The 57671-nt window shown below is 69.5% G+C and carries 52 protein-coding genes, 3 tRNA genes and 1 pseudogene (2 of these 56 only partly in view); 40 read left to right on the forward strand and 16 right to left on the reverse strand.

Going from position 1 to position 57671, the window contains the following annotated elements; translation table 11 throughout:
• The 3 genes in view from J4H86_RS25450 to J4H86_RS25460 are tightly spaced (at most 3 nt apart) and all read left to right on the forward strand, a layout consistent with a single transcriptional unit that may run on beyond the window.
• A protein-coding gene (locus J4H86_RS25450) for a sensor histidine kinase (protein WP_236540848.1) crosses the window boundary here: on the forward strand, positions 1-992 show its 3' portion. Its footprint begins 622 nt before the window's first position; only the last 992 of its 1614 coding nucleotides appear in the window; its start codon lies off the left edge, out of view; the stop codon is at positions 990-992.
• Between the two features lie 3 nt (positions 993-995).
• The gene (locus tag J4H86_RS25455) at positions 996-1655 is read left to right on the forward strand and encodes a response regulator (protein WP_236540849.1); all 660 of its coding nucleotides are present in this window, start codon (positions 996-998) and stop codon (positions 1653-1655) included.
• Positions 1655-2305: an HD domain-containing protein gene (locus J4H86_RS25460; RefSeq protein WP_236540850.1), complete on the forward strand. Its 651-nt coding sequence runs from the start codon at positions 1655-1657 to the stop codon at positions 2303-2305. Before J4H86_RS25455 ends, J4H86_RS25460 begins: the two co-directional genes overlap by 1 nt.
• On the opposite strand, the gene J4H86_RS25465 is transcribed toward J4H86_RS25460, so the two are convergent.
• Positions 2246-2545, reverse strand: coding sequence for a DUF4031 domain-containing protein (locus J4H86_RS25465; RefSeq protein ID WP_236540851.1), 300 nt, complete (start codon positions 2543-2545; stop codon positions 2246-2248). The genes J4H86_RS25460 and J4H86_RS25465 overlap by 60 nt on opposite strands.
• Before the next feature lie 87 nt (positions 2546-2632).
• A complete protein-coding gene (locus J4H86_RS25470) occupies positions 2633-3142 on the reverse strand; it encodes an Lrp/AsnC family transcriptional regulator (protein ID WP_236540852.1) in 510 nt (169 codons plus the stop codon).
• Between the two features lie 127 nt (positions 3143-3269).
• Between J4H86_RS25470 and J4H86_RS25475 the strand changes: the two genes are divergently transcribed.
• The 4 genes and pseudogenes from J4H86_RS25475 (at position 3270) to J4H86_RS25490 (ending at position 7645) form a co-directional block, all read left to right on the forward strand.
• Entirely contained in the window at positions 3270-4109 is an 840-nt protein-coding gene (locus tag J4H86_RS25475; RefSeq protein WP_236540853.1) for a tryptophan 2,3-dioxygenase, read from the forward strand.
• A gap of 17 nt (positions 4110-4126) precedes the next feature.
• Positions 4127-5356, forward strand: a complete 1230-nt coding sequence (kynU, locus tag J4H86_RS25480) for a kynureninase (RefSeq protein WP_236540854.1) — start codon at positions 4127-4129, stop codon at positions 5354-5356.
• Positions 5357-6304: 948 nt separating this feature from the next.
• A pseudogene (locus J4H86_RS25485) lies at positions 6305-6595 on the forward strand (transposase); the annotation flags it as partial.
• A 708-nt stretch (positions 6596-7303) separates the two neighbouring features.
• Positions 7304-7645 carry a hypothetical protein gene (locus tag J4H86_RS25490; RefSeq protein WP_236540855.1) on the forward strand — a complete coding sequence of 114 codons (342 nt, stop codon included), beginning with the start codon at positions 7304-7306 and terminating at the stop codon, positions 7643-7645.
• Positions 7646-7708: 63 nt separating this feature from the next.
• Here J4H86_RS25490 and J4H86_RS25495 read toward each other — a convergent pair whose 3' ends face one another.
• Genes J4H86_RS25495 through J4H86_RS25505 form a run of 3 tightly spaced genes read right to left on the reverse strand, consistent with a single transcriptional unit; the run spans position 7709 to position 11240 of the window.
• Positions 7709-9025: a dihydrolipoamide acetyltransferase family protein gene (locus J4H86_RS25495; protein WP_236540856.1), complete on the reverse strand. Its 1317-nt coding sequence runs from the start codon at positions 9023-9025 to the stop codon at positions 7709-7711.
• The gene (locus tag J4H86_RS25500; RefSeq protein ID WP_236540857.1) at positions 9022-10086 is read right to left on the reverse strand and encodes an alpha-ketoacid dehydrogenase subunit beta; all 1065 of its coding nucleotides are present in this window, start codon (positions 10084-10086) and stop codon (positions 9022-9024) included. The genes J4H86_RS25495 and J4H86_RS25500 overlap by 4 nt, the downstream gene beginning before the upstream one ends.
• Complete coding sequence (locus J4H86_RS25505) at positions 10083-11240, reverse strand: thiamine pyrophosphate-dependent enzyme (RefSeq protein ID WP_236540858.1); 1158 nt, start codon at positions 11238-11240, stop codon at positions 10083-10085. Before J4H86_RS25505 ends, J4H86_RS25500 begins: the two co-directional genes overlap by 4 nt.
• A gap of 133 nt (positions 11241-11373) precedes the next feature.
• On the opposite strand from J4H86_RS25505, the gene J4H86_RS25510 reads away from it, so the two are divergent.
• The 4 genes from J4H86_RS25510 to J4H86_RS25525 all read left to right on the forward strand — a co-directional run bounded on the left by J4H86_RS25510 (position 11374) and on the right by J4H86_RS25525 (position 15825).
• Complete coding sequence (locus J4H86_RS25510; RefSeq protein WP_236540859.1) at positions 11374-11841, forward strand: Lrp/AsnC family transcriptional regulator; 468 nt, start codon at positions 11374-11376, stop codon at positions 11839-11841.
• A gap of 103 nt (positions 11842-11944) precedes the next feature.
• On the forward strand, positions 11945-13750 hold the full coding sequence (locus tag J4H86_RS25515) for an ABC-ATPase domain-containing protein (protein ID WP_236540860.1): 1806 nt from the start codon (positions 11945-11947) through the stop codon (positions 13748-13750).
• 71 nt (positions 13751-13821) lie between these two features.
• Positions 13822-14739 carry a proteasome assembly chaperone family protein gene (locus tag J4H86_RS25520; protein ID WP_236540861.1) on the forward strand — a complete coding sequence of 306 codons (918 nt, stop codon included), beginning with the start codon at positions 13822-13824 and terminating at the stop codon, positions 14737-14739.
• A 9-nt stretch (positions 14740-14748) separates the two neighbouring features.
• Positions 14749-15825, forward strand: a complete 1077-nt coding sequence (locus J4H86_RS25525) for a quinone-dependent dihydroorotate dehydrogenase (RefSeq protein ID WP_236540862.1) — start codon at positions 14749-14751, stop codon at positions 15823-15825.
• A gap of 4 nt (positions 15826-15829) precedes the next feature.
• On the opposite strand, the gene J4H86_RS25530 is transcribed toward J4H86_RS25525, so the two are convergent.
• Positions 15830-17350 (reverse strand): polysaccharide deacetylase family protein, encoded by a 1521-nt coding sequence (locus tag J4H86_RS25530; protein ID WP_236540863.1) that lies wholly within the window; start codon positions 17348-17350, stop codon positions 15830-15832.
• Between the two features lie 250 nt (positions 17351-17600).
• On the opposite strand from J4H86_RS25530, the gene J4H86_RS25535 reads away from it, so the two are divergent.
• Positions 17601-18986: an ABC transporter substrate-binding protein gene (locus tag J4H86_RS25535; RefSeq protein WP_236540864.1), complete on the forward strand. Its 1386-nt coding sequence runs from the start codon at positions 17601-17603 to the stop codon at positions 18984-18986.
• 625 nt (positions 18987-19611) lie between these two features.
• Here J4H86_RS25535 and J4H86_RS25540 read toward each other — a convergent pair.
• Complete coding sequence (locus tag J4H86_RS25540; protein WP_236540865.1) at positions 19612-20358, reverse strand: hypothetical protein; 747 nt, start codon at positions 20356-20358, stop codon at positions 19612-19614.
• A 544-nt stretch (positions 20359-20902) separates the two neighbouring features.
• Here J4H86_RS25540 and J4H86_RS27310 point away from each other — a divergent pair.
• A complete protein-coding gene (locus J4H86_RS27310; protein WP_269134503.1) occupies positions 20903-21028 on the forward strand; it encodes a hypothetical protein in 126 nt (41 codons plus the stop codon).
• Between the two features lie 101 nt (positions 21029-21129).
• Here J4H86_RS27310 and J4H86_RS25545 read toward each other — a convergent pair whose 3' ends face one another.
• Positions 21130-22131: a coiled-coil domain-containing protein gene (locus J4H86_RS25545; protein WP_236540866.1), complete on the reverse strand. Its 1002-nt coding sequence runs from the start codon at positions 22129-22131 to the stop codon at positions 21130-21132.
• A gap of 489 nt (positions 22132-22620) precedes the next feature.
• On the opposite strand from J4H86_RS25545, the gene J4H86_RS25550 reads away from it, so the two are divergent.
• From J4H86_RS25550 to J4H86_RS25575, 6 genes are all read left to right on the forward strand, one after another.
• Entirely contained in the window at positions 22621-23868 is a 1248-nt protein-coding gene (locus J4H86_RS25550) for an ABC transporter substrate-binding protein (RefSeq protein WP_236540867.1), read from the forward strand.
• Between the two features lie 229 nt (positions 23869-24097).
• Positions 24098-24988, forward strand: coding sequence for a carbohydrate ABC transporter permease (locus J4H86_RS25555; protein WP_394356538.1), 891 nt, complete (start codon positions 24098-24100; stop codon positions 24986-24988).
• A gap of 141 nt (positions 24989-25129) precedes the next feature.
• Positions 25130-25924 carry a carbohydrate ABC transporter permease gene (locus tag J4H86_RS25560; protein ID WP_330932458.1) on the forward strand — a complete coding sequence of 265 codons (795 nt, stop codon included), beginning with the start codon at positions 25130-25132 and terminating at the stop codon, positions 25922-25924.
• A gap of 98 nt (positions 25925-26022) precedes the next feature.
• Complete coding sequence (locus J4H86_RS25565; protein ID WP_236544177.1) at positions 26023-27423, forward strand: GH1 family beta-glucosidase; 1401 nt, start codon at positions 26023-26025, stop codon at positions 27421-27423.
• A gap of 63 nt (positions 27424-27486) precedes the next feature.
• Positions 27487-28512 carry a LacI family DNA-binding transcriptional regulator gene (locus J4H86_RS25570; protein ID WP_236540869.1) on the forward strand — a complete coding sequence of 342 codons (1026 nt, stop codon included), beginning with the start codon at positions 27487-27489 and terminating at the stop codon, positions 28510-28512.
• A gap of 409 nt (positions 28513-28921) precedes the next feature.
• Positions 28922-29575 (forward strand): hypothetical protein, encoded by a 654-nt coding sequence (locus J4H86_RS25575; protein WP_236540870.1) that lies wholly within the window; start codon positions 28922-28924, stop codon positions 29573-29575.
• 62 nt (positions 29576-29637) lie between these two features.
• On the opposite strand, the gene J4H86_RS25580 is transcribed toward J4H86_RS25575, so the two are convergent.
• A complete protein-coding gene (locus J4H86_RS25580; protein ID WP_236540871.1) occupies positions 29638-30558 on the reverse strand; it encodes a M15 family metallopeptidase in 921 nt (306 codons plus the stop codon).
• A gap of 546 nt (positions 30559-31104) precedes the next feature.
• Between J4H86_RS25580 and J4H86_RS25585 the strand changes: the two genes are divergently transcribed.
• The 4 genes from J4H86_RS25585 (at position 31105) to J4H86_RS25600 (ending at position 36064) form a co-directional block, all read left to right on the forward strand.
• Positions 31105-34305, forward strand: a complete 3201-nt coding sequence (locus J4H86_RS25585; RefSeq protein ID WP_236540872.1) for a sensor histidine kinase — start codon at positions 31105-31107, stop codon at positions 34303-34305.
• 222 nt (positions 34306-34527) lie between these two features.
• A complete protein-coding gene (locus J4H86_RS25590) occupies positions 34528-34929 on the forward strand; it encodes a roadblock/LC7 domain-containing protein (RefSeq protein WP_236540873.1) in 402 nt (133 codons plus the stop codon).
• A gap of 54 nt (positions 34930-34983) precedes the next feature.
• Positions 34984-35439, forward strand: a complete 456-nt coding sequence (locus J4H86_RS25595) for a DUF742 domain-containing protein (protein ID WP_394356539.1) — start codon at positions 34984-34986, stop codon at positions 35437-35439.
• A 34-nt stretch (positions 35440-35473) separates the two neighbouring features.
• The gene (locus J4H86_RS25600; protein WP_236540875.1) at positions 35474-36064 is read left to right on the forward strand and encodes a GTP-binding protein; all 591 of its coding nucleotides are present in this window, start codon (positions 35474-35476) and stop codon (positions 36062-36064) included.
• Positions 36065-36131: 67 nt separating this feature from the next.
• Here the strand turns inward: J4H86_RS25600 and J4H86_RS25605 are convergent, their stop codons facing one another.
• Positions 36132-37010, reverse strand: a complete 879-nt coding sequence (locus J4H86_RS25605; protein ID WP_236540876.1) for a diacylglycerol/lipid kinase family protein — start codon at positions 37008-37010, stop codon at positions 36132-36134.
• A gap of 230 nt (positions 37011-37240) precedes the next feature.
• On the opposite strand from J4H86_RS25605, the gene J4H86_RS25610 reads away from it, so the two are divergent.
• The gene (locus J4H86_RS25610; RefSeq protein ID WP_236540877.1) at positions 37241-38446 is read left to right on the forward strand and encodes a baeRF10 domain-containing protein; all 1206 of its coding nucleotides are present in this window, start codon (positions 37241-37243) and stop codon (positions 38444-38446) included.
• 94 nt (positions 38447-38540) lie between these two features.
• Positions 38541-39533, forward strand: coding sequence for a universal stress protein (locus J4H86_RS25615; RefSeq protein WP_236540878.1), 993 nt, complete (start codon positions 38541-38543; stop codon positions 39531-39533).
• A 2-nt stretch (positions 39534-39535) separates the two neighbouring features.
• Here J4H86_RS25615 and J4H86_RS25620 read toward each other — a convergent pair.
• The 3 genes from J4H86_RS25620 to J4H86_RS25630 all read right to left on the reverse strand — a co-directional run bounded on the left by J4H86_RS25620 (position 39536) and on the right by J4H86_RS25630 (position 40219).
• Positions 39536-39610: transfer RNA gene (locus J4H86_RS25620), tRNA-Cys, on the reverse strand.
• Between the two features lie 24 nt (positions 39611-39634).
• Positions 39635-39707, reverse strand: a tRNA-Gly gene (locus J4H86_RS25625).
• A gap of 77 nt (positions 39708-39784) precedes the next feature.
• On the reverse strand, positions 39785-40219 hold the full coding sequence (locus J4H86_RS25630) for a roadblock/LC7 domain-containing protein (protein WP_236540879.1): 435 nt from the start codon (positions 40217-40219) through the stop codon (positions 39785-39787).
• Between the two features lie 348 nt (positions 40220-40567).
• Between J4H86_RS25630 and J4H86_RS25635 the strand changes: the two genes are divergently transcribed.
• Positions 40568-41410, forward strand: coding sequence for an aminotransferase class IV (locus J4H86_RS25635; protein ID WP_236540880.1), 843 nt, complete (start codon positions 40568-40570; stop codon positions 41408-41410).
• A 16-nt stretch (positions 41411-41426) separates the two neighbouring features.
• On the opposite strand, the gene J4H86_RS25640 is transcribed toward J4H86_RS25635, so the two are convergent.
• Positions 41427-41846 carry an SsgA family sporulation/cell division regulator gene (locus tag J4H86_RS25640; RefSeq protein ID WP_236544178.1) on the reverse strand — a complete coding sequence of 140 codons (420 nt, stop codon included), beginning with the start codon at positions 41844-41846 and terminating at the stop codon, positions 41427-41429.
• 447 nt (positions 41847-42293) lie between these two features.
• On the opposite strand from J4H86_RS25640, the gene J4H86_RS25645 reads away from it, so the two are divergent.
• Positions 42294-42367: transfer RNA gene (locus tag J4H86_RS25645), tRNA-Val, on the forward strand.
• Between the two features lie 753 nt (positions 42368-43120).
• On the opposite strand, the gene J4H86_RS25650 is transcribed toward J4H86_RS25645, so the two are convergent.
• The gene (locus J4H86_RS25650) at positions 43121-43372 is read right to left on the reverse strand and encodes a PGPGW domain-containing protein (RefSeq protein WP_236540881.1); all 252 of its coding nucleotides are present in this window, start codon (positions 43370-43372) and stop codon (positions 43121-43123) included.
• A 328-nt stretch (positions 43373-43700) separates the two neighbouring features.
• On the opposite strand from J4H86_RS25650, the gene thrS reads away from it, so the two are divergent.
• Positions 43701-45680, forward strand: a complete 1980-nt coding sequence (thrS, locus tag J4H86_RS25655; protein ID WP_236544179.1) for a threonine--tRNA ligase — start codon at positions 43701-43703, stop codon at positions 45678-45680.
• A 16-nt stretch (positions 45681-45696) separates the two neighbouring features.
• On the opposite strand, the gene J4H86_RS25660 is transcribed toward thrS, so the two are convergent.
• Positions 45697-46383, reverse strand: a complete 687-nt coding sequence (locus tag J4H86_RS25660) for a cyclase family protein (protein WP_236540882.1) — start codon at positions 46381-46383, stop codon at positions 45697-45699.
• A gap of 80 nt (positions 46384-46463) precedes the next feature.
• Here J4H86_RS25660 and J4H86_RS25665 point away from each other — a divergent pair, with 80 nt between their 5' ends.
• From J4H86_RS25665 to yajC, 12 genes are all read left to right on the forward strand, one after another.
• On the forward strand, positions 46464-47069 hold the full coding sequence (locus J4H86_RS25665) for a Uma2 family endonuclease (protein ID WP_236540883.1): 606 nt from the start codon (positions 46464-46466) through the stop codon (positions 47067-47069).
• 42 nt (positions 47070-47111) lie between these two features.
• Complete coding sequence (locus J4H86_RS25670; RefSeq protein ID WP_236540884.1) at positions 47112-48794, forward strand: DUF885 domain-containing protein; 1683 nt, start codon at positions 47112-47114, stop codon at positions 48792-48794.
• 30 nt (positions 48795-48824) lie between these two features.
• Positions 48825-49373, forward strand: coding sequence for an HIT family protein (locus tag J4H86_RS25675; protein ID WP_236540885.1), 549 nt, complete (start codon positions 48825-48827; stop codon positions 49371-49373).
• A 368-nt stretch (positions 49374-49741) separates the two neighbouring features.
• On the forward strand, positions 49742-50362 hold the full coding sequence (gene pgsA / locus J4H86_RS25680) for a phosphatidylinositol phosphate synthase (RefSeq protein ID WP_236540886.1): 621 nt from the start codon (positions 49742-49744) through the stop codon (positions 50360-50362).
• 14 nt (positions 50363-50376) lie between these two features.
• Entirely contained in the window at positions 50377-51279 is a 903-nt protein-coding gene (locus J4H86_RS25685) for a phosphatidylinositol mannoside acyltransferase (RefSeq protein ID WP_236540887.1), read from the forward strand.
• Between the two features lies 1 nt (position 51280).
• Entirely contained in the window at positions 51281-52423 is a 1143-nt protein-coding gene (locus J4H86_RS25690; RefSeq protein WP_236540888.1) for a glycosyltransferase family 4 protein, read from the forward strand.
• A complete protein-coding gene (locus J4H86_RS25695) occupies positions 52420-52986 on the forward strand; it encodes a hypothetical protein (RefSeq protein ID WP_394356420.1) in 567 nt (188 codons plus the stop codon). The genes J4H86_RS25690 and J4H86_RS25695 overlap by 4 nt, the downstream gene beginning before the upstream one ends.
• A gap of 330 nt (positions 52987-53316) precedes the next feature.
• Entirely contained in the window at positions 53317-54066 is a 750-nt protein-coding gene (locus tag J4H86_RS25700) for a YebC/PmpR family DNA-binding transcriptional regulator (RefSeq protein WP_236540889.1), read from the forward strand.
• A gap of 1101 nt (positions 54067-55167) precedes the next feature.
• Positions 55168-55710, forward strand: coding sequence for a crossover junction endodeoxyribonuclease RuvC (gene ruvC, locus J4H86_RS25705; RefSeq protein ID WP_236540890.1), 543 nt, complete (start codon positions 55168-55170; stop codon positions 55708-55710).
• Positions 55711-55726: 16 nt separating this feature from the next.
• Positions 55727-56326, forward strand: coding sequence for a Holliday junction branch migration protein RuvA (gene ruvA / locus J4H86_RS25710; RefSeq protein ID WP_236540891.1), 600 nt, complete (start codon positions 55727-55729; stop codon positions 56324-56326).
• Positions 56327-56354: 28 nt separating this feature from the next.
• Positions 56355-57425 carry a Holliday junction branch migration DNA helicase RuvB gene (gene ruvB, locus J4H86_RS25715; protein ID WP_236540892.1) on the forward strand — a complete coding sequence of 357 codons (1071 nt, stop codon included), beginning with the start codon at positions 56355-56357 and terminating at the stop codon, positions 57423-57425.
• Positions 57426-57528: 103 nt separating this feature from the next.
• A protein-coding gene (yajC, locus tag J4H86_RS25720; RefSeq protein ID WP_394356421.1) for a preprotein translocase subunit YajC crosses the window boundary here: on the forward strand, positions 57529-57671 show its 5' portion. 244 nt of this gene lie beyond the right edge of the window; the window shows 143 of its 387 coding nt (coding positions 1-143); the start codon lies at positions 57529-57531; the stop codon falls past the right edge of the window.

Raw genomic sequence — 57671 nt, forward strand, 5'->3', positions numbered from 1 at the left:
GGCACGAGCTCAGCCTGATCGCGCTACGCGCCGGTGCGTTGGAACTCGACGCGGAGATCGGTGAACGCCACCGGCAGGGAGCGGGTGAGCTGCGCGCCCACGCCACCGCCGCCACCGAACGCCTCCAGGAGATCATCGGGGTGCTCCGCGAACAGGGGGACTCCGTCCCGCTGGACCCCGCCGGCGAGGACATCGACACGCTCGTGGAACGGGCCAGCGCGTCCGGCGCGGACATCCTCCTGGAACGCAGCGGGGCCGAACCGGAGGGCGAGCAGCCGGCCATGGTCGAGCGGGCCGTCTACCGCGTCGTACAGGAGGCCCTCACCAACGCCGCGAAACACGCGCCGGGCGCGCGGATCACGGTCCAGCTCCACCGGGGCGACGAGAACACCGTCGTGCGGGTGCACAACGCGGCCGGGCGTCGGGACGCGCCGTCGACGCTGTCCGGCGGCAGCGGGCTGGTCGCGTTGGCCGAACGGGTTCGGGTCGCCGGGGGAGCGTTCGAGGCGGGGCCCGCCGAGGATGGTGGTTTCGCGGCGCGCGCGGAGTTCGGACACAGCGCGGTCGGGATCGCCGAGACCGAGGAGAAGCGCACCGCGCCACCCGGGATCGCGGTCGCCATGCGCGCCGCGCAGCGCAAGTCACGTCGCGGCTTCGCGGTCCTGGTGGTCGTCGCGGTCCTCGCCATCCTCGTGTTCGGAGTGGGAGGGGTATTCACCATCTTCACCAGCGACGAGATCACGGCGAACGTCGTGACCGACTCCGAGCTCGATACGATCTCCGTGGGGCAGGACCGGGAACAGGTCGAGGAACGACTGAACGGCGTGGACCCGTTCAAGCCCGTGCACTCCGACGTCGAGTCACCACCACCGCCGCCGGGCGCGATTTGCGAGTTCTACATCCCCTCGGACCTCTTCGCCGGTGGGAACGAGTTCATTCGGTTGTGTTACGAGAACGACGTGCTGACAGCGGTGGACAGGGTGGAGGGTTAAACGGTGATTCGGGTCCTGCTCGCGGACGACGAGGCGATGATCCGGGCCGGAGTACGAGCGATCCTCGCCTCGGACGCCGAGATCGACGTGGTCGTCGAGGTCGGGGACGGACGCGCGGCGATCGAGGAGTGTTCCCAGCACCGGCCGGACGTCGCCCTCCTGGATATTCGGATGCCGAAACTCGACGGGCTGGCCGCCGCCGCGGAGATTCGCCGAGCCTGCCCGAACACGGCGGTCGTCATGCTGACGACGTTCGGCGAGGACGCCTACATCGCGCGCGCCCTGAGCCTCGGGGCGAGCGGGTTCCTGTTGAAGGCCGGCGACCCGCGTGAACTCCTCCAGGGGGTGCACGCGGTGGCCGACGGCGCGGCGTTCCTTTCGCCCAAGGTCGCCAAGCGCGTCATCACCGAGTTCACCGGCGAGACGATGAGCCGTGGTTCGGCCGCCCGGGAGCGGGTCGCCACCCTCACCGACCGGGAACGCGAGGTGCTCGCACTGGTCGGCGCGGGCCTGTCCAACGCCGAGATCGCGCGGCGCCTGCACGTGGTGGAGGGAACGGTGAAGAGCTACGTGAGTCAGATCCTGACGCGTCTGGACGAACGCAACCGGGTCCGGGCCGCGATCCTCGCCTACGAGGCCGGCATCGTGAAGCACCGAGAGTGATGATGGAGAAGACTCCGGAGCGCCACGAACTGGAGCGACGCTGGCGCGACCTGGTGGGGGACGGCCCCGGCCCGGCGTCCGTGCGCGACGACGTGCTCCGCCGCTACGGTGAGCCGCATCGTCGCTACCACACGCCCACCCACCTGTGCGCTGTGCTGCGTGCCGTGGACGCGCTGGCGTCGGCGTGCGTGGACGTGTCCGCGGTGCGGATGGCGGCGTGGTTCCACGACGCGGTGTACAAGGGAGCGGCCGGAACCGACGAGGAGGAGAGCGCCCAGCTCGCCCTGCGGCTCCTGCCTCAGGTAGGCGTCGAACCGTCGCGGGTCGACGACGTGGCCCGCTTGGTGCGCCTCACCGCGACCCACGCACCCACGTCCTCCGACGCCGACGGTCAGGTGCTGTGTGACGCCGACCTGTCCATCCTGGGGGCGGCGCGGGAGGAGTATCGCGCCTACGCCGACGCGATCCGGCAGGAGTACGCACACGTCCCGACTCCGCTCTTCCGGGAGGGACGCATCCGGGTGCTGCGGACACTGGGCGACCGGACACCGCTGTTCCACACCCCCCTGGCACGAAAGTGGTGGGAGGAGTCAGCTCGAAGGAACATCGCGGCCGAGATCACCACGCTGCGGGCGGCGTCGGCGCCGTAGCCCCGCCGCGGTGAGCCGGGCGAGCAGCTCCTGGCTCGAGGTCGCGTACGCGCCCAGGCTCACCGCCTTGGCGTGCAACGTCTCGGGGACGTCGTAGTGGTCGCGGTCGAACGCCCGCTCGGGGACGTCCAGGCGTCGGGCGAACGCGTGGAGCTCGGCGAGGGAAACGTCGCTCACGAGGTGGGACCACATGAGGCCGCGAGGTCCCGGCCAGTTCGGCGGATCGATCAGGATGGCCACAGCAGTCCCTGGGTCGGCGGCACCGGGCGGGTGGCGACTCCACCGTTGGGGGGGGTGCGGACGGCCGCCACGGTCGTGCCGCTCAGTCTATGTGGCGCCCCGCCCCCCGGTCCGAAGGTCCTGGGCGTCCGTGGTGGGGCTCGGGTGGGACGTTGGAGCGACGCCACGCCAGGGGATCGGCGTGGACAGCACCATCGTGCTGGACGGTCGCCCGTGCTCGGCGAGCTGGTCGATCAGGCGCTCGAAGTGCCCCATGGAGGCGACGGCGACGACCAGCACACAACAGGCGTCGCCGGTGACCCGGAACAGCTGGGTGATCTCCGGCCGGCCGCGGGTGGAGTCGTCGCGCAGCAGGCACGTCGGCCCGTAGCACTGCATCCGCACCAACGCCGTCACCGGGAGTCCCGCCTTCGCGGGGTCGACGTGCGCGTGATAGCCGGTGAGGACCCCACGCTGCTCCATGCGGCGGACCCGCTCCGCCACGGCCGGGGAGGAGAGCCGCACCCGCCGGGACAGCTCGTTGAAGGAGAGCCGGGCGTCTCGCTGGAGTTCGGCCATGATGTCGCGATCGACCTGGTCAAGATCTGTGGATTCCATTTGGAAACCCTACCTGGGGTGGGAGTTGTCAATCATGAGGCAATTGTCCTGTTTGTGCGTTCGTAGACCATTTACCGTCGTGGGGGGAGAAGGGATGCTTGAGGTATCCGACGAGGAGGTGTGAAGGATGCCAGTCACGGACCGACAGCGGCGCGACGATGACCCCACCCTGGACTTTCGTGAGGGAACGCCCTACGCGCGCTACGGCGGCATCGACACGCTGCTGAGCCTGCAACACCCGCGTACGGCCCAGCCAGCGGAGACAGGCTTCCTCATCACCACCCAGGTGATGGAGCTGCTGTTCAAGCTCCTGGCGCACGAGTGGACGCAGGCGCGGGACGCACTGGAGGACGACCAGGTACCGACCGCCCTGGCCGCGCTGCGTCGGTCGAGCCGGGCGCAGGAGGTCCTGGTGGACTCCTGGGACCTGTTGGCCGCGCTGACTCCCGGAGAGTTCGCGGCGTTCCGCGACGGACTGGGAGAGGCCTCCGGCGTCCAGTCCGGCACGTATCGGGAACTGGAGTTCCTGCTGGGCAACAAGTCCGCCGCGATGCTTCGCCCACACCGGGACTCGCCCGGAACACTCGCCCGACTGCGGGCCGTCCTCGCTGAGCCAAGTCTGTACGACGCCTCTCTGCGGCTGTTGTCCCGCAGGGGCGTCGCCGTCCCGCATGACCACGTGGCCCGGGACTGGACCCAGCCCTATGAGAGCGACCCAGGCGTGGAGGCCGCGTGGGCCACGGTCTACGCCGAGGAGTCGCCCGACAACGACGCGTCGCAACTCGCCGAACTACTGGTGGACACCGCCGAGCGGGTGACACGCTGGCGGCAGCGCCACCTCCTCGTGGTGCGCCGCTCCCTCGGGGCGAAGCCGGGAACCGGCGGTTCCAGCGGGGTGGAGTGGCTGCGTCGCAACGCCGAGCGCGACGTCTTCCCCGAACTGTGGTCACTGCGGAACACGATGTAACCGGACCTGGAGGCGATGTGAGCGCACAGAGGGACGAGTGTGTCCGTCGGGACGCGGCCGATCCGCTGTCCTCCTTACGGGAGGAGTTCGTCCTGCCCGACGGAGTCATCTATCTGGCCGGAAACTCTCTCGGGGCGTTGCCGCGCTCCGTCCCGGGGCGCGTTGGCGACGTGCTCGAGAAGGAGTGGGGCCAGGGGCTCGTCGGTAGCTGGAACGCCGCCGGCTGGTGGGAGGCACCCCGACGCATCGGCGCCCGTGTCGCCTCCCTCGTCGGAGCGGAGCCGGCCGAGGTGGTGGTCGGCGACGGCACCTCGGCGAACCTGTTCAAAGCGGTCGTCGCCGGGATGCGCCTGCGTCCCGACCGTCGCGCCGTCGTGGGGGAACGGGGGAACTTCCCCACCGATCTCTACATCACCGACGGGGCCTCGGAACTCCTCGGTGTCGAGCATCGCCGCGTGGATCCGACGGTGGAGGGGATCACGAGCGCTCTCGCCGAGGGCGACGTCGGTGCGGTCCTGCTGAGCCACGTCGACTATCGCACCGGCACCCTCCGGGACATGCGCGCGTTGACCGCGTTGGTGCAGGAGCACGACGCGGTGATGATCTGGGACCTCTGCCACAGCGTCGGCGCGGTGCCGCTGGAGCTCTCCCGGTGCAACGTGGACTTCGCCGTCGGGTGCACCTACAAGTACCTGAACGCCGGACCGGGTGCCCCCGCCTTCACCTACGTCGCGACGCGGCACCACGGCACGGCCCGTCAACCGCTCACCGGGTGGCACGGACACGCCGCCCCGTTCTCCGCCGCAGACGCCTACCATCCGGCCCCGGGCGCGAGCGCCTTCCTCAGCGGCTCCCAACCCATCGTCGCCGACGCCGCGCTCGAGGCGAGTCTGGAAGTGTGGGAACAGGTCGACCAGTCGGCCCTCCGCGCGAAGAGTCTCGCCCTCACCGACATCTTCATCGAGGGCGCGCGAGCCGCCGGCTTCGAAGTCCTGACCCCTCTCGACCACGCCCATCGGGGAAGCCAGGTGGCCCTGCGCCACCCCCACGCCTACCCCATCGTGCGCGCCCTCGCGGCCCGAGGCATCGTCGGTGACTTCCGCGAACCCGATGTCCTGCGGTTCGGCTTCGCCGCCCTCTACCTCCGCCACGTCGACGCCTACGACGCGGCCTCCGTTCTGGGAGAGGTCGTTCGCTCCGAAGAGTGGCGCGAAGAACGCTTCCAAGCGCGCTCCACCGTGACCTGAGGCGGTGACCAGGAGGGCGCGGCGGGGAACGTGGCGGGGGCGGCGGCGTCCCACCGCCGGAGGCGGACGTCCCCGGCAACCTTCCGGTACGGCGGTGTGCTGACCATGCGAGTTGGTGACGCTGGCTCTGCTGGAAAAGGTTGGCGGGCCGTCGGCCTTGGTGTGGATGCCTGGCCTTGGCTCGCTGTGTTGCCGATGATGGGTGGCCGATGCGTCATGCGGCCGAGCGTTCCAGGTCAGCTCGATCACCGCTGGCGGGCCTGGTCGATGTTTCTGGCCGCCTGCACCTTGCCAGGGCGCACCAGGAGTCGCCGTGAGCGCCGCGTGGTCACGCTCCGGCACCTGCGCCGGTGGGGCCGGTCCGGATCGCCGGACAGGCCATCGCACACGCCGTCCGCCACGAACCCCGACTCGGCACCCTTTTCCTACACACCGCCCTGGACGGCCAGACTCGCCTGGCCTACACCGAACTACTCACTGACGGGAAGAAACAGACCGGGGTGGGTTCTAGGCACGCGCCGCCGCCTACTTCACCTCAGTCGGCATCACCTTCGAACGCTTCCGGCGCACCTGACCGATGAAGGCCTACAGCCGCCCCGGCCACACCTCAGAAACCCAAGACCGCGAAGCGTTCCCGTCGTGGTCACACCGCTACAACCACTGTGAGTCGTGGGGTGGCTGGTCTGGGACCGGCCGGTCAGAGTAGGCATCGGTCGCTTCGGCTGAGTTCCCCGCGAGCAAGGCGGGTGTGGCCCGCGCGCTCGCCTGGGCCGCCCACAGTACGGCGGCGACCTCGCCGCCCTGTGGGTGATCGAGTGCACCACGACGCTTGGCGCCCAGCTCACACACGCCGTGGCCGGGGCCGGATATGAGGTCCTGGAGGCGTAAGGATCGCCGAGGCCACCTTGCCGCTGGAGGAGGACCAACAGCCGCTGCGCCGCGACCGGTCTGCTGGACAAGGGCGGGATCGGCCCGGTCGCCGCAGAGGTCTGCCTGACCGTCTGATCGCACCATGCCCGGGTTCGCTCAGAGCCACCTTTGCCTGTCCGGCTGGGTGAACCCGATTCCCGCATCGTCGGGCAACACGATCCGTCACCGGCTCAACCGGGAGGCGACAGGCGCCTAAATCGCGCCTCGCACATTGCGACCATCACCCGCGTGACCCACGACCCCGCCACCCGCGATTGCGTGGAACGCCGTCGCGCTGAAGAGCGCACCAGGAAGGAGATTCGACGCTGCCCGCATCCTCGGGGGTGGACACCCAGCTCCGGGCGGTGGGCGCGATTTCCCCTCTGGTGATGGGAAGGGGAGTGCGTAGGATGGGCGTATGGTGCGGCTGCTGATTCTTCTCATCGCCGTCGGGATCGTTGTCTGGGTGGTCGCCACGATCGTCCTTCGGTTCGCACCGGGTGGGCCCCGGCCTCCGGAGGCGGACGGGGACGAGCCGCCCGCGGGGCCCAACGGCGGCTGGGACCCTCCACCGCCAGGTTCGCGCTGACCGTCATCGGTCATCCGGGCCCGAGGACGAGAGAGTCCGCCGTGGATGGGAAGAACCCCACCCATGGAACAGTCCACGTTTGTCCTCCTCCTCGCTGGCTGGTTTGGTTTGCTCTTCGTTCTCTCCCTGATCGTTCGCCGTCAGCGTGTCCGGGACGGTGTCAGACGTGGGAGTTCCCCTTCCTCGGGGGGTGACGGTGGTTCCTCGGGTTCGTGGAGCCCCTTCGGTGGGGACAGCGGCTCGAGTGCCGGTGCCGGTGCCGGTGCCGGTGACGGCGGTGGGGGCGGTGGTGGATCCTAGTCGGTGACCGTTCCGACGCCGACACCTCGCCTCGGCCGTATCTCCCGCCACTCCGGTGGAACGCGGGTGTCCCTCGGCGCATCGGGGATTCTCGCTCTTCGCTCCCTGACACGCTGGCGATGCCGTCGCGGCAGGAGGATACTGCCGGCATGAGTGCGATTCCGATGTGGATTCTTCTCGCCCTCGTGGGCGTGGCCATCCTGTTCGTCGTCGGTGCGGTGGCGTTCGCCCTCGTGCTCGTCACACGACGGAGCAAGGGAGCACCGCGACACGGGGGGTACGGCGCGGCCCCCTACGCGCCGCCCAACCACCAGCGGCGCCCGACGTACGCGGACGGGGGACACGCGGGCTTCGCCGGAACCTCCGGCGCGTCGGTGGACGGTGGGTGGAGCCCCTCCGGTGACGGCGGTGCCTCGGGCAGTGGCGGGTTCGGCGGTGACGGCGGCGGAGGCGGAGCTGGTGATGGCGGTGGTGGAGGCGGGGGTGTGTGACGTTCCCCCGCCCCATGGGGGAGAGGGAACCGAGACGGTTACCGCCGCTCCGTGGTGCCTCCCTCAGAACTCTCCGAGTAGGGCACGTGGGTTCTCCATGTGGTCGGCGACGAACCGCAGGAACCCGCCGGCCACACCGCCGTCACACACCCGATGGTCGAACACCAGGGTCAGCGTCGTCACCGAACGCGGCACGACCTGCTCGCCCTCCCCGGTCTCAACGATCCAGGGCCGCCGGGTGATCCGGCCCATCCCCACCATCGCGGCCTCAGGGTGGTTGATGATCGGCGCGGAGCCGTCGACACCGAACACGCCGTAGTTGTTCACGGTGAAGGTGCCGCCTCGGTATCGGTCCGGCGGGAGTTCACGGGCGCGCGCCGCGCTGACCGTGTCCGCCACGGCGTGGGACAGGTCGCGCGTCGTCATGGTTCCCGCGTCACGCACCACCGGTACCACCAAGCCGTGTTCGGTGTGCGTGGCGACCCCCAGGTGGATCCCCTCGTGTCGCAGGATCTCACCGCCGGACGTGTCGACGGTGGCGTTGAGGACCGGATATCGACGGAGTCCCGCGACGCAGATCCGGGCGAGCAGCCCGAGCACGCTCACCGGGTGGTCGGGTGCCGCAGCGTTGATGGCCGCGCGGGTGGCGAGGAACTCCGTGGCGTCCACGTCGACCCAGACCGTCGCCTCGGGAATCTCCTGCCGGGACCGGGCGAGGTGCTCGGCCATGGTGCGCCGCGCGCCCCGCAGCGGGATCCGATGGACCGCTTCGTCCACGGTCCGCGCGTCCGGGCCCGGGGCGGAGCTGGCGCCATTGACAGCTCCGACCCGGGCCGCGATGGCCGCCTCCACGTCTCGACGCAGGACGAGCCCGCCCTCACCCGTGCCAGCCAGGGTGGTCGCGTCGATGCCGTGTTCGCGGGCGATCCTGCGCACGAGCGGCGAGACCACCGCGACGCGGCCGGTCGCCACCGTCGTGGACGGCCCGTGACCGTCGGACGGCACCACGGGCACTCGTGAGGCCTGGACTGGGACGTCGCCCCGGCCGGCGGTGGAGCCGGTCCGCCGGCGCGTGCCGTAGCCCACCAGCACCGGGCCGGACCCCTCCTCGTCGTCGGTGTCCGAGCTGGACGTGGCCGCGTCCTCGGTGATGGTGATCAGGGGTGAGCCAACCGGCACGACCGTGCCCGCGGGGGCGTGCAGCCGGGTCACGGTCCCGGCGTACGGGCACGGAACGACCACGGAGGTCTTGGCGGTCTCCACCTCCACAACGGGCGCGTCGACGGCCACGGCGTCACCCTCGTCGACCAGCCACCGTAGGATCTCCGCCTCGGTGAGCCCCTCTCCCAGGTCCGGAAGGGCGAAGTCCCGTCCCGTCACGACGCACCCCCGGTCGAGCCGGCGGTGTGGGCGACGCCCGCGGAGACCGCAGCCCGATCCTCGCCGTCGGTGGCGGTCCACGCGGACTCCCACTGCAGGCGGCGTACCGCGTCCAGGACTCGCTCCGCCGACGGCAGGTGCAGATCCTCCAGTTTGGGCGGCGGGTAGGGGATGTCCAGACCACACACCCGCAGGACCGGGGCCTCGAGATAGTGGAAACACTGCTCCGACACCCGGGCCGCGACCTCCGCGCCGTACCCCACGAAGCCCTGCGCCTCGTGGACGACGATCGCGCGCCCCGTACGACGTACGGACTCCGTCACCGTCTCGTCGTCGAACGGAGCGAGGCTGCGTAGGTCCAGCACCTCAGCGGAGTAGCCGTCCTCCGCGGCCAGGGCGGCGCCTTCCTCCGCGATCTCGACTGTCGCGCCGTAGGCGATCAGGGTCAGGTCGGTGCCCTCGCGGCGGCGCGCCGCGCGGTCCAGCGCGGCTCCGGGATCGGTGGTGTTCACCGGTCCCTTGCTCCAGTACAGGCGCTTGGGCTCGAGGAAGATGACCGGGTCGGGGCTGGCGATCGATTCCCGCAGCATCGTGTAGGCGTCGGCGGGCGTGGAGGGGCTGACGACGCGCAGGCCCGGGGTGTGGGCGTAGTAGGCCTCGGACGCGTCCGCGTGGTGCTCCACCCCGCCAATGCCGCCTCCGTACGGAATCCTGACGACCACCGGCATGGACACCGCGCCGCGAGTCCGATTGCGGAGCTTGGCGAGGTGCGACACCACCTGCTGGAAGGCGGGGTAGGCGAACGCGTCGAACTGCATCTCGACGACGGGCCGGAGGCCGTTCATCGCCATGCCGATCGCGGTGCCCAGGATTCCGGCCTCGGCCAACGGAGAGTCGAAGCACCGCTCCTCACCGAACTCCTCGGTGAGTCCGTCGGTGATGCGGAACACGCCGCCGAGGATCCCCACGTCCTCCCCATAGACCACGACGTCGGGGTCCGCGCGCATGGCGTCGCCGAGCGCTCGGTTGAGCGCCGCCGCCATGGTCAGGGTCTCGCTCATCGCCGGACCTTTCCTACCCGCGCCACCCGCTGCCGCTGCGCTTGGAGCAGGGGCGTGGGGGTGGCGTACACGTTCGCGAAGAGGTCGGCGGGGTCGAGCTCGTCGTCATCGGCCATGCGCTGGCGCAGGGTGTCGGCCAGGAGTTCGGCGTCGGTGTCGATGCGGGCGCGGACCTCGTCGTCCAGGTGGCCTTCGGCGCGCAGGAGAGTCTCCAGTCGTTCGATGGGGTCGCGGGAGCGCCAGTAGTCGACCTCTCCCTGGTCCCGGTAGCGGTGAGCGGGGTCGGCGTTGGTGTGGGGCTCCATCCGGTAGGTGCGGGCCTCGATCAGCGCGGGGCCGCCGCCCGCGCGTGCCTCCCGTAGGGCGTGCGCGACGGTCGAGTACACGGCGGCGGCGTCGTTACCGTCGACGTGGTAGGCGTTCATGCCGTATCCGACGCCCTTGTGCGCGAGGGTCGGCGCCTTCGACTGCTTGCTGACCGGCACACTGATCGCCCAGTGGTTGTTCTGCACGAGGAAGACGACGGGGGCGTTCCACATCGCGGCGTAGTTGTAGGCCTCGTGCGCCTCGCCCTCGCTGGTGGCCCCGTCGCCCATGAGGACGAGTGCCGCCGTGGTCGCCGTGCTGCCCTCCTCGCCACGCTTGCGACGGGCGGCGTAGGTCAACCCCACCGCGTGGGAGGCGTTGGTGGCCAGCGGTGTGCACTGCGGGGCGCATCGGTGGGCGTGCGGGTCGTACCCGCAGTGCCAGTTCCCGCGCAGCAGCGTGAGGACCTCCACGGGGCCGATTCCGTGCGTGACCGCGGCGACGCTGTCACGATAGGTCGGGAACAGCCAGTCGTGGTCGGACAGGGCCAACACCCCGCCGACCTGGCACGCCTCCTGTCCCATCGATGACGGATACACGGCGAGACGTCCCTGTCGGGCGAGGGTGCTGGCTTGGAGGTCGAACCGTCGTCCGATCACCATCGCCCGGAACAGCGCCCCCAGCGTCTCGGGAGGGGGAGGAGAGAAGCTGGAGTCGCTGACCCGTGTGCCGTCGTGATCCACGAGAGTGACCGGTCGCGACGACGGAAGCGGCGGGTCCGCGACGACCTCTGGTGGGGCGAGTCGCGTTGTCCGGGGCACGGCGCGCGGGCCGTTCGTACGCTCCATGTCTTGAATATGAGCCAAATTCTCCCATAGTGTCGATAAGATCCTGCGAACACTGGACGATTGATCAATTCCATGCCACTTAGGGGCAACATGTCTGGAATGTCCAGTAAGTGGACGGCGTGGGGAGAGACAGATGGCTAGTGCCCTCGATGCGGTCGACCGCCGGATCATCGACCTCCTGTGCGAGGACGGACGCATGTCCATCCGGGCCCTCGCCGACAGGGTGCACGTTTCCCGAGCGAACGCCTACGCCCGCCTCAACCGGCTCCGTGACGACGGTGTCATCACCGGATTCACCGCTGTGGTCGATCCGGAGCGCTACGGCCTGGGCCTCGCCGCCTATGTCTCCCTTCGTATCGAACAGCATTCCTGGGAACGGTTCCGCAACTACCTCCGCGACATTCCCGAGGTCGACCACGCGGCACTCGTGTCTGGCGATGTGGATCTCCTTCTCCGCGTTCGGGTCACCGACGCCGCGGCACTGCGCACTTTCGTTCTGGAACGCCTCCAACGAATTCCCGAAGTGAAGTCGACCCAGACGATGTTCATTCTGGACGAACCCGCGCTGCGTGGATCGCGAGCGGAAAGCGACGAGCCCTGAACCCGAAGCGGCGCGGAACCCGCGACGCGCAACTAACGTTTCCCCGCCCGCGACCACGTAGCATGCCGGAGAGTATCGACGTGATCATCGGTGAGGGGGAACGGTGCCGGCGCGAGACGGGGGGCGTGGCCCCGGCGGGCGGGAACGACACGGCGGAGGCCGGGACGGGCACGGCGGCGGGCGCCGGGGATCCCGCCCCGAACCGGAACGGATCCAGGGACGCAGGGACGAGGCGCGACTGCGCGACGAACTGCGCCGCATGGACGGTGGCCCCTACGGGCGCTACAAGTCGCTGGTGGGGGACTGGGACTTCGGCGAGTTCACCGTCAGCGTCGACAAGGTCCAGGCCGACCCCTTCGCACCCCCGACCCGGATCTCGGTGTGGGTTCCGGCCGACGTCGCCGAGCTGCCCGTCGACGCCTGGCGGACGCCCGTGCGGCGCCGGGCCACCGCCGACTATCTCATCCGCCGCGCACACCGGGAACTGAAGGGGGCCCGTCTCCGCATCGACGCCGGGGGCCAGCAGGTCATCGACCGGGCATCCGGCCAGATCGTGGACGGGGGGATCCGCCTACGCCTGGGCATCGAGCTGCCGGGCCACGGGCGCCGCATCGACGGACGGGCCGCCGAGCGGGAGCTGTGCGACCGACTCCCCGAGGCGGTGGAATCCCTGCTGTGGTCGTCCCTGCGCGAGGACGGCAAGGTCGAGGAGGCCGTCGCCTTCGCCGACACGGTGGAGGACGCGACGTCATTGCGGGCCCAACTGCCCGAGCTCGGCCTCGTCGCGTTCGTCGCTGACGGGTCCGTCCTGCCGCGCCGCAGCGGCGTGAGCGACGAGCCCATGCGGGCCAACGGCGGCGCGCCGGTCCCCTTCGACTCGCCGTCGTCCCTGCGCGTCACCGTGCGCGTCCCCCACCGGGGCGAGGTCACCGGCCTCGGCGTCCCCGAGGGCATCACCCTGATCGTGGGCGGCGGATTCCACGGCAAGTCCACTCTGCTGCACAGCCTGGAACGCGGCGTGTACGACCACGTCCCCGGTGACGGCCGGGAACTTGTGGTGACGCGGGAGAGCGCCGTCAAGATCCGTGCCGAGGAGGGGCGCCGCGTCGAACGAGCCGATGTCAGCGCCTTCGTCGGCGCCCTGCCGACCGGTGCCGACACCGCGGACTTCTCCACCGACAACGCCTCCGGATCCACGTCCCAGGCCACCAACATCGTCGAGGCACTGGAAGCGGGCGCGGGTGTCCTGCTCGTCGACGAGGACTCCACCGCGACCAACCTCATGATCCGCGACGCCCGGATGCAACGCCTCGTGCACGGTGACCGGGAACCACTTACACCGTTCGTGGACCTCGTCCGCCCCCTACGCGAGGGACACGGGGTGTCGACCGTGCTGGTGATGGGCGGGAGCGGCGACTACTTCGACGTGGCCGACCACGTGATCATGCTGGACGGGTACCACCCCTTCGACGTCACCCAGGCGGCCCGCGCGTTGGCCCAACCGCGGGAGGACTCCCCGTTCCCTGCGCCCGCGCACCGTGTCGTCGACCCCGGCAGCGTCGACGCCACCGCCCGTGGGCGCAGCCGGATCAAACGTCGCGACATGGACGTACTCACCTTCGGTGAGCACGACATCGACGTTCGGCACCTGACTCAGCTCGTCGACCCGAGCCAGGTCATCGGCATCGGCCTCGCCCTGCGGTCCCTGGCGGAACGGGGGCACCTCGACGGCGAACGCGACCTCGCTTCGGCCTTGGACACACTCGAGAGGGCGCTCCTCGACAAGGGCCTCCCCGAGCTGGCCGGCGGCTACGTCGGTGACTACGCTCTCCCGCGGCGCTACGAGGTCGCGGCCGCGTTGAACCGGTTGCGTTCGCTGCGCGTACACCGGTTGCGGCGACCAGGCTAGGGCTCTGGCGACAGCCCGGATCGGTATCCTTGAGCGGATCGACAGCAGTGGATGAACGGAGAAGACCCTCGGTGCGAGATCCAGCGGACCTCTACGAACTTCGGACGGATCTGCCCGAGCTGACTGATCCGGTCATGCTCGTGAGTCTCGACGGGTTCATCGACGCCGGCGGCGCGGCCAAACAGGTCGTCACCCGGCTGTTCGAGGACACCGAGTACGAGCGCCTCGCGACGTTCGACGTCGACACGCTGATCGACTTCCGCTCCCGGCGCCCGGTCATGGACTTCGCCGACAAGTCCTGGGTGTCCTACGACGACCCCACCCTCGGCGTTTACCTGATGCGCGACGTCGAGGAGGCACCGTTCCTCCTCCTACACGGCCCCGAGCCGGACCGGGACTGGGAGGCCTTCGTTCGGGCCGTCCAGGACATCGGGGAGAAGCTGTCGGTGCGCCTCAGCGTCGGCTTCCACGGCGTACCCATGGCCGTCCCCCACACGCGACCGAGCACCGTCACCGCCCACTCCACCCGAACCGAGCTCGTCGAGGAACACACGTCCTGGATGGGCAAGATCCAGGTTCCCGGGAGCGCCGCGGCGCTGTTGGAGTACCGGATGGGACAGTCCGGGAAGGACTTCGTCGGCTACGCGGTGCACGTCCCGAGCTATCTCGCACAGTCGGAGTACCCGCGCGCGGCGCTCAAGGCCGTCGAGTGCGTCACCGAGGCCACCGGCCTGCAGCTTCCCACTCAGGTGCTGCGGGAAGAGGCCGAGCGAACCGACGCGGAGATCGAACGTCAGGTCGCCGACTCCGAGGAGATCCAGCGGGTCGTGCACGATCTGGAGGAACAGTACGACGAGTACCTCGCCGCCCGGGACAACCTCAACGGCGACGCAGAACTCTACACCGAGGGGTCACTCCCGACGGCCGACGAGCTCGGTGCTGTCTTCGAACAGTTCCTCGCCGACCGTGATCCCGGCGACGAAAGCTGAGCACCCCTTATGGTGTACGACGTTGTCTTCCGATCGTTGCTGCGCCGGCTGGACGCCGAGGGCGCGCACCGCGCGGCCTTCGCCGCCCTGAACCGCGCGGCGGCCCTGCCCGGAGCGGAGGGTGGGGCCCGTCGGGTCCTCGGTCCCTCCGCCACGGCGCGTCCCGTGCGCGCGCTCGGCCTGGACTTCCCCGGCCGCCTCGGGCTCGCCGCCGGGTTCGACAAGAACGCCGAGGGCCTGCCCGCGTTGGCGGCGTTGGGCTTCTCCTTCGTTGAGGTGGGTACGGTCACGGCCCAGCCCCAGCCGGGAAACCCGCGGCCGCGCCTGTTCCGGCTGGTCGACGACCGAGCCCTCGTCAACCGGATGGGCTTCAACAACGACGGCGCGGAGGTCGTGGCCGCACGCCTCCGCCGATTCCGCCTGATCGAGCATCCGCCGATGGTCGTCGGCGTCAACATCGGAAAGACCAAGGCGGTCCCCGACGAGGAGGCGATCGACGACTACGTCACCAGCGCGCGGCTGTTCGCCACCCTGGCCGACTACCTCGTCGTCAACGTCAGCTCGCCCAACACCCCCGGACTGCGTGACCTCCAGGCCGTGGACCGACTCCGACCGCTGCTGGTCGCGGTCCGAGAGGCGTTGGACGGCGCGGGTGGGGCCGAGGTGCCGCTGCTGGTGAAGATCGCGCCGGACCTCGCCGACGACGACGTGGACGCCGTGGCCGACCTCGCCATCGAGCTCGGTCTGCACGGGATCATCGCCACCAACACCACCATCAGCCGCGAGGGCCTGCGGTCCTCGCAGGAGACCATCGAAGCGGTCGGAGCCGGTGGACTCTCGGGCGCCCCGCTGGCGGCCCGATCCACCGAGGTGCTGAGGCGCCTGCGGGAACGGGCGGGCGCCGGCCTCACGCTGGTCGCCGCCGGCGGAATCGAGACACCCCGCCAGGCCTGGGAGCGTGTCGCCGCGGGTGCGACCCTCGTCCAGGCCTACAGCGGGTTCATCTACGGAGGACCACTGTGGCCCCGCCGGATGAACCGTGGGCTGGAGAGGCTGACCCGCTCTCGGGGCGGGAGCGACGCCTGAGGCCTCAGGCGTCGTCGTCGCTCTCATAGACCTCGCCGGGTTCGGTGTCGCCGAGGAGCTGGGTCACCGTCACCAACTGGTAGTCCTCCTCCAGCGCCTCGAGGATGTCCGGCATCGCGTCGATGGTCGTGGAGTGGATGTCGTGGAAGAGGATGATCCCGCCCGGGTGAGCCCCGGAGATCGCGCGGTCGGACACAACCGAGGCGTCCTTGTCCTTCCAGTCCAGCGTGTCCACACTCCACATGATCTCCGCCATGCCCGCGTCGGCCATCACCGACTGGACGGCGGCGTTCGACGCCCCGTACGGCGGACGCATGATGTGTGGCGTGTACCCGGTCTCCCGACGGATGATCGCCTGCAGCGGTTCGGTCTCGTCCACCACGCCGCTGTCGGACAGCGAGGGGAGCTGCGGGTGAGTCATCGTGTGGTTGCCCAGCTCGTGACCCTCGGCGTAGATACGACGCAGCGTCTCATGGTCGTTGTCGGCGGGACCACCGGTCACGAAGAACGTGGCCTTGGCGTCGTGGTCGTCCAACATGTCGAGCAGTTCGCCCGTCCGCTCCCCGGGGCCGTCGTCGAACGTCAGCGCGAGACAGTCGACGTCCTCGTCCGAACAGTCCAGCGCGTCGTCCGCGGGAGGGATCATCCCCGGCGGTTCCCTCAGGTCGGCCGGCTCCTCCGGCGGTTGGGCGATGTCGACGGTCTGCGGTGGGCTCGTCGCGGCGTCCAGGGCGCGACGCCCCAGGTCGGAGAGGAGTGGCTCAGCGTCGGCGCGGTCGACCACGGCGTGGATCCGTCCCGCGTCGGGATCGGCGATCAGGCCTTCGTCGAACTCCGCCACGAGGTCGCCCGCGGCGTTGAACCCGAGTGAGTCGAAGGTCCGCGCGATCGGCCACACGAGGTCGGGATCGGCGCCGTCGTCACCCTCCTCGGCGGTGGCCTCCTCCGTGACCAGGGTCGCCAGTCGTTCCAACGCCGCGTAGTTGCCGATCAGCTCGGTGGAGTCGGCCGTGTTGCCCGACACCGCGTCGTACCAGAAGGTCTCGAACGCGGAACGCTCCCCGTCGGAGTCCTTCTCCACCGTGTGCAGGCGAACCCCGACGACCTCCGTGGACACCGCGGTCAGTGCCCACTCCACGTCGATGCTCTCGGCCCCCGGCACGGCGGCGACGAAGTCGTCCACGATCCGTTCGGTTATGTCCTCCAGCTCGGAGACGAGTGGCTCGGCGTGGGGAAGCTCCGGTACGGCGGTTTCCACCGTGACCCCGGACACGGACTCGCTGGTGGTCAGCTCGCCGACCTCTCCGAGCACCGCGGGGTCGACCACGGTGAACTCGTCCCGAGGACCCTGCGCGGCGTCACCGTCGTTGGTCTCCTCGGGGGTCGGCTCGTCATCCGGCGTCTCCGGGGAACACGCTGCGGCCACCAATACGGCGGCGAGCGCGGCGGAGAGCAGTGCCCATGGTCGAAGAGGAACGGCGGACGTACGGACACGGCGGAACGAGGATGACGAACTCACAGACATGCACGGCTCACTTGGCTATGCGCGGGCGGACCAGAGGGGCGCGGGGCAACGCGTGGCGAATGAACGCATCAAGCCTAGTGCAGTCACGTTCCGTTCGGAACGCATGTCTGCGCGTGGCGTGCTCTTTCCCGGTGGTCCAGGCGTCGTTCACCCCGTCGCGACTACCGCCTGGGCCTCCGGCCGGAAGGGGGATACCCGGCGCAGGTGTGGGAACATGTGGGCCACGGGCGTGACGGCGTGAGGGAACGGGATGCGAGATCGGTGGAGGGCGGTTGGCGCGCTGACCGCCATCTCCTGCCTGACTGTCGCGAGCTGCGACGGCGATGTCGGCGACGAGAACCAGGGACCCCAGCAGGTCGAGGTGTACTCGTGGGGGAGTTCCGAATCGCAGCGCCTCGCGTTCGACGATCTCAGCGCGGAGTTCGAGGAGAACCACCCCGACCTCCAGGTCGTCAACCCCGCCGAGGAGATGGAGTCCCGTGACCAGGCGCAGAGCATCCTGGAGTCCCGCCTGTCCCAGGGGGACCCGCCGGCGGCCTTCCAATCGCGCGCGGGCGCGGGCCTGTCGGACTACGTCGAGGACGGTTACGTCGCCCCACTGGACGACGTCTACGACGCCACCAGCCTGGCCGACGCCCTCCCCGAGGAGCTCGTCGAGCAGCTCGCCTACCGGGGGACCGTCGGCGAGGACCAGGAACCTGACGGTGACGAGGAGTCGGGCAACGGTGACGAACCCGTCCCCGACGCCGAGGACGGCCCGTTCTACACCGTCCCGGTGAGCATCCGCCGCTCCAACCTGCTTTGGTACAACCCGGACGTGCTCGAGGACGCGGGCGTACGCGGCGCCGTGACCACGCTCGGGGACTTCCTCGACGCACTGGAGGCAGTGGAGGAGGAGACCAACGCCGTACCCCTCGCCCTCGGACCCGGGTGGACCGTCGACCATCTCCTGGAGAACATGCTGCTGGCGTCGCTGGGAGCCGAGGAGTACAACGAGCTCTGGGGCCCGACCGCCGACTGGACCACAACGGAGGTCGAGGAGGCCCTCGACGTGTTCTCCGAGGTCCTGGAGCACACCGAGCAGATCGACGAGGATCAGGGCTGGCAGGGCGCGGCCGAGGCGGTGGCCGACGGCTCCGCCGCGTTCTTCGTGATGGGTGACTGGGCCGTGGCCCACTACGAGGAGATGGGCCTGGTCCCGCGGGAGGACTACGGCTGGGTCCCCACGCCCGGGACCGAGGGGGTCTACCTGTGGCTGGCGGACGGGTTCTCCCGGCCGGCCGGCGCGGGCGACGGCAGCGGCGACGCCGACGCGTGGCTTGAGTTCGCCGCCAGTCGGGAAGGGCAGGACGTCATCAACCCCGCCGTGGGGGCGATCCCGGCCCGAACCGACGCCGACCTCGAGGCCTACACCGAGAGCGAGTACCTGAGCTGGGCCCTCGCGCAGTGGCAGGAGGCGGAACTGGCCGGTTCGTTCTGGCACGGGGCCAGCGCCAGCGTCACCTGGAGGGAGGGTGTGGACTCCGCGCTGCGCACTTACCTGCGCGATGAGGACATCGCCGCGTTCCAGGACGAACTGGAGGCCCAGGCCCGGGACGCCAGCGCCCACCTCATCGACGCCCCCGCCGAGGACTGAGGTCCCACCGCGAACACGCGGCCGAACCATGTCGCCCCGGTCGCGAGCGGGACCGCGGCCCCGCGCCCCGTGCCCCCCAGTCCGGCGGACTGCGAAGACGGTCGCGAGCCGCGGTGGAGCGGGGATCGCGCTCGCGCCGCCGTCGGGGCGACTCGGTGGTGTGTCTTGAACCGCTGCGTGTCTTCTTGGGCGTTGTGGGGTGCGCTGGGGCTCGCGCGACCGCCGGGGCGACGGTCGCTGTGTCGATCGTTTCGGACAGCCAACCAGGATGCCCGTCGTGGATCCGTCGTATGAGCCGATGCCCGAGCCCCTCCTGGGGGCGCAATCCGCGAAGTCGCCCCAGGAGGGCGGAAGGCCGCTCCCTGAGTGCCCCACCGGGGTGACCGTCACCAACCTCACTGGGCGGTTCATCTGATCCCCGCGCCGCGTGGGCGAGCGCGGTGCGCTCCACACCGCTTCCACCGGGTGGAGGTGCGGTGCGCCTCGGCATCCCGAGTTCCGTCGGCACGGCGTGGGTGACCCGGCCACCGGTCCCCGGACACGCGGTGAACCAGCCGGGGCGGACAGCGCGACGGCCGCGGTCGAGGGACTCGAGTCTCCCGACCGCGGCCGTCGTCCCTCGGTGCTAGCCGAGGTTGTTGATCGCGCTCGCGCCGACGTCGGGCATCAGGTCACTGATGTCGCCGTACTCCAGCGGAGCGGACTCGTCACCGTTGATCCAGTCCGGGTAGACCCGCAGCTCGGCGGTGACGAGCATGTTGTCCTGGCGGGCGATCAGGGAGGCGGTCGACACCTCGCCCAGCGCGCCGTCGTTGGTGGAGAACACCAAATTCGCCTCGTCGCCGAGCTCGATCTCGTTGTTCTCGTGCACCGTGACGTCGATGATGTCGCTGTCCTCGTCCGTCATCCACTCCAGCTCACGCTCGAAGTCCGAGCCAGCCGCCTCCACGGAGTCCGAGGCGCTGTAGGGGAGCTGGTAGTTGACGTCCAGGGTGCCGGTGAATCCCTCCACCTCGATGTCCCAGCTACAACGCGCGGTGTTGTCGGTCGAGCTGGTCCGTGTCTGCTGGGCGGAGAGGGCGTCCACCTGGTCGTCGCCCAGGGCGAGGCACTCGTCCTCGGGCAGACCGTGCGGTGCCTCGCCGACCTCGGTCTCGATCGGGTCGTCGTCCTTGTCGTCGGTGTCGTCGGACTCCTCGGACTCCTCCGCGGCGGCGTCCGGGGGCGGAGGGGGAGCGTCGGTGTCGCCGGAGTCGTCGCCCGAGCGGAGTAGCATCACCAACACCACCACGATCAGCGCGATGATGACCACGCCACCGACGATGACGAGGATGAGGCCGAGGTTGCTCTTCGATGGAGGGGACCCCGGCATCTCCGCGCCCGAGCCCGGGTACGGGGGCTGCCCCGGCGGCGGCGGATACTGCGGGGCGCCGGCTGGGGTGTGCGCGTAGTGATCACCCGGAGGCGGGGGAGGGGCTCCGTACTGTGGCGCCCCGTACTGGGGGCCTCCGGAGGGCTGTCCCGGTGGGGGCCCGGGTGGCCCGGACGGAGGCTGTCCTCCCACCTGCCACGAGGGTGGCGGCTGCATGTGGGGTCCGTTGTCGCTCATTAGGTTCCTGGCTCTCCTCGCGCCCGGTACCACCGAGCATGCAGGTGCGAGTGGCGCGGTTATGGTTCGGTGCGGCCCGGCCTCGAGAGGCCGTGAGTTGATCGGGGCTTTGGGGGAAAGATACACCGTCGCCCGGTTGCCACCAGCATGCACCCGGTGTCTTTACCCGGCGAAACGGCCTTCAGCGCGGACGGTCGCCGCGAATTCCTCGGGGTCAGAGCGTGTGTCTGTCCACATCCGGCAGTTCGCGCGGGCAAACTATACACTCTGTACGGTTCTGTTCTGCTCTGTGGAGGCGGCCGGAGTCATGACCTCTCAGCCACGTAGAGGACCACTCGCCTGGATCGTGTTCGTTGTCGCGATCCTGGCCGCGCTCGTGTTGATCGGCGGCTGTGTCGCGGTCGCGTACGGGGACGCGTTCGCGTTGATGTGACGTCCCCGGGGCGCGGCGGTTTACCGCCGCGCCGCACACGGCGACATTCCGGCGTCCGCCCCGAGCGGTCGCCGCCGTGCCGCGGCAGCCACCAGCGGGCGTCACCACATGGAGATGTGCACGTGGTCGAAGTGGTTCTCGGTGATGCTGCCGCGGTCGGCCATGTCGCGCCAGTCGGTGTCGCCGCGCCGCTGGTCCCAGATCTGTTGGCGGTAGATGACGTACATGATGCCCAGTCGGTCGGCGTTCTCGCGCGCCCACTCCGAGATCTCCCAGCCGCGGTCGATCTCGTCCTGCGGCGGCATGTCTCCGTCGTTGGTCATCATGAAGTCGCAGGCGCGGCCCTTGGGGTGCTCCCCGACGAAACCGCCGTTGTGCGGGCGGTAGCAGCCCACCCCGGGGCCCTCGTCGAACTCCTCGATGATGAGCTCGCGCATCTGTTCCGTGCGCGGAGTGAGGTTGTACCGGCCCCCCATCTCCTGTTCGGGATGGTCGGCGATCAGCTCCTGGACCTCCTCGCGGCGGTCGCGTAGACCCGAGAGGTCCTCGTCGGCCTCCGCGAGCGTGGCCTCGGCCTCGTCCTGCGCCGCCCGGTACTCCTCGATCGCCTCGGTGTGCTGGTCGATGCGGTCGGAGTTGGTCGTCGTCAGGTGGTGGACGTAGCGAGCCCGCTCGGCCAGCTCCTCGGCGTCCTCGGCCACGAAGACATCGAGGGCCGGGTCCACCCCGCCGTTGACGTAGCTGGTGACCGCGATCGTGCGTACGGCGTCCCGGGCCTCCTCCAACGCCTCCTCGCTCTCCTCCGCGCGTTCCTCGGCGTCCTCGGCGGCCTGGATCACGCCCTCGAGATCCCGCAGTTCGCCTCGGTACTCCTCGCCCAGCTCGTCGGCCTCGTCCTTCAGGGACTGGAGGTTCTGCGGCTCGGCGGGAACCATCGTGACGGCCGACACCGGGGCCGCGGGGACCGCGATGAACGTGACGAGGGCCGACGCGCCCAGAAGTCGCGCCCACCACTCCAGGAGGCGCGGACGCGAGGACGACGGGACGAGGGGGTCGGCGAAGTCCAGTCGCCGCTGCGTACCTCCGCGGCGGGCGGTCTTCACGAGTGCTTGCTCCTCGGGAGGGGACGGGACACGGGGGCGGGACGGATCCCCGTCAGCGACATGTGAGTTTAGGCGGTCCGGCCCGATCGCACCGCAGAACTCGCCTTAACGGCGACACTCCCGGCGGCGCGAACTGGGCGGAATCGCCGACACGCTCGGGGCGAACGCCAGGTCACGGTCAGGTTACGCACCTCCTGCGTGTGATCGAGGTAACAGTTCTGTTTCGTCGTCGAGTCGGGGGATTGACGCGGGACCGTTGGCCCGGCTTTGCTTTTGGGAGCGCTCCCATGATGGCGAGAGGCGCTGTGCTTCACACGAACGACCACGAGCACGGCACCCCTCAACACGCGGCCTTTCGAGCGGCAGCGCCGAAGGCATACGGGGGACGGGACGCGACCGAGGGGATTCGTCGAGTCAGCGGGTCGAACGGATGGTTCGCCCGAGAAGGGGTCGCAGATGTGGAAGATGACGAGTCGTGGGAGGGCGTCCGTGGCGCTGGTCGGCAGCGCCGCGGTTCTGGCCGTCTCGGGATGTAGTGGTGACACGGAGACCGACGGCGAGGTCGAACTGGTCCTGGAGACATTCGGGACGTTCGGCTATGACGCCGTGATCGAGGAGTTCGAGGAAGAGACCGGCTACACGGTGGACCATCGGGTCTACGGCGAGCAGCCCGACTTCGCCGAGGCGCTGGAACAGAACATCGCCGCGGGCAGTGGGGCCGGCGACGTGGTGGCGCTGGAAGAGGCCCACATCGTTCAGATGCTGGAACAGGGCGAGGCCTTCGTTGACCTGAACGACTTCGGTGCCGGGGACATGGAGGACCAGTTCCTCGACTGGAAGTGGGAGCTGGGGCAAACAACCGACGGACAACTGGTTGGTCTGGGAACCGACGTCGGGAGCCTCGCGATCTGTTACCGGTGGGACCTCTTCGAGGAAGCGGGGCTGCCCACCGACCGCGAGGAGGTGGGAGAGCTCTGGCCGGAGTGGGAGGACTATCTCTCCGCCGGCCAGGAGTTCCGTGACGCCGACACCGATGCCGCCTTCGTCGCCGACGTCGGTGAGGTCTACACCGCCATCACGCGCCAGGCGGGTGGCGAGATCTACTTCGCGGAGGCCGACGACGAGCTCATCGTCGCCGACAACCCGGTGGTGCGGGACGCGTTCGACTTCTCCGTCGAGCTGGTGGACGAGGACCTCTCCGCCGGTCTCGACACCTTCACCGACGACTGGACCGCCGCGATCCAGGCGGGCACGTTCGCGACCATGCCCTGTCCAGCCTGGATGCTCGGACAGGTCGAGGACTCCGCCGGTGAGGACGGCGAGGGCCTGTGGGACGTGGCCGACGTCCCTGGCGACGGTGGGAACTGGGGCGGCTCGTGGCTCGCGGTTCCAGAACAGAGTGAGAACCCCGAGGCGGCGGCCGAGCTCGCGATGTTCCTCGCCGGACCCGAGGGGCAGCTGAACGCGTGGGAGGAGGCCAACAACCTGCCCTCCAACCTGGAGGTCCTGGAATCCGACGAGGTGCAGGACACCGTCCGCGAGTACTTCAACGACGCGCCCACCGGCGAGATTTTCGCCTCCGTGGCAGCGGACCTCCAGCCCTATTACATGGGACCCGGCCACGTGGCGGTGCACGAGGACGCGACGAACCCGATCGACGAGATGCAGCGTGGCGGAATCTCGGCCGATGACGCCTGGGACCAGTTGATCGAAGGGGCCGAACGAGCGGCCCGATAGCGGTGGGGCGCCGTCAGCGCGGCGGCGCCGATGGTGTGGCGGGCCGACCCCGGCGATCCCACGGGATCCGTCTCCTGCGACCGCCGGCCGGCCCGTCCACCCACGCCATGAGGAGCAATAGATCGTGAAAGCTGTGAAGAGCGGAAACACGTCCAGGGGAGCCACCCGGGACACCTCTACCGCCACGAGAGCCTCAGCGGCCCACGACGACCGCCGCGAGCGTCGGGCGATCTTCTTCGGGAAACTCGATGGGAAATTCGCCCCCTACCTGTTCATCGCGCCGTTCTTCATCATCTTCGGCGTCTTCAACCTGTTCCCCACCGCGTTCATGTTCCACGTGTCACTGCACGACTGGAGCATGATCGGCGGCAATGGGGGCTTCGTCGGTTGGGCGAACTACGCGTTCCTGCTCACCGACACGAAGTTCTGGAACGCTCTGCTGAATACGCTCGCGATCTTCGTCATCGCGGTGGTTCCGCAGCTGCTACTCGCACTGCTCCTGGCCGACGTCCTGAACCGGCGGATCCGGTTCCAGGGGTTCTTCCGGGTGGCGACGATCCTGCCCTACGTCACGTCCATCGCGGCGATGGCGATCGTCTTCGGTCAGCTCTTCGGTCGCGACTTCGGGCTCATCAACCTGGCGTTGGACACCATCGGGATCGACCCGATCGACTGGCGGTCCAACCGTTTCGCCTCCTGGGTGGCCCTGGCGGTCATGGTCGATTGGCGCTGGCTTGGCTTCAACACGCTGATCTATCTCGCCGCCATGCAGACCATCCCCCGGGATCTGTACGAGTCGGCCTCCATCGACGGCGCGTCCCGCCTGCGCCAGTTCTGGCAGATCACGATCCCCATGGTGCGGCCCACCGTGCTGTTCACGGTCATCATCTCCACCATCGGACAGATGCAGCTCTTCACCGAGCCCGTCATCTTCTCTGCGGACTACTCGGGCGGGAACCAGAACCAGTTCCAGACGGTGGCGATGCTCATGTTCGACGAGGCCCGCCGCCTCGACAACTTCGGCTACGGAGCCGCGATCGCCTGGGTCATCTTCCTGCTGATCGTGGTCTTCTCCCTGATCAACGTGTTGTTCGTCAGCCGCATCCGAGGCGCGAGCTGAGTGACGAGGAAGAGAACGCTCATGACCTCTACTTCGGTCCCGCGGGCGCGGGCGGAGACGTCCACACAGAGACGGAGGAACTCCGTCCGCCGGCGTATGGTGTCCAGCGGCCCCAACCGTCCGGCCGGTCCCGTGACCTACGTGGCCCTGTCCCTTGTGTTCCTGTTCTCTGCTTTCCCGCTGTATTGGCTCGTCGTCGTCGCGACGCGCGGCAACGAGGCCATCGCGCAACGCCCCCCGGCGCTGCTCCCCGGACGGGAGTTCGCCGAGAACATCGTGCGGACTCTGGAGAATCCGGCCGCGAACTTCGTACAGGGCCTGGTCAACTCCGCGATCGTCGCGACAGCCACCGCGGTCTCCGTCGTGTTCTTCTGCTCGCTGGCGGGATTCGCCCTGGCGAAGATGCGATTCCGCGGCCGGAACATCGCGACGCTGGCGATCATCGTCACGATGATGATCCCGATCCAGATGGCCATCGTCCCGATGCTGATCATGATGGACGCCTTCGACTGGAGAGGTGACCTCCGCGCCGTCATCGCGCCCTTCATGGTGACGGGCTTCGGTGTCTTCCTGATGCGTCAGTACGCGCAGCAAGGCGTTCCCAACGAGCTGCTGGAGTCGGCGCGCCTGGACGGCTGCTCCAATCTCAGGACGTTCTGGTCGGTCGTCGTTCCCCAGTTACGCCCCGCCATGATCGTGCTCGGGATGCTCACCTTCATGCAGAACTGGAACGAGTTCATCTGGCCGATCGCCGTGCTCGGTCCCGACAATCCAACGGTCCAGGTGTCCATCAACAACCTCAACCAGGGATACACCAGCGACTTCGCACTCATGTTCACGGGTGCGACCTTCGCGACCCTGCCACTCCTGCTGGTGTTCGTCGTATTCGGTCGCCGCCTCATCGGCGGCATCATGGAAGGTGCTATCAAAGGGTGAGTTCCCAATCCTTCACGGCCCGCGCGTCCGGACTCGACACCCGCGCCCCGGACCCCGTCGACACCCCGCCTGCCGTCGCCGATCAGCCAGACCCCGTTGTGTTTCCCACCGATTTCGTCTGGGGCGCGTCCACCGCGGCGTTCCAGATCGAGGGAGCCACGGACGTCGACGGTCGTGGGCGAAGCATCTGGGACACGTTCTGTGCCACTCCCGGCAAGGTTCTCGGGGGAGACACCGGCGAGCCCGCCGCCGACCACTATCGACTGTTTCGCGAGGACATCGCGCTGATCAAGGAGCTGGGGCTCGGGAACTACCGGTTCTCCATCGCGTGGCCGCGAGTACAGCCCGACGGACGAGGGCCGGTCAATCAGGCGGGGCTCGACTTCTACGAGCGGCTCGTCGACAACCTGCTCGACCAGGGCGTGCGGCCGTGGCCGACGCTCTATCACTGGGACCTGCCGCAGGCGCTGGAGAACGCAGGAGGTTGGCCACACCGCGACACGGCCCTACGGTTCGCCGACTACGCCGCCGTGGTGCACGAGCGGCTAGGGGACCGGGTCGCCGACTGGTCGACCCTGAACGAACCCTGGGTGGTGGCGTTTTTGGGATACGCCTCGGGGGAGCACGCTCCAGGGCGAACCGAGCCGGCGGCCTCGCTCGCCGCTGTGCACCACCTCCTACTCGGTCACGGTCTCGCCACCCAGGTGATTCGAGAGCAGGCCGCCGGCAACGACGCTCCGACACGGATGGGTATCGTGCTCAACACCCAGACCGTCCGCCCGCTCCGTGACACCGTCGCGGACCGGGACGCCGCGCGGCGGATCGACGCGCTGCGCAACAGGATCTTCCTCGACCCCCTCCACCATGGGCGCTACCCGGCGGACCTGCTTCGCGATGTCGCGCACATCACGGACTTCGGGTTCGTGCGCCCCGGCGACCTTGAGACGATCCAGGCCCCGCTGGACGTCATGGGTGTGAACTTCTACAACCCGAGTCTCGTCGCCGGGCCCGCGACCGACGTTCCGCGCGACAAGCGTGACGCGACCGGCGGAGGGGACGGGGCCTCCCCTTGGCCGGGAAGTGAGGACGTCCAGTTCCTTCTCTCGGGGTTGCCCCGGACGGGACAGGGGTGGGAGGTCGACGCCACCGGCCTGCGCGACCTCCTGGTACGTCTCGCCGCCGACTATCCCCGGCTGCCCCTCTACGTCACGGAGAACGGCGCGGCCTACGAGGACACCGTTGCCGAGGACGGCAGGGTCCATGACCCCGAACGGCGCCAGTACCTCGAACAGCACATCCGTGCCGCTCACGCCGCGCTCGAGGCCGGGGCTCCGCTCAAGGGGTACTTCGTCTGGTCCCTGCTCGACAACCTCGAGTGGGCCTTTGGTTACTCCCAACGGTTCGGAATCGTGTACGTCGACCGTGCGACGCAACGCCGCGTCGTGAAGGACAGCGGATACTGGTACGGCGGTGTGGCGCGCACCGGGACCGTCGGCTGAACGGTCGGGCGGCGAGCGGCACGGCCAGGGGACACGGGCACGAAGCGGGGGAGGAACGGCGGCATGAGCGCGCGGGGCCAGCGTCCGACGCTGGAGATGGTCGCACAGCACGCGGGCGTGGGACGGGGCACGGTGTCCCGGGTCATCAACGGTTCCGACCAGGTGAGTCAGGCGACACGGGAGGCCGTGCGCCGAGCCATCGAGGAACTCGGCTACGTCCCGAACCACGCCGCGCGGACCCTGGTCACGCGGAGGACGGATACCGTCGCGCTCGTTGTCTCCGAGCCCGAGGACCGGGTGTTCACCGAACCGTTCTTCGCCCGTATCGTCCGCGGGGCCAGCGCCGAGTTGCGCCAACGCGGGTTGCAGCTCGTGCTGGCCATGGCGGGCGGTCCGGAGGAGCACGAGCAGATGGCCACCTACCTCACCTCGCAGCACGTCGACGGGGTGATGCTCCTGTCCGAACACCGTGACCGCACCCTCGCCGCACGCCTGTCGGAGGCGGGGGTGCCGTGCGTGCACGGGGGACGTCCACTGGGGACCGAGCGGGACACCCCGACGCGGTACGTGGACATTGACAACGTCGGTGGATCCCGTGCCGCGACGGAGTATCTCCTGCGCTCAGGGCGGCAACGTATCGCCAGCATCGCCGGCCCCCCCGACATGGTCGCCGGTCTGGAGCGTCGGGAGGGTTACCGGGACGCCCTGCGTGCCGCCGACCGCGCCGTGGACGAGAACCTGATCGTCGCGGGTGACTTCAGCCATCGCAGCGGCGCCGACGCCATGGTCGACCTGCTGCGTCGTGCGCCTGACATCGACGCCGTTTTCGCGGCGTCGGACCTGATGGCCATCGGCGCGCTCCGCGCTCTCCGGGACGCGGGTCGGTCCGTACCAGGCGACGTCGCGGTCGTCGGTTTCGACGACTCCCCGGGCTCCGAGCACGCCGATCCACCCCTGACCACAGTGCACCAACCGGCCGAACGCATGGGTGTAGAGATGGCCCGCGTCCTCGCCGCGAGCCTCACCAACCCAAGAGAGAACGCCAGCGTCGTACTGGACACCCATCTCGTCCTCAGGGACTCCGCCTGAGTGGCGGGGTGTGAGTCGTCATCGTGTGTCGTGCGGTGAGGACGTGTCGGCTCTGGTGAGCCGTTGGACGGTTTCGACGTGCACGCGCGGCCGACGGGCCGTCCCGGTGGCTACGGGCGCCGTGACCGACCTCGGGCCCGAGTTCCCGGCGCACGAACGCCTCGATCTCCTGCCGTGTGATTCGGCCCAGCGGGGTGGGCAGTGGGTGGGTTCCGCCGTGGGCCGGTCGGTCCCGCCAGCCGACGGCACGCGGGGACCGCACCGCGTCGCGTGCGAGTGTGATCCCGTCACCGAGAGTTGTGGGGCGCTCGAACGGCGCCGAGCAGGGCACTCCCATCCCGGGCTCCGGACGGAAAGGCCGTGGATGGTGTGGGAACCTGCTGGACAGGATCAGGGGTGAGGGGGATTCATGCGCTGGGTGACCTATCTTTCGCCGAGCGGTGGTGGGCGGCGACCCGGGGTCGTCGACGACGGGGACGTCTTCGGATACCCGGGAGGGGAGAGCCTCGCCGAGCTGCTGGGCGCGGGGGACGGTGCCGTGACCCGCGCCCGGGACCGCGCGCTCGGTGAGCCGGTGGAGATCATCGTGGAGCTCGAGGCGCGGCTGTGCGCGCCACTCCGGCCCGAACGGGCCGTCACCGTGGTGACCCCGAACGGGTCACTGTCGGTCGACCCGGCGAACGTCGGTGGTCCGGACGACGGAGTTCCGGTGCCGGTGTCCTCCGCTGTCGTGGCCACAGCGGGGGTCGTCGACTTCTTCGCCGACGGACGTCACGCGGGCAGGAGCCTCGCCTGCCTGTGGACCACCGCCGATGCCACCGGCCTGACGATCGGTGGCGTCGTCACCACGGGCCCCGACATCCCGACCGTGGGGGAGGTCACCGTCGAGGTGGAGACACAGGAGGCCTCGGCCGCCCTGCCCCCGGTACCCGAGGCGGTCGACGGGGTGGCGGCCGTCGCGCGGATGGTCGTGGGCCCGCGTTCGGTGGAACTGGGGGAGGAACTCTTCGTCGGTGGCGAGGACCTCGGCGCGTTCGAGATCCGAGTCGGTGCTCTGGCCTGAGTCTCCGTCGACTTGTGTTCGACATCGGGACCGGGCGGATCCACGCGACGCGCGTGACCTTCCTAGCCCTCGTACTCCCAGTGCCACGGTTCGAAACCGTCCTGGGCCCACGGGGGGTTGTGCCAACCGTGGTCCCCAGCGTTGGACATCAGCCACTCGTACTGCTCTGATCCGTGCTCCTGGACACCACCACACAGGTCCACCGCGACGCCCACGCCGTGCTGGCTGGTGCCGGGCCGCGCGGCCATTCCGGCTTCCTTCTCCTCGTAGAGGCGTTCCTGTTCGCTGAGTGGGCGGTAGGCGTCGGTCACGCACATCGGGTAGCCGAAGTGCGCCTGGTACGCCTCGTCGAGACGCATGAACGCGGCGGCGGCGTCGGCGCGGAGCGTGTGACCAGGCTGGGGGAGCGGGCACAGCGCGGACTCGGGGATCTCCCCGTTGGGATACTGCGAGACGTCGCCGCCGACGCACTCCTCACCGCCCGTGGACGCGAAGGCGGGTTTGACCTCGGGGTCGTGTGGGTCGGGCACCGGCACGGAGGTCTCCTGCGCCAGCCGACCAGCCTGGGTGGTCGAACCGAGTGTGGCCGCCGCCGCGTCGGCTCGCTCGAGAGCCTCGGGGCGTCGGGCGGAGATCTCGTGACCAAACTGATGCGTGAGATGTTCCTGGAGCTCCGCCCGTTCGGAGCGCATGCCCTCGGACACGGCGTCGGAGGGTTCGGAGGATTCGGCCGGAGGGACGGACCACACGACGATCCCGGGTGAGGGCATGGCGAGGGCCACAGTGCCCGCGTGACCGAAGGTGTCCGCCGGCGGGGCCCTGGTCTCAGAACCGGGGTTCCGATAGCGTTCGGCCGCGCCGTCCCCCGCGGCTCCCGGAACCCGTTCGTGGGCGCGGAATTCGACGGTTCGGGCCGCGAAGGCCGTCAGTGACGGCTCTTCCGACGGCGATGGTTCGGTGTCGGCGAAGGCCGGTGTGGACATGCAGAGAGCGGTGGCTGTGACACAACCGAAAACCACGGTGAGCACGCGCCGCGGAGCGTCGTTCGCAGCGCCCTCGCCGGACTCGCGGGGCCCTTGGCAGCTCGGTGCGTGAGTATCCATCACGAGACACTTTGACACCTTGACCAGTGCTTTTGTGGGATCTGGGTGGGTGTGTCCGGTACTGGATTCGGGTGTATCCGGTGTTGAGCGAAAAAAGGCGAACTGAGAGGATTGCGGGACTCGGGGATACCTGGTCGTATTGGTACGCTATCGATCTCGGTCGTGCTCATTTCGTCCGAAATGGGCGTACAGCCCCTAATTCCCCACGGGTCCGGCGTTTCAGCGCGTCCCTCCACTCTGCGGGCTCAGGGGATCCGTGTGCGGTGACAAGGAAGGTTACGAAGGTCCGTGTCGACACCAGCCGCGAACCATGGAGCCGAACTCCCTCCGGGGGGTCGCCCCGAACACGCGGGCACGGCGTCCGCGCGTGAGCGAAGCCGCGGAAGCCGATTCCGCCTGCGTGACTGGCGTGTGCGGTCCCGTCTGTTGGCCTTGATCGCCGTGCCCACGATCGTGGCGGTGGTCCTGGGCGCTCTGCGCATCGCGGAGAGCACCGACGACTACTTCACCCACCAACGTGTGGAGAACATGGCGGCACTCGGCGAGGCCACCTCCGAACTCGCCCACGCCCTGGGGCAGGAGCGACTCCTCACCGTCGCCTACCTGGGCACCTCCGGTGGTGACCTCGGGGAGTTGGAACAGCATCAGGAGGGCACAGTCGACGCCCTGGTGCGTGACGTGCAGAGCGCGGCGAGCGAGATCGGAGACCCGGGAAGCCCACTGGCCGAGGCGAAGATCAACGCCTTGCTGGGGGGACTCGACGGCCTGGAGGGGATCCGTGAGGGCGCACTGGCCAGCGACATCGCGGCCATGCCCACCATCTCCGGCTACCGCTCGCTCATCACGACCGTCCTGAGCTTCACCGAGGAAATCGGTATCGCCACCGACGACCCGGCGCTGACCGAGCGGGCGCGGTCCCTGTCGTCCATGGCACAGGCGCGCGAGGAGCTCTCCTACGAGGCGTCGCTGATGCTGAACGCGATGCTGTCCGGCTTCCTCGCCCCCAACACGCGCGAGACGATCATCGCGGTGCGCTCCAGTTACGAGGGGCACCTCTCCTCATTCGAGGCAACCGCCTCCGAAGAGGACTCCAACGGCAACAACGCCACGTTCAACGGCATCACCGTCAGCCGCATGTCGACCATGCAGCAGCAGGTCATCAACCAGGCACGACTGGACCCCAGCCTCGACGGGGTCATCTCCTCGCAGATGGTGGAGGACTACCGCGAGGCGGCGGACAAGGCGATCGACTCCCTGCACGACTCCGAGGTCGAACTCGGCGAGGCGGTCACCGGCGACGCGGAGACCCTCAAGGGTGAGTCCCTCATGGTCACCATCCGCGACAGCGCCGTGGTCCTGTTCGTCATTGTGGCGGTCTTCCTCCTCACCCTGCTCGTCGCTCGTTCGCTGGTCGCCCCGCTGCGCACCCTGCGCGACTCGGCCCTGCGCGTCGCCAACAACGACCTTCCGGTGGCCATTCACCGCATGCGGGAGTCCGGCGACACCGCCGAGGTGCAGCGTGTGACGTCGGTCGGCGTCGACTCCGCTGACGAGATCGGTGAGGTCGCCCGCTCCTTCGACGAGGTCCACCACGTCGCCCTGCGACTCGCGTCCGACGAGGCCGCTCTGCGCAGCAACGTCAACGCGATGTTCGTCAACCTGTCCCGTCGGAGCCAGACCCTGGTGGAGCGCCAGCTCCGTCTCATCGAGGGCCTCGAGCGCGGCGAGCAGGACTCGGAACGGCTGGGCGACCTCTTCCAACTGGACCACCTCGCCACCCGCATGCGCCGCAACAACGAGAACCTGCTCGTTCTCTCCGGCCAGGACAACACCCGTAAGTGGTCCCAGCCGGTTCCGCTCGTGGACGTCCTGCGCGGCGCGGTCTCCGAGGTGGAGCACTACGACAGAGTCAACGTGCGCGCCTCCTCACAGCTCATGCTGCACGGGCGGCCGGTCAACGACATCATCCACCTGGTCGCGGAGCTGTTGGAGAACGCCACCGCGTACTCCGCGCACGAGACCCAGGTCGCCGTCGTGGCCCGGGAGCTCGACGGCGGTGACGTCCAGGTCGAGATCACCGACAGCGGTATCGGCATGGCCGAGGCCGACCTGGACTCCATCAACGAACGGTTGGCGAGTCCACCAGTCATTGACGTCGCCGTCTCCCGCCGCATGGGTCTCTTCGTGGTCAGCCACCTCGCGGCGCGCCACCACATCCACGTACGCCTCCACCCCGCCCACAACGGTGGTATCACCGCGGTGATGGTGCTTCCGGGCGACCTGTTCTCCACAGGTGGGGGACGCTCGGCGCTCAACGCACCGGCGACCTCGACCTCACCCGGCGTTCCCGACACCTACGCCGAGGCCGCCGCCGCGTTCGCGGCCAGCCCGGCGCCCGCGGAACCGGCCGACCCGTGGCAGCCGGGTGACTCCGGCACCCAGCCCGAGTGGGAACGCGAAACCCGCCACGCCCTGCCGCGACGACAGTCAGGAGAGACCCCGCGGGGGCACGAGCCGGCGCCCAGCGGTGAGGACCTCTGGGACACCCGCCGCAACAACGGGTCGACGGCGCCACCACCTCCGTCCGGGCCCCGCTTCACCGGTCCGTTGCCCATCCTGCGCAGCGAGGAGGACGAGGCCGGCCGGGACGTGTCAGCCCCGGAGCCCCCCGAGGTGTCACGACCGGCGGCGTCACCCCACGACGCCTGGCAGCCGGCCCAAACGACCCAACCCCCCCAGCCGGAGAGACCTGCCGGTACGGAGAGCGCGCCGTGGCAGCCGCCGACGACCGAGGGGTCCGCACAGCCCCACAGCGCCGGCGCGACCCCCGCCGCGCGGCCCGACGCCACGGCGGTCCCCAACGGCGCGGACAACACCCCGGCCGGGACGTCGGGGCCGGCAGCCTCCTCCAACGGGTGGAACCGACCGCCGGAGGAGGCGAACGAGCCGCTGCGTGCCCAGCAGCCCACCGACGACCCCGACTCCCGCGAGGGCTACGGGTCTACCACCTACCTGTCCCGGCGTGCCGGCGGCGGCTGGCGCACAGTGGTGCCCCCCGCGCCACACGCGGGTTCGACGGAGTCGCTACCGATCTTCGACGCGGTAGAGTCCAACTGGTTCCGACGCAGGACGGTGCGACCGGCCTCCGCGCCGGAGACCGGCCCGTTCCCCGTGGTCCAGGTCCCCCAGCCGACGGAGCAGCAGGCGACCGCGGCGCCGGCCGACGAACCCACTCCGCCCGTGAACGGAGGCGGCGCCGTCCCGCAGAGCGCTGGCGTCGCGCCCACCACACCGGAGCCGGACACGCCGGAACCGGCCTGGGAGGGCCAAGCCGGGCAGCAGCCCGGCCAGGGTTGGCACTCGGAAGCGGACGCGGGATGGAGGGCGGCGATGACCGCGAGCGAACCCGAAGCGGGCGGACTCACCGCCGCGGGCTTGCCCAAACGGATTCCCCGCGCCAATCTGGTGCCGGGAGCGGCTCCGACCTCCGGGAACTCCGGGCCGCAGGAACAGCCGCAACCGCGTTCGGCGGACAAGGTGCGCAATCGCCTGTCCGGCTTGCAGGAAGGCATCCAACGCGGCCGGTCGGACACGACCGGTGGGCACTCGCGAGACGAGGAGAGATAGCCGACGCCTATTGCCAAGTGACAGGGCGATGACGGTTGGGCGACGATGCCGCCCAACCACCGGGGTCAACGTCCACCGCCAACCCCGCGTGATGGCAGAATCCGGTGAGTCAGGCCCGACCAGCCTCAAGGACAGAGTTGTTACCCCCATTCATGATCTCGCCGCTCGACGCCGTGCCTCAGGGAGAGGACGACGCGACGGTCGGGACCGACAGGAGAGCGGATGAATCAACCGGTGCAAGATCTCAACTGGCTGATCACTGACTTCGCCAACCGCGTACCGGACGTCGCGCACGCGATCGTGGTGTCTTCTGATGGCCTGCCCCTCGCGGCCTCCGCGGGTTTCCCGGCTGACCGCGTGGACCAGCTCGCCGCGATCGCGTCCGGGCTGTCCAGCCTCACCCAGGGTGCGGCTCGCGTGTTCGAGGGCGGCGCGGTCGCGCAGACCGTCGTCGAGATGGAGCGGGGGTTGTTGCTCGTCATGGCGATCAGCGACGGCTCGTCGCTCGCGGTTCTCGCCGCCGCCGACTGTGACCTCGGGCTGGTCGCCTACGAGATGACCTTGCTCGTGGACCGGGTGGGGCGCGCGTTGACACCCGCCGCGCGTTCGGCCGGACCTCGTTGATCCCACCACGGACAGGAGGAAGTGGTGGCACCTGACAACAGGGACACCGGACGGATGTCATGGTTCAACCAGGACGCAGCCGTTCCTGGCGCGACGCGCCAACCAGGGTCCTTCGCTGACGCCCAACCACGTCCAGTTCCGCATGACCAACAACCGACGCCGGTGGATGACGCGCCGAGCTCGTTGGTGCGCCCCTACGCGGTGACGCGCGGACGCACCAAACCACGCTCGCAGCTACCGTTGGAAGCCCTGATCTCCACGACGGTGACGGCCCGAAACGAGTTCGGTAACCTCACCCCCGAGTGCCAGGCGATCAGCGACCTCTGTCGCGACTGGCGGTCCGTCGCCGAGATCTCCGCCCTGCTCCGTATCCCCCTCGGTGTGGCTCGGGTTCTCGTCGCCGACATGGCCGACCAGGGCCTGGTACAGATCCGGACTTCCCAGCAGAGCGACAGCCGGCCCAACGTCAACCTGCTCGAAAGGGTACTCAGTGGACTTCGCAAGCTCTAGCGCGTCCAGCGAGGGCGATGCTGCGGCCAACGCGATGACGTCGGTCAAGATCGTCGTCGCGGGCGGGTTCGGGGTCGGCAAGACGACCTTCGTGGGCTCTGTCTCCGAGATCGTGCCGCTGACGACCGAGGCCGTCATGACCAGCGCCAGTGTGGGAGTCGACGACCTCGCCAAGACTCCCGACAAGCAGACCACGACCGTGGCGATGGACTTCGGCCGCGTGTCGCTCGACTCCGACCTCATCCTTTACCTGTTCGGCACACCCGGACAGCACCGGTTCTGGTTCATGTGGGACGACCTGGTCAAAGGAGCGATCGGCGCGGTCGTCCTCGTCGACACCCGCCGCATCATGGACTGCTTCTCGGCCCTGGACTACTTCGAAGAGGCGCGACTGCCGTTCATCGTGGCCGTCAACGGCTTCGACGGCTACTACCCGCACGCCGCCAGCGAGGTCCGGGACGCGCTCGCCCTGAGCCCGGACGTCCCCATCGTCCAGTGCGACGCCCGCAACCGGCAGTCGACCAAGTCGACGCTGATCACACTCGTGGAGCACGCGATCAGTGTCGGCGTCCCCGACGCCGGACAGCCGCCGACCCCGACCGGGGGACAGGCGAGCTGGGGCTAGCGACCGCCAACACCGTGGGACGGCCCATGGGGGACCACCGCGGCACGGTGTCCCCCATGGGCCGTCCTCATGCCGTCACCACCCGCAACGCACCAGCGCGGACGCGCATCGACAGCGGTAGGACGCCCAGGACCTCGCCGTCACCGCAACAGGGCAGCGCTCGGTCCGCCCGCACCTCGACCTCACGTCCACGGAGCACCTCCACCTCCGGCCGTCGTACGTGCGTGCCGTCGTACAGCTCCCGCATCGCGACCGACAGGAAAACCGGGAGCGGGACTTCGTGCAGCAGCATCACGTCCAGAAGACCGTCGTCGACCCGCGCCTGCGGTGCCGCGTGCCGCCCGTTGCCGTAGAACCCGGAGTTGGCCACCAGAACGGTGTAACCGCGAAACCTTCGCCGCGCACCGTCCACCGTGACCGTGTAGGAGACCGGCCGCCACGCCGCCACCGCCCGCAGCGCTGCCGCGTGGTAGCCCGCGCCCCCCAGGAACCGGAACCCGTCCACGTACACCGCGGCCAACGCGTCGACACCCGTGCACACGTTGCCCGCGACCGTGCCCCGCGGGGTATCGACGAGGTCGACGGCGCGGGACTTCCCCTTGCTCAGGATCGTGCCAAGGGCACCGGCGTCCCGTGGAAGCTCCAACTGCCGGGCGAAGTCGTTGCCCCGACCCGAGGGAATGACGCCCAGCACCCCGTCCGCGGCACTCACGCCGGCCGCGACCGCGCCCACCGTCCCGTCGCCACCCACGGCGATCACCATGTCGTCCCGCCGCGCCGCCGTGGCGGCCAACGTCCCCGCGTGGTCGAGGTCCCGGGTGTACTCCAGCGTCACGACGTCGCCCTCCGCCTGGAGGCGCTTGAGCACCTCCCGAACCAGATCGACGTCCCGACGTCTGCGCAGCCCCCCGGCGGCCGGATTGACAACAGCGGTGATTCTGCGCATTCGGAGCGGGCTCCCCTCGGTCGCGGAACCGCCGGCACCACACGCGCGGGACCGGGGGTAGTCGGAGAACCACTGTGACAGTTGGGATGCGGCCGCTCAAGACGTGATCCGGACCGAGCCGCCGGAGTGACGCCGTGGCGGACACGGAACAATCGGCTGGCCGGGACGGAATCTCCGGGCTCTCCTCGGGGTAAGTGCCCTGTGAACAGCTTGATCATCACGGGGGGACCATGCAGAGCCGCAACGCGCCGACGGACATGACCCTGGCTGGATCGGATCCGCGCCTGGCCACACCGGAACCCGACGACGACACCATGCCGGGCCACACCACGCGTCAAGCCCGCTCTCTGCTGCGCGTCCACGCGACGAACCCAGGTGTCGTCACCGTCTGTCTCACGACCCCACGTGACCCCGCCGAGCTGCGGGGCATCCCGGCGCGCGTCCGTGCGCTACTGGCCACCGTCAGCGACGGGACCGCGGACCGCGACCCCACACTCACCGCGACGCTCAACGCGATCGGGGAGACCCTGGGACGGGCGGAGGGCAAGCCACTGGGTCGGGGACGCGCCGTCGTCGCCGCTCCCGAGATCGACCTCTTCGAGGAAGTCCACCTGCCCCAGGAGGTGCCGGACAGCGCGATGCTGGGCCCCCACCCCTATGTACGGCCGCTCATCTCCGCCATCCAGCGCAGCCCCGTCTACTACGTGGCCGTGGCCGACCGGCGGTTCGCCTGGCTCTTCCAGGCCGACGCCGCGCGGATCCGCGAGATCACCTGGATCACCGGCGACCAGGAGCGCTCTCGGAACTTCGCCGGATGGGACGGACTGGAGGAATACAGAGTGCGGCGCAGCGCCGACGAACGCCTCCAACGCCACCACCGCGACACAGCGGCGATCCTGGAACAGGCACTGCGTCAACGTGAGTCCGAGCTCCTGGTCGTGGGAGGACACTCCGAGGCCGTCTCCGCCTTCGTCGCCGAACTCGACGGAGTCGCGGCCGACCGGCTCGCCGGGACGTTCGTCATCGACCCCCACACGATGACGTCCGCGCGGGTACACGAACACGCCTCCACCGTGCTCCGGGACTGGTGCGCGCGGCGCCAACGCACCACACTCGACCGTATCCGGGACGACTCCGCGCGCGCGGTCTGGGGACTGAGCGACACGGTCGGAGCCGCGAACCAGCGCAGCGTCGAGATCCTGTGCATCCCGGAGGAGGGGACGGTTCCCGGATACACCTGCGACGAATGCGGGGGACTCAGCGACGTCCGCGCGATCTGCCCGATGTGCCAACGTCCGGCTCGACACGTCGACGACCTCTACGACGAACTCGCCTATTCGGTGCTGCGGTCCGGGGGAGAGGTCGTCGCGATCGACCCGGAGATCGCCGACCCCGCCGAGCACGAGCTCCCGCTCGCGCTGAACCGGTTCGGCTGAGCCGGCCGCACCACCCACCGCGGCGCCTCCAAACGCGGCACTTGGCACATCGCTGACCAGGGTCCGACACCGGGACCCTGGGTATGTCCCTGGCATGAGCGACAACGCCGACGTGGAGGCCACCCCCACCCCTGAGGCCGCGAACCCGACCACCCCGACCCCGCCGGTGGTGGCGGGGATCGACGGTTCACCGCAGGCGCTCGTCGCGGCCGACTGGGCCGCGGCGGAGGCGGAACTGCGCCAACGCCCCCTTCGTCTCGTCCACGCCTTCGAGTGGCCGGAGTTCAACGTACGGCTCGGTCCGCCACCGGGAGCTCCCGCGGCGGCCGGGTTCCAGAACATGGCCCAGGCGATCGTCGACGAGGCGGAGGCCCGGGTTCGCGCCGCACACCCCAACCTCACCGTCACCGCCGACTGCGTGGCGGGATTCCGCCGACCGGTTCTGGTCGCCGCCGCGCGCGAGGCCGACCTCATGGTCGTCGGCTCCCGAGGCCTGGGAACGGTGGGCGCACTCGTGATCGGCTCCACGACGGCCGAACTCGCCGCCCGCGCCGTCTGCCCCGTCGTCATCGTTCCCGAGAAGGCGCCCGAGCCGACGGCGGGCGACATCGTGGTCGGAGTCGACACCTCACCACAGTCCCGGCCCGCGCTCCAGTTCGCCCTCGACGAGGCGCGGCGCAGGGGCGCTTCCGTCCGCGTGGTCTACGCGTGGGGAGGCGGACGTATCCCGGTCCTCCGATCGGTGCGGGGACGGACCGAGGACCACGAGCCGACCCAGCAGGACGCGGAACGCTGCCTCTCCGAGTTCCTCGCCCAGACACCCGAGGACTACTCCGATGTACCGGTCACCAGCGTCGTGGAGCGGGGTGATCCGCGCCGGATCCTCGTCGCGCAGGGTGGTGACGCGCTGCTCGTCGCCATCGGAACCCGTGGCCGGGGGTCCCTGCGTGGGCTGCTCCTGGGGTCGGTGAGCCAGAGCGTGATCCATCACGTTCGTTCGCCCATCGCGGTCGTTCCCTCGGGAACGCCACAAGGCGAGGACAGTGAAGGAGAAGGGGAGGATCTCGAGGGTGACCGCCCCGGGTGAACTGGAGGCGGGGACGGGAATCGAACCCGCGTACAGGGCTTTGCAGGCCCTTGCCTGAACCACTCGGCCACCCCGCCGCGCCGCAAGGGCGGCATTGTGCGAGCGGACGACGGGATTCGAACCCGCGACCCTCACCTTGGCAAGGTGATGCTCTACCAGCTGAGCCACGTCCGCGTGCGGGGCGCATGCGCGCCCCGTGCACCCCTGACTTTAGCGGACTTCTGGCGCGTGACCAATCCAGGACACGAAAATCATTGCTCGACGCGAGTCGCGGGGGTCGTCGGCATGTCCGGACGAGGGGGAGCGGAGAGGTACTGGCCCACCCGACGAATCACACTGTTCATCTCGTAGGCCACCATCCCGAGGTCACAGCTCGCCGCCGCGAGAAGCGCCAGGCAGGCGCCCTCACCCGCGTTGGCGACCACGAGGTAGGCCTGGTCCATCTCGATCACGGTCTGGCGGATGTCGCCCGCCGCGAACTGCTGCCCCGCGCCGACCGCGAGGCTCTGCAGCCCGGAGGCGATCGCGGCGAGATGCTCCGCCGCGGCACGGTCGAGCTGGCTGGACCGCGCCATGAGCAGCCCGTCGGTGGAGAGCAGGATCGTGTGCTGCGTGCCCTCGGCGCGGGACACGAGATCGTCCAGCAGCCAGCTAAGTTCGTTGGAGTTGGGGGCACTGTGAGTCATCTACGCTCTCGCATCTCATGATGGCGGACAGGGCCAGGGTGGAGGAACACGCCCGTTGTCATGCTGGGTGAGTGCTGCCCAGTTGGTAGGGATTCGTAACCTATCGGATCACCACTGGCGCGGAACAGAGACCGTGCGCCACGACATCGTGGAGTTCGCCAACCAGATTTGTCAGAACCAACACCGATACTGGTGATCGACGAATATGGAGTCATGTCCCCGCTGGTCACCGTAATCCCGGGGTGTGGGGCGCGTCACCAGCAAACAGTCGCTACCGTTGGCACGAGAATGCGGGCCATCGACCATGAAGATCAATTAGTGCGGCAATTCGGAGGAAGGGTGCGGGCCATGAAGGTGTGGATCGCCGGCGCGGAATACGGCGGCGGATCGGTCATCCCCGTCGAGGACGCCAAGATTTCCGTGCTCGACCACGGGATCACCGTCGGTGACGGAGTCTTCGAGACGGTGAAGGCACGTGGGGGAACCGGATTCGCCCTGACCCGCCACCTGCGGCGGCTGGCACGCTCCGCCACCGGGCTGGGCCTGCCCGAACCCGACCTCGGACTGCTCGCCAGCGGTGTGCGCCAGGTCCTCGACGCCAACGCCGCCATCGACCCCGCGCGCGTCAGGATCACCGTCACCGGCGGACCCGGACCGTTGAGCTCGCACCGCGGTGACCAGGGGCTGACCTATCTCGTCGCGCTCACCGAGTTCACCGAACCCGCTGAACGCGTCGACGTCGCCGTCGCGCCGTGGACCCGTAACGAGAATGGGGCCCTCGCCGGGCTGAAGACGACCTCCTACGCGGAGAACGTCCTCGCGCTGCAGTTCGCGGCGCAACGGGGAGCCGACGAAGCGCTCTTCGCCAACACGGCGGGGAACCTGTGTGAAGGAACCGGAAGCAACATCTTCCTGGTCCTGGACGGGGAGCTGTGCACCCCGCCCCTGAGCTCGGGCGCACTCGCCGGAATCACCCGGGAACTCGTCCTGGAGTGGTTCGGCGCCAAGGAGAACGACCTCCCGATGTCCGCGCTCACCAACGCCAGCGAGGCCTTCCTCGCCGGCTCGGGACGCGACATCCAGCCCATCCGAGCAGTCGATGGACAGGTCCTGGCCGAATCGCCCGGACCCGTCACCAGCGAAGTCGCCAAGGTCTTCGCCGAACGCTCCGCGGCGGACATGGACCCGTGAACGTCCCGGCACCTCCTCAACCGAGGAGGTGCTGCTCGATCTCGTCGTCGAGGTCAACGACCTCGCCCTCGTGCCCCGCGGGCACGATCTCATAGGTGCGGTGCAGGAACTCGGCGAGCGGCGGCACCGGAGCCGAGAACTGTGCGTGACCGAAAGGGGACGACAGCGCGATGCTGATGTTGCGTTCGCCGTCCTCCTGCGAGGGCCACACGCGCACGTCGCCGTCACCCACCTCGCGAACAATCCCCACCGTGAGCAGCTCACGAGCGAAAATCCACTCCACGGGCTCGTCCTCACCCACATGGAAGGCCACCGTCACCGCGTAGGGATCCGCGGCAGTGTACTCCAGTCGTGCGACCAGAGGAACGGTCGTGCTACCGGGGACCACGAGCCTCAAGCCCAGGTCCGCGGTCGCAGTGGTGCCGCTACTGTTCATCATCGCCAAACCTTTTCTCGTCCGGCCCCGCGCTGCGCGGGCTGGTTTCAGGTCTCACCCGTTCCAACTCGGCCAGCCGATCGCTATGACGCACAAAAGCCGGAAGACTTTTCAAACGGGCTCCGGGCGGTGGCGCCTGCAAAGCCACCCTAGCCCCACGTCACTCTAATGAGCTGGAGAAACGCGGAATTCCACCTCACACTGTGTGCCGCGTCACCGAATGTGACCATAAGTGCGAGCGCGCGCCGGGCCCCGCCACGAATGCCTTGCCAGTGCGGCTTTCCCACGCCTTGGTCGGTCCATGGTGGTTTGTTGCCCCTCGTGATGAGATCTGCGTCACTCTCGACCTCTCCTCGGGAAGTCCAGAAGGAGCGCCACCCCACCACCGCCCCAGAAAACTGGTTCGACACACCCACAACATGCGCTAGAGTCTTTCCTGCAGCACCGGGGCGGTTAGCTCAGTTGGCTAGAGCGCGTCGTTCACACCGACGAGGTCACTGGTTCGAGTCCAGTATCGCCCACGAGCCCGGCTCATCGTGGTCGGTAGCGTTCGCTACCTTCCCGGTGGGCCGTTGTGTTTGTCGGGGGGACGACCCCCCGCTCTGCTTGTTGAGGCGCTCCGCGCCGGGCCCCGCGTGGCAACGTTGGTTCCTCGCTGTGCGGCGCTGGTGGCCTGGAGCGAAGCCGAGGCTGCCGTTTCTGATCGCACGACGGGTTCGCTCCCCGTGCCGGTAGCCAAGGCGGCCTCGCAGGGTCGTCTCTTTTGCGCTAGCCGGGGGGGCGACCCCCGCTCTGTCTGTTGAGGCGCTCCGCGCTGGTCCCCGCGTGGCGACGTTGGTTCCTCGTGGTGCGGGGCTGGTGGCCTAGCGCGATGCTGGTGACACCGCTCCGTTCGGCGCTCTCACCAGTGAGACGTGGTGGTCACCGACGGGGTTTACCAAGTACTCCGCACGCATTCCCACGACGTTGGCACCTCACCCCGTCTCGTTCGCGCCGGGCGTGTCGGGTGACGCGCACTGACACGGCTGCGTCCCTCCCCACGACGGACCCCCGGCGCCTCTCCGTCGCTCGGCGCTTCCCGTCCCTCGTCACGCGGTCGGTGCTCGGCCGGGCTCCGGACCGCGCCGCCGCGTCGCGATCTCGCCGCAGCCGGACGTGACCCTACGTGGCGGTACCGACCAGATGTGGTCAGGATCGACTTGCATGCCGATTGGGTGGGGTTGAGGGGGATTTGGTGCGAGGTGGGGCTGGATTTCGCGGTCGCGATTCTGGCGCTATTTCGCTGTTTGGTGGTATTTCGTCTTTCTCGCGGAACGATATTCCTGCGCGCGATTCTGCATGTGACGCACGAAGCGCTGCCCGCGCCGCAACAGGCGGCGGGCCCAGCCGAACTCCGACGCCATGACCGCGAGGCCCAGCAGGATGGCGGCCCAGCCCGGCCCCGGGGTGAACCACATGGTGAAACCCGCCAGGAGCAGAACACCGCCGACAACGACGACGACGATTCGCCACGTCCACAGCAGCACGGGGTGCGAATGCATCCGGGTTCGCCAGATACGGGCACGAGCACGCACCCGGCGCCACCGTCGAGTGGCGCGCTCAGCGCGCTTCTTCGGTACCGGATCACTGGTGGAGCTCGGTGACATGCGAATCACAGTATCCGCTCATCACAAGCGACGACATGTATGTTCGGTCGTTGTTCACACACTGTGCGACCACTGGCGATCCTCGTCGGCTGGGTGCGGGGAAACCGGGTCGGCGGTTCCCACGACTCCCGATAACATCGCAGGAGTCACTGCCGGTGCCGACCGACGGCATCCGGATCAGCCAGCCGACCTGGGAGGCAACGTGTCCATGTCCGCCGTGCCCGAGCCGCGCGTCACCCTCGCCGGAACCGAGCGTGTGGTGACGGCCGGGACGACGGCGGGAGAGGCCCTCGACGCCGACGGTCGCACCGTTATCGCCGCGCTCGTCAACGGTGAGGCGCGAGACCTGTCCGCGCCGCTCGCCGACGGAGACACCGTCGAGCCGGTCGCGATCGACTCCGACAAGGGCCGGGAGATCCTGCGGCACTCCACCGCCCACGTCCTCGCCCAGGCCGTACAGGAGCTCTTCCCCGACGCCAAGCTGGGCATCGGACCCCCGGTGGAGAACGGCTTCTACTACGACTTCGACGTGGCCGAGCCCTTCACCCCCGATGACCTGAAACGCATCGAGAAGCGGATGCAGCAGATCGTCAAGCAGGGCCAGCTCTTCGCACGCCGGGCCGTGTCCGACGACGACGCGCGCAAGGAGCTCGCCGCCGAGCCCTACAAGTTGGAACTGATCGGCCTCAAGGGCGGGGCGGCCGAGGCGGGCGAAGGCGCCGACGTCGAGGTGGGTGCCGGTGAGCTCACCATCTACGACAACCTGCACCCGCGCACCGGTGAGCTTTGCTGGAAGGACCTGTGCCGGGGCCCGCACCTGCCCACGACCCGAGTCATTCCGGCGTTCACCCTGATGCGCAGCGGCGGCGCCTACTGGCGCGGCAGCGAGAAGAACCCGCAGTTGCAGCGGATCTACGGCACCGCGTGGGAGTCCAAGGAGCGCCAGAAGGAGTACCTGGACTTCCTGGCCGAGGCGGAAAAACGGGATCACCGCAAGCTCGGCGCCGAACTCGACCTGTTCAGCTTCCCCTCCGAGCTCGGGAGTGGGCTCCCGGTCTTCCACCCCAAGGGGGGCGTGGTGCGCAAGGTCATGGAGGACTACATGCGCACCCGCCAGGCCGAGGCGAACTACGAGTTCGTGAACACCCCGCACATCACCAAGGCCCAGTTGTTCGAGATCTCCGGACACCGGCCCTACTACGCCGAGGACATGTTCCCCACCTTCGAGTTGGACAACTCGGAGTACCTCGTCAAGCCGATGAACTGCCCGATGCACAACCTGATCTACCGGGCACGGGGACGCTCCTATCGGGACCTGCCGCTGCGGATGTGCGAGTTCGGCAGCGTGTATAGGTACGAGAAGTCCGGGGTGGTGCACGGGCTGACCCGTGTCCGCGGGATGACCCAGGACGACGCGCACATCTACACCACGACGGAGCAGGCTCCGGAGGAACTGAAGAGTCTGTTGCAGTTCGTCCTGAGCGTGCTGCGCGACTTCGGACTCAACGAGTTCTACCTGGAGTTGTCCACCCGCGACGACTCCGACAAGTTCATCGGGGATCCGGCCGATTGGGAGGACGCCACCGCGGCGCTGCGGCAGGCCGCCGACGACTCCGGGTTGGACCTCGTGGACGACCCCGGGGGTGCCGCGTTCTACGGGCCGAAGATCTCCGTCCAGGCGCGGGACGCCATCGGTCGTACCTGGCAGCTTTCCACCATCCAACTCGACTTCAACCAGCCCAAGCGGTTCGGGTTGGAGTACCAGGCGGCCGACGGGTCCCGTCAGACTCCGGTGATGATCCACCGTGCGCTGTTCGGCTCCATCGAACGCTTCTTCGGGGTGCTGTTGGAGCACTACGCGGGGGCGCTCCCGCCGTGGCTGGCGCCGGTGCAGGTGATCGGTATTCCGATCGCCGGGGAGCACGTCGCCTACCTGGAGGAGCTCGCCGCCCGCCTGGGCGAGCACGGCATCCGCGTCGAGGTCGACACCTCCACCGACCGGATGCAGAAGAAGATCCGCAACGCCCAGAAGCGTAAGGTTCCCTTCATGCTGTTGGCGGGCGACGACGACGTCGAGAAGCGAGGCGTCTCGTTCCGTTACCGCGACGGGGAGCAGAAGAACGGGGTCCCGCTGGACGCCGCGATCCAGGAGATCGTGGCCGCCGTCCAGTCGCACGAGCAGGTGTAGCGCCGCGTCCTGGGCGTCACTCGGCTGGGTCCCCGGCGACTGAGATCTCGAGGGCGGCGGCGCGCACCGGTGCGCCGTCCGCCCCGTCCAGTTTGAGTGGCAGCACACTGATGAGGGGGTCGACGAAGTCGACCTCCTCCAGTCGACACAGGTTCTCCACCAGGACACCGTCAGCGGCGGCGAACGTGCGATGCACCGGCCAGGACCCGCCGGGGTGCGTGGCGTCCGGAGTCTCGTCCAGGTTGGGGGCGTCGATCCCCACACACCGAACCCCCGCCCGGACCAGAATCTCCGCGGCGTCGCCCGCCAGGTAGGGGTGGTCGAAGTAGGTCGGTGTCCCGTAGTGGAGGGACCAGCCCGTGCGCAGCAGCACGATCGTTCCCGGCGGGATCCCGTCAAGGGTGGGCGCCAGGTCCGACCACACGATGGGCTGACGCGGCTCCAAGCCGATGACGTCCACGATGACCCCCGGCCCGCAGCACACCTCCAACGGCACGGCGTCGACCCGCGTGCCGGCGTCGTCGAAGTGGAACGGCGCGTCCGCGTGTGTCCCCGACTGTGACCCCATGGCGACGTGTGCCAGGTTGTAGCCGTCGGCCGCGATCGTGGCCACCGGGGTGACGCTGGGCTCCGGATCCCCGGGATACACCGGAGTCATCGCGCCGACGGTGTGGGAGAGGTCGACGACGCGGCGTACACGCACGAGCGGTCCAATCACGTTCGAGCTGGTTGTCCACAAATTCAATCGTTTCGCTACGCGGCGTCACGGTGCACAATAGAGTCGTGGCCGACGAAAACCATACCCGGGAGGAAGCCGTGACCATCGCGGTAGAAAACCCCGCGCCCGACACTTCTCTCGCGGAGCTGGCTGACCAGCTCCGCGTGCCCGAAGGCTATCGGGTGGAGATTATTGGAGGACAGGTCGTCGTGTCACCGACCCCCCTGTTGCGCCACGCACGAATCGTCTCCCGTCTCTTTCGTGCGCCGGCGTTGGCTGTCGAAGGGCTCGTACCGCTTGACATGGTGTCGATTGAGCTTCCCGACTCTGAAGAGCGCTACATTCCCGATCTTGTGTTCCTGCCCGAGGAGGTGAACGACGACGAGTGGCTCATCCCGGTCTCCGAGGTCGCGCTCGCCGTCGAGGTCACGTCACCGGGCAATCCCGAGCACGACCGGGTTCGCAAGCTCCGTGGCTACGCCAGGGCCGCGGTGCCGATCTATCTTCTGATCGACACCGGCGACGAGACCGTCACCCTGTTCGAGAATCCGCGGGACGGTGCCTACCACCGGCAGACCCGGGTGGACATGGGTGGCACCATCACCCTGCCAGCCCCGTTCTCCGGCGAGCTGGACACGAAGCCGTTCGTGGCGCGGGGCGGCAAGTTCTGACTCGGGGTGCCACCGGGCCCTTCGTCAAGGCACGATGGAGGGATGAGTTCCACGCCCGACCCCGGGGTCAACGCGATGACCGACCGCTTCCACCAGGTCTCCCACTCGGTACTCGACGCACTCCTCGACGCCGACCCCCAGTGGGCGAGTGACCTGGGTGACGTGCGTCAGGCGGGGCGGCTGACCGACTACGCGCCCGACGCGCGCGCCGACCGGGCCGCGGTGTTGACCGACGGGCTCGGGGCCCTGGACGACATCGACGACACCCAGTTGGCCCCCGCCGACATCGTCGACCTCGAGCTCCTGCGCGGCAAGCTGAGCGCCGACCTGTGGCGCCTGACCGAACTGTGCCCGCACGCCTGGAACCCCCTGATCCAGCTCCCCAACGCCGCCCTGTACGAACTCGTCGTCAAGGAGGACCTGCCCACGTGCGAGCGGGTGCGTGCCCTGACTGCGCGATGCGCGCGGGTGCCGGCGTTCCTGGAGACCGCGCGGGCCACCCTGAACAGTTCGCTGCCACGTCCGCACGTGGAGACCGCGGCGGCCCGGGCGCGTGGCGCCGCCGAGCTGCTCGGCGGACCACTCGAGGCGCTCCTGGCCGCGGAACCCGGTGCGGAGTCAGAGCTGCGAGGCGTCGCCGACGAGGCGCGCACCGCGCTGCGCGAGCACGCCGACTGGCTGGACTCGCGGCTGGAACTCGCCGACGCCGACCCGCGCCTGGGCGCGCGCGACTACGCCGCGCAGCTTTGGTACGTCCAGGACGCGGAGATCTCCCCGGACCAGTTGCTGACCCGGGCGGAGAGCGACCTGCTCGCCGTGGAGGAGGAACTGGCGGAGGTCGCGGCCCGGATCGAGGACCGTCCCACCGACCCGGACCAGGTGCGCCGAGTCCTGGAACGACTGGCCGCGGAGCGACCGACCGACGCCGAGACCCTGCTGCCCGCGTGCGAGCGGGACCTCGAGTACCTGCTGGACCGGGTGGCCGATCTCGACGTGGTCACCCTGTACGACGACGAGGTCCGCGTCATCCCCATGCCGGAGGCACAGCGAGGGATCGCCGCGGCCTACTGTGACGCCCCCGGACCGCTCGCCCCGCGCGACCGTGCCGCCGTGACCTTCGTGGCCGTGGCCCCACCGCCTCCGGACTGGCCGGCGGGCCGCGCGGAGTCTTTCTACCGCGAGTACAACGGACACATGGTGCGCAACCTGATGGTCCACGAGGCCGTGCCCGGGCACGCGGTCCAACTGGCGCACGCACGCCGCTACTCCGCGGCCACCAACGTGCGCGCCGCGCTGCGCAGCGGACCGTTCATCGAGGGCTGGGCCGTCTACGCCGAGGAGACGATCGCGGGTTCGGGGTGGGGGGACGACACGGGGGAGAACCTCGCCCTGCGCGCGGTGCAGCTCAAGATGCGGCTGCGCACCACCCTGAACGCCATCCTCGACGTGCGCACCCACTGCGGTGAACTGGACGAGGCCGAGGCGATGGCACTCCTGACGGGGCGGGGCCACCAGGAGGAGAGCGAGGCGCGCGCGAAGTGGCGCCGGGCCCAGCTCACCAGCGCCCAGTTGGCGACCTACTACGTCGGACACGCGGAGATGCGCGCCATCGCCCGTGACCTTCGCGTCGAACGACCGACCGCGAGTGACCGCGACATCCATGACGCGATGCTCTCCATGGGTTCCCCACCCCCTCGATACCTGCGCGCCCTGCTGGGAATATAGGTTCGAGGCACAGTCAACGAAGGGGGTGCGATGGCGTCGGACGCGGACGTCGAGGGCGCGGCGGGCACACCGGACGGGTTCGACCGACTGTGGACTCCGCACCGGATGGCCTACATCCGGGGCGAGGGCAAGCCCACCGGATCCGGGGCCGACGACGGATGCCCCTTCTGCCGAGCCCCCGGACTGTCCGGCGACGAGGGGCTGGTGGTGGCCCGCGGGCGAACCGTCTTCGCCGTGCTCAACCTCTACCCCTACAACAGCGGGCACCTCATGGTCTGCCCCTACCGCCACGTCGCCGACTACGCCGACCTGAACGACGACGAGTCCGCGGAACTCGCCCGACTGACCCAGCACAGCATCCGCGCGCTGCGGTCCGTCTCCCACCCCAAAGGCTTCAACGTCGGGATGAACCTCGGTGACGTGGCCGGCGCGGGCATCGCTGCCCACCTCCACCAACACATCGTTCCCCGCTGGGAGGGGGACTCCAACTTCATGGCGGTCGTGGGGCGGACGAAGGTCCTGCCGGAGCTGTTGTCCGACACCCGCAAGTTGCTCTCGGAGCACTGGCCGTCCGACTGAGCCCCGGACCCGACGGCGAACACCTCTCCGACGCCGGGACCCTGGCGCGTACCGCGCTGTCCCGGGTGGAACGGGTCGGAGTGCCGAGCCGACCGATCGCCACCCGCGTGATCAGCGGACTCAACCCTGAGTGGCGAGACAACACGCGGGTCGCCCCGGGCGCCAGGTGCGCCGGGCGGCCACCCACGCGGACTACGATCGAGGTGAGGCGTTGGTGTCGCAGTGGGAGGAAGAGGAGTTCACCTCGTGCGCTCTGTTCCACGGCTCCCCAGCTCCGGAGGCCGGACAACGTCTGGGACGGCCCTGGCGGGGAAGGTGTACAACACCCGACGGATGCGCGTAGCGGAAACGGATCCGGCGGTCACCTGATGTTGAACGAACTGCGCCCCACGGCGGCCCGAGTCCTGGACCCGATCGGTCGAGGACTGGCCCGCCTCGGCTTCAGCGCGAACGCGGTGACGGGAATCGGCTCACTGGGCGCGACCGTGAGCGCCCTCGTCCTCTATCCGATGGGCGCGCTCTTCCTCGGATCGCTCCTCGTCACGTTCTTCGTCCTGTTCGACATGCTCGACGGGGCCGTCGCCCGGGCGCAGAACCGTAGTAACCAGTGGGGGGCGTTCCTCGACTCCACCCTGGACCGTGTCGCCGACGCCGCCGTCTTCTGCGGATTGTTGGTCTGGTTCGTCGGTGGTGGCGACAGTCGGCCGTTCGCCGCCCTCACCCTCGTCTGCATGGTGCTCGCCTTCCTCATCCCCTACATCAAGGCGCGCTCGGAGGGGTTGGGCGTCCGCTGCGACGTCGGCATCGCCGAACGGCCGGTGCGGCTGGTCATCATCCTCACCGCCGTGGGGGTCCACGGGCTCGGTGCGCCATACGTCCTCGCCGTCGGCCTCTGGCTCCTCGCCGGAGTGAGCGCGGTGACCGTGCTGCAGCGCGTGCTGGAGACGTGGAACCGGTTGTCCGACCCCCAATCGAGCACGGGTGGTTGAGGCGGGCAGAGCACATGGGTGACCGCGGCGTTTTGCTCGCCCACAAAGTGGGGTGGGCGGGGATGCGGTGGATGCCCGAGAGGTCCGGGCGGTGGCTGTTCGCCCGCTTGGCGGACCGTGCCTGGAAGGGACGCGGCTCCGGGGTCCTCCGCCTCGAGGAGAACCTGCGCCGCGCCGTCCCGGACGCGACGGAACCCGAACTGCGGGACCTCGCCCGAGCGGCCATGCGCTCCTACACGCGGTACTTCTTCGAGGCCTTCCGACTGCACACCCTCTCCACCGACACCCTGGCCGCGCGGACGCGCGCCACGGGGATCGAGGAGTTGGAGGCCCATCTCGCGGCCGGCCGGGGCGTGATCGCCGCGTTGCCCCACATGGCCAACTGGGACCACGCCGGCGCCTGGATCTGCTCCCGGGGGACCCCCCTGACCACGGTCGCCGAGCGCCTACGACCCGAGGAACTGTTCCGACGGTTCGTCACCTTCCGGGAACGGCTGGGGATGGAGGTGCTCTCGCTGGATGACGGCGTCCGCACCACCGAAACCCTCACCCGGCGGCTCGGCCAGGGACGACTCGTGTGTCTCCTCGCCGACCGGGACCTCACCGGTCGCGGAGTGGAGGTCACGCTGTTCGGCGAACCCGCGCGCCTCCCGGCCGGCCCAGCCGCGCTGGCCGTGGCCACGGGGGCGGCACTGATGCCCGTCGGCCTGTGGTTCGACGGCCCGTACCTCAGGATCCGTGTGCACCCCGAGCTCCCCCTGCCACGATCCGGCCCCAGGCAGGAGCGGGTTCGCACGCTGACCCAGCACCTCGCCACGGTCCTCGAGGCGGAGATCGCCGAACATCCCCACGACTGGCACATGCTGCGTCCCGTGTTCACCGTCGACTTCCCCGCCACTGCACCGGAGGGGGTCTGAGATGCGGGTCGGGCTCGTCTGTCCCTACACCTGGGACACTCCGGGCGGAGTGCAGCAGCACGTGCGGGACCTCTCCGAAGCGCTGATAGGGCTCGGCCACGAGGTGCGGGTGTTGACCCCGTGCGACCGGCCGGAGAACCTGCCCCCACACGTGACGGCCGCGGGGCGCGCCATCCCCGTCCCCTACAACGGGTCGGTGGCTCGACTCTCGTTCGGCGTACGCGCCGCGGGCCGGGTTCGGTCCTGGGTCCGCGACGGCGACTTCGACCTGTTGCACGTCCATGAGCCGGCGGCGCCCAGTCTCTCCCTGTTGGCGTGTTGGCTCGCCGACCTGCCCATCGTCGCGACCTTCCACACCAGCAACACCCGTTCCCGCGCGATGGCGGCGTCCGCGGCCGCGCTGTGCACCGCGCTGGAACGGGTCAACGGACGCATCGCCGTGTCGGAGGAGGCGCGACGCACCCTGGTCGAGCATCTGGGTGGGGACGCCGTCCTCATCCCCAACGGTGTCGACGTCGCCCGGTATCAGGACGCGGAGCCGTTGGCGGGTTGGCCCGGATCCGGCGGAGCCCTGGGATTCCTCGGGCGGATGGACGAACCACGCAAGGGGCTGCGCGTGGCGCTGGAGGCCTTCACGATGTTGGCCGCCACGAGGGACGACCTGAGACTCCTGATCGCGGGCCCCGGCGCGGGTGGCGCGGTCCAGACGCACGTTCCCGCTGAGCACCGGGATCGAGTGGTGGTCGCCGGCCAACTCAGCGAGGAGGACAAGATCCGCGCCTATCACTCGGTCGATGTCTTCTGCGCCCCCAACCTCGGTGGCGAGAGCTTCGGCATCGTTCTCGCGGAGGCGATGGCCAGCGGCGTGCCGATCGCGGCCAGCGACATTCCCGCGTTCCGCGACGTCCTCCTGGACGGTCGGGCCGGGGCGCTCTTCTCCGTCGGCCGAGCGGACGCGCTCGCCACCGCGGTGGCCGAGCTTCTGGACGACCCCCAGCGCAGGACCGCCCTCGCCACGGCGGCGCGGCGGTCCGTGCGACGCTTCGACTGGGCCAGTATCGCCAGCGACGTGGTGCGGGTCTACGAAACCGTCTGTCCGCCACGACCGGCCGCCACGGCCGCGCCCCCCTCGACGAGACCGTGATCCCCGACTGGGTCGCGGCCGCGAGTGTCGCCGCGCTCGTGCTCGTGCTGCTGGCCTTCTACACTTCCTGGCGCGCGAGTCGGCTCGACGGTCTGCACACGCGGCTGGAGACGGCGCGTTCCGCGTTGGACACGGCTCTGGCCCGCAGGCACACGGTGGTGGGGGAGCTGGCGGCGTTGCCCGGGTTGGACCCCGCGTCCCAGCTCCTGCTCGCCGAGGCCGTGGCCAAGGCCCGAAGGTCCGCCGCCTCCGCCGACCGGAACCGGATGGAACTCGCGGAGAGCGCGCTGTCACGCACGCTACGGGCCGTCCTCGACGACGCCGGCGTGCGTCCCGTGGCGGTGGACGACCGGGCGGTCTTCGACGAAGTCGCGGCCGAGGCGCGTCGCACCCTGTTCGCCCGTAGGTTCTATAACGATGCTGTCGCCGCGACGCGGCACGCGCGGTCCCGGCGTCTGGTGCGCTGGTTGCGTCTGGCCGGGGGCGCCCCCAGCCCCGAATTCTTCGAGATCGACGACGAACCGCCGGCCATGTCGGACCGGGCGTCGCCCGGCTCCGAGTAGAGACGCGCCGCCAGCCACGGCCCACACGCCGGATGTCGGTCGGGGGCGACGGTGGAACCACGCCCGCCCCGCATCTACTCTTTCCAAAGACGACTCGGCGCGAGGTCCCGGGACGATGGAGCGCGTCACCGCGTTCCGATCGTGCCCGAACAGCCAATGAGCAGGCGTTACGGCACCATGCGGTGAGGCGCCGCGCGGTTCGGGGGCGACGGGCCCGACCCGGTCGGCCGGTAGGATCGGGCGACGCGACGGGGACGCCAGTCGCAGCCCCTCCCGGAGACGCCCGCGTCCGAGCGACGGAAGCTTTAGACGGTGAAAGGATCGGCGTAAATGAGCGGCCACTCCAAGTGGGCCACCACCAAACACAAAAAGGCCGTGATCGACGCGAAGCGGGGCAAGCTCTTCGCCAAGCTCATCAAGAACGTCGAGGTCGCGGCCCGCACTGGTGGAGGTGACCCTGATGGCAACCCGACGCTGTACGACGCGATCCAGAAGGCCAAGAAGAACTCGGTCCCGCTGGACAACATCGAACGGGCGCGCAAGCGCGGGGCGGGCGAGGAGGCCGGTGCCGCCGACTGGCAGACGGTGATGTACGAGGGCTACGCCCCGGGCGGCGTGGCGCTGCTGATCGAGTGCCTGACCGACAACCGTAACCGAGCCGCCTCGGACGTGCGGGTGGCGGTCACACGCAACGGCGGCTCCATGGCGGACGCCGGCTCTGTGTCCTACCTGTTCAACCGCAAGGGCGTCGTCGTGGTCCCCAAGGAGGGCACGACGGAGGACGACGTCACCCTCGCGGCGCTGGAGGCCGGGGCTGAGGACATCAACGACCTCGGTGAGGCGTACGAGGTGATCAGCGAACCCACGGACCTGGTCGCCGTGCGGACCGCGCTGCAGGACGCGGGCATCGACTACGAGTCGGCCGAGTCCAGTTTCGTCCCCACCATGGAGGTCCCCGTCGACGAGGAGAACGCGCGGAAGGTCATCCGCATCGTCGACGCCCTCGAGGACGCCGACGACGTCCAGAACGTCTTCAGCAACGCGGACATCTCCGACGAGATCATGGCCAAGATCGACTAGCGCGGGTTCGTGGACGACCACCTCATCGCACCGTCTGCCGGAATGGCGGTGTGGTGCTGGGGAACGGGCCCCACCCCGACGCCGGGGTCCACGTCGCGTGCGACCAACAGGACCCCGACGGCACTGCGCACTCGGGTGCCGCATCGGACCGGCGCGGGAGAGCAACAAGCCGTCCACCGCGGCCCCCGCCCTGAGAGCTCCCGACGTGTGCGCTCAAGGCGGGGTCGGGGAACCAGTGGGTCCGCCCTCGAGGGTGGATCGAGACTCGGGTGGTTCGGCGGCCGTGGGCATCGGAAGGACGGTCGTTCGCGGCGCGTCCCGTCCGGTTGAGCCGTCGACTCGCGGGCTCGAGGTCCGAGCGGTGAGAACGCGTCAGGTCCTGATACGGCGCACCGCCTGAGGGAGACCGAGCCGGGGCGTCGCGTGTGCCCATGGCCTCGCTGGAACCGCTCGGACCGCGGCGGCGGGCAGCTCCGAGTGGACGGTGGCGAGACGCGCGGGGAGAGGGCGAGGTCGAGCGTTGTTGTCCGGAAGACGTCGCTCGACATGGCGACCTCAGGGTCACGGGTGGACCAGCCAGGAGTGCCGCCGGGAGCGCCGACCAATCGGGGCGACCGGGACACCGGGACCGTCCGACGCCCGCGCTGTTCCTCACGTACGAGGCCCCTGGCGGTCAGCCGCGTGCCGGATTCCGTCGCCGTCGCGACACACCGTTCCCCGACGGAGCGACTCCGCGGTGTCGCGCCGTGCCCGCGCCACGTGCGGACCATATCTGGCGCTCCAGTCGGTCGCCACGCGGGTCCCGGCGGCCGGGAGCCGCACCGGCCCCGCGTGTCGTCGAAGCGCACCACCCGCTGTCGTCGCCCGCCTCGGCCCCTCGTGCGGGATGGAGAGGTGGAGCGTGGCGCCCACCGGCCTCATGTCGGGCGCGGAGTGTCCTCGGTGTCCCGCGTCGACGTGATCCGACCCCGGTGCGCACCCGACGGGCGTCCTCGAGGCTTCCGGTGTCCCGCGTACCGAGGTTCGCGTCGGGGCGGCCGTTGTGGCCGGGCACCTGTAGGCTCAACGAACGAACGTTCGAGCGAGACCACGGGGGGCGCGGTGCGTGTGTTGGGAGTCGATCCGGGGCTCACCCGGTGCGGACTCGGGGTGGTCGAGGGCGTCGCCGGGCGGGCGTTGAGCCTGCGCGGGGCCGGCGTCGTACGAACCTCTCCCGAGGCCGGGCTGCCCAGCCGCCTGCTGGACGTGGAGCGGGGGATCGAACGCTGGCTCGACGAGTACCAGCCCGACGTCCTCGCGGTGGAGCGCGTGTTCGCGCAGCAGAACCTCAGCTCGGTCATGGGTACGGCCCAGGCCAGCGGCATCGCGATCGTCTGCGCCGCCCGCCGGGACCTTTCCGTGGCCACGCACACCCCCAGCGAGGTCAAGGCCGCGATCACCGGGAGTGGTCGCGCGGACAAGGCGCAGATCGGGGCGATGGTGGCCCGGGTGCTGCGCCTCTCGGAAGCCCCCCGCCCGGCCGACGCCGCCGACGCCGTCGCCCTGGCGATCTGTCACATCTGGCGGGGGGGCGCACAGACACGCGTGGAACAGGCGCGACGTGACTACGAGCGTCGAGTGGCGCTCGCCCGTCGGCAGCCCTGAAGGAGACGAGGGTTCCGTGATCGCATTCCTCACCGGTCGGGTCATGGCCGTGGACGCGCACTCCGCCGTGATCGACGTGGGTGGTGTCGGGCTGTCCGCCTTGTGCACGCCGGCCACGTTGGCCCAGTTGCGCGTCGGCGAGACGGCGACGGTCGCCACCAGCCTGGTCGTGCGTGAGGATTCCCTGACCCTCTACGGGTTCGGGACCGGCGAGGAGCGCACGGTGTTCGAGGCGCTCCAGACCGCCAGCGGCATCGGGCCGCGGATCGCCCTGGCGGCGCTCGCCGTACTGACTCCCCAAGCGCTGCGCGACGCGGTCGCCAGCGAGGACACCGCCACTCTCACGCGGATTCCCGGCGTGGGCAAGAAGAGCGCACAGCGGATCTGCCTCGAACTGCGCGACAAGCTGGGCGGCGGAGCCGTGGACGCTCCTTCCTCCTCGGCGGGGGCACCGCCGACCCGCGCCCAGGCCGTGGAGGGTCTCGTCAATCTGGGATGGTCGACACGGGACGCCGAGACGGCCGTCAAGGCCGCGGCCACCGAGTTCGCCGACGACGCCGCGCCCGACACGGCGACCCTGCTGCGAACCGCGCTGCGTAAGCTGAGCCGGGCGTGACGGCCGTGGTGGAAGGAGAGGGCGAGCAGTGACGGACGCCGAGGAGTACGACGAGCCCCGGGGCTTGGTCTCGCCCGAGGCCGGGCTGGAGGACAACGAGGTCGAGGGGGCGCTGCGGCCCAAACGGCTCGAGGAGTTCGTCGGACAGGACCGCGTCTGCGACCAACTGTCCCTGGTCCTGCGCAGTGCGCAGCGTCGTGGCCGGGCCCCCGACCACGTCCTGATGTCCGGACCCCCCGGGTTGGGAAAGACGTCCCTCGCGATGATCATCGCTGAGGAGTTGGGCGCGCCGCTTCGTATCACCTCCGGCCCCGCCATCGAACGCTCCGGCGACCTCGCCGCCATCCTCTCCACCCTGCGCGAGGGGGAGGTGCTCTTCCTGGACGAGATCCACCGCATGGCCCGCCCCGCCGAGGAGATGCTCTACGTCGCGATGGAGGACTTCCGGGTCGACGTCGTCGTCGGCAAGGGTCCGGGAGCTACCGCGATCCCCCTGGACCTCGCCCCCTTCACACTGGTCGGGGCCACCACACGCGCGGGCCTCCTTCCCGCCCCGCTGCGGGATCGGTTCGGGTTCACCGCCCACCTGGACTTCTACGCAGCGAAGGACCTCGAGGCCATCCTGCGCCGCTCCGCTGACCTCCTCGGGGTCCGCCTCGACGAGGACGCGGCGGTGGAGGTCGCGCGTCGGTCCCGAGGGACGCCCCGCATCGCCAACCGGCTGCTTCGCCGGGTCCGCGACTACGCCGAGGTGCATGGCGACGGCGACCTGACCAAGGAGAACGCCCGCGCCGCACTCAGCCTGTACGAGGTGGACGAACAGGGACTCGACCGCCTGGACCGCGCGGTGCTCGACGCGTTGCTGCGCCGGTTCGCCGGCGGCCCCGTCGGCCTGTCGACCCTCGCGGTGTCCGTGGGGGAGGAGCCGGAGACGGTGGAAGTGGTCGCGGAGCCATTTCTGGTGCGTTCCGGTTTCATCGCGCGCACCCCGCGGGGACGCGTCGCGACGGCGGCGGCGTGGACGCACGCGGGGCTGACCCCACCGCAGGACACGGTGTTCGGGACGGCTACGCTGTTTGACGACACGGGGGGTACGTAGGGCGGACCGTCGAGCGCAGGAACAACCGACCCGCCCTGGTACGTTAAGCAAAAGGCCGGGCCCGGTGCTCGGCGGAATTCGTTAACCGAGGGAAGGATGCCCCGTGACTGAGGGCCTTTTGTATCTCGCGGCGGAGGGCCAGGAGGGGTCGAGTTTCCTGGTTCAGATGCTCCCGTTCGTTCTGATCATCGCGGTGTTCTACCTCCTGTTCTTCCGGCCGCAGCAGAAGCGCCGGCAGCAGGAGAA

It is taken from the genome of Spiractinospora alimapuensis, from assembly GCF_018437505.1.
In the GTDB taxonomy this organism is placed as follows: domain Bacteria; phylum Actinomycetota; class Actinomycetes; order Streptosporangiales; family Streptosporangiaceae; genus Spiractinospora; species Spiractinospora alimapuensis.

What these genes read in the sequence shown, in the direction of transcription:
- J4H86_RS25460 (WP_236540850.1), top strand. Translation starts at nt 1,655, where the DNA reads ATGATGGAGAAGACTCCGGAGCGCCACGAACTGGAGCGACGCTGGCGC.
- J4H86_RS25470 (WP_236540852.1), bottom strand. Translation starts at nt 3,142, where the DNA reads ATGGAATCCACAGATCTTGACCAGGTCGATCGCGACATCATGGCCGAA.
- J4H86_RS25475 (WP_236540853.1), top strand. Translation starts at nt 3,270, where the DNA reads ATGCCAGTCACGGACCGACAGCGGCGCGACGATGACCCCACCCTGGAC.
- J4H86_RS25490 (WP_236540855.1), top strand. Translation starts at nt 7,304, where the DNA reads ATGAGTGCGATTCCGATGTGGATTCTTCTCGCCCTCGTGGGCGTGGCC.
- J4H86_RS25500 (WP_236540857.1), bottom strand. Translation starts at nt 10,086, where the DNA reads ATGAGCGAGACCCTGACCATGGCGGCGGCGCTCAACCGAGCGCTCGGC.
- J4H86_RS25505 (WP_236540858.1), bottom strand. Translation starts at nt 11,240, where the DNA reads ATGGAGCGTACGAACGGCCCGCGCGCCGTGCCCCGGACAACGCGACTC.
- J4H86_RS25510 (WP_236540859.1), top strand. Translation starts at nt 11,374, where the DNA reads ATGGCTAGTGCCCTCGATGCGGTCGACCGCCGGATCATCGACCTCCTG.
- J4H86_RS25525 (WP_236540862.1), top strand. Translation starts at nt 14,749, where the DNA reads ATGGTGTACGACGTTGTCTTCCGATCGTTGCTGCGCCGGCTGGACGCC.
- J4H86_RS25530 (WP_236540863.1), bottom strand. Translation starts at nt 17,350, where the DNA reads ATGTCTGTGAGTTCGTCATCCTCGTTCCGCCGTGTCCGTACGTCCGCC.
- J4H86_RS25535 (WP_236540864.1), top strand. Translation starts at nt 17,601, where the DNA reads ATGCGAGATCGGTGGAGGGCGGTTGGCGCGCTGACCGCCATCTCCTGC.
- J4H86_RS25540 (WP_236540865.1), bottom strand. Translation starts at nt 20,358, where the DNA reads ATGCCGGGGTCCCCTCCATCGAAGAGCAACCTCGGCCTCATCCTCGTC.
- J4H86_RS27310 (WP_269134503.1), top strand. Translation starts at nt 20,903, where the DNA reads ATGACCTCTCAGCCACGTAGAGGACCACTCGCCTGGATCGTGTTCGTT.
- J4H86_RS25570 (WP_236540869.1), top strand. Translation starts at nt 27,487, where the DNA reads ATGAGCGCGCGGGGCCAGCGTCCGACGCTGGAGATGGTCGCACAGCAC.
- J4H86_RS25575 (WP_236540870.1), top strand. Translation starts at nt 28,922, where the DNA reads ATGCGCTGGGTGACCTATCTTTCGCCGAGCGGTGGTGGGCGGCGACCC.
- J4H86_RS25580 (WP_236540871.1), bottom strand. Translation starts at nt 30,558, where the DNA reads ATGTCCACACCGGCCTTCGCCGACACCGAACCATCGCCGTCGGAAGAG.
- J4H86_RS25590 (WP_236540873.1), top strand. Translation starts at nt 34,528, where the DNA reads ATGAATCAACCGGTGCAAGATCTCAACTGGCTGATCACTGACTTCGCC.
- J4H86_RS25595 (WP_394356539.1), top strand. Translation starts at nt 34,984, where the DNA reads ATGTCATGGTTCAACCAGGACGCAGCCGTTCCTGGCGCGACGCGCCAA.
- J4H86_RS25600 (WP_236540875.1), top strand. Translation starts at nt 35,474, where the DNA reads ATGACGTCGGTCAAGATCGTCGTCGCGGGCGGGTTCGGGGTCGGCAAG.
- J4H86_RS25605 (WP_236540876.1), bottom strand. Translation starts at nt 37,010, where the DNA reads ATGCGCAGAATCACCGCTGTTGTCAATCCGGCCGCCGGGGGGCTGCGC.
- J4H86_RS25610 (WP_236540877.1), top strand. Translation starts at nt 37,241, where the DNA reads ATGCAGAGCCGCAACGCGCCGACGGACATGACCCTGGCTGGATCGGAT.
- J4H86_RS25615 (WP_236540878.1), top strand. Translation starts at nt 38,541, where the DNA reads ATGAGCGACAACGCCGACGTGGAGGCCACCCCCACCCCTGAGGCCGCG.
- J4H86_RS25630 (WP_236540879.1), bottom strand. Translation starts at nt 40,219, where the DNA reads ATGACTCACAGTGCCCCCAACTCCAACGAACTTAGCTGGCTGCTGGAC.
- J4H86_RS25635 (WP_236540880.1), top strand. Translation starts at nt 40,568, where the DNA reads ATGAAGGTGTGGATCGCCGGCGCGGAATACGGCGGCGGATCGGTCATC.
- J4H86_RS25640 (WP_236544178.1), bottom strand. Translation starts at nt 41,846, where the DNA reads ATGAACAGTAGCGGCACCACTGCGACCGCGGACCTGGGCTTGAGGCTC.
- thrS (WP_236544179.1), top strand. Translation starts at nt 43,701, where the DNA reads ATGTCCGCCGTGCCCGAGCCGCGCGTCACCCTCGCCGGAACCGAGCGT.
- J4H86_RS25670 (WP_236540884.1), top strand. Translation starts at nt 47,112, where the DNA reads ATGAGTTCCACGCCCGACCCCGGGGTCAACGCGATGACCGACCGCTTC.
- J4H86_RS25675 (WP_236540885.1), top strand. Translation starts at nt 48,825, where the DNA reads ATGGCGTCGGACGCGGACGTCGAGGGCGCGGCGGGCACACCGGACGGG.
- pgsA (WP_236540886.1), top strand. Translation starts at nt 49,742, where the DNA reads ATGTTGAACGAACTGCGCCCCACGGCGGCCCGAGTCCTGGACCCGATC.
- J4H86_RS25685 (WP_236540887.1), top strand. Translation starts at nt 50,377, where the DNA reads ATGGGTGACCGCGGCGTTTTGCTCGCCCACAAAGTGGGGTGGGCGGGG.
- J4H86_RS25690 (WP_236540888.1), top strand. Translation starts at nt 51,281, where the DNA reads ATGCGGGTCGGGCTCGTCTGTCCCTACACCTGGGACACTCCGGGCGGA.
- J4H86_RS25700 (WP_236540889.1), top strand. Translation starts at nt 53,317, where the DNA reads ATGAGCGGCCACTCCAAGTGGGCCACCACCAAACACAAAAAGGCCGTG.